At 73.2% G+C, this 56,643-nt stretch carries 49 protein-coding genes (2 of these 49 only partly in view); 25 read left to right on the top strand and 24 right to left on the bottom strand.

Features of this window, described 5'->3' with window-relative positions; genetic code table 11:
* The 5 genes from ACZ4QV_RS12880 to ACZ4QV_RS12860 form a co-directional block, all read left to right on the top strand.
* On the top strand, positions 1-472 hold the 3' portion of the coding sequence (locus tag ACZ4QV_RS12880; protein ID WP_361614469.1) for an ABC transporter substrate-binding protein. Its footprint begins 1,127 nt before the window's first position; only the last 472 of its 1,599 coding nucleotides appear in the window; the start codon falls outside the window, past its left edge; it ends in the stop codon at positions 470-472.
* A gap of 29 nt (positions 473-501) precedes the next feature.
* Positions 502-1,467 carry an ABC transporter permease gene (locus ACZ4QV_RS12875; RefSeq protein ID WP_361148770.1) on the top strand — a complete coding sequence of 322 codons (966 nt, stop codon included), beginning with the start codon at positions 502-504 and terminating at the stop codon, positions 1,465-1,467.
* Positions 1,460-2,392: an ABC transporter permease gene (locus ACZ4QV_RS12870; protein WP_361147851.1), complete on the top strand. Its 933-nt coding sequence runs from the start codon at positions 1,460-1,462 to the stop codon at positions 2,390-2,392. Before ACZ4QV_RS12875 ends, ACZ4QV_RS12870 begins: the two co-directional genes overlap by 8 nt.
* 119 nt (positions 2,393-2,511) lie before the next feature.
* The gene (locus tag ACZ4QV_RS12865) at positions 2,512-3,474 is read left to right on the top strand and encodes an ABC transporter ATP-binding protein (protein ID WP_361148768.1); all 963 of its coding nucleotides are present in this window, start codon (positions 2,512-2,514) and stop codon (positions 3,472-3,474) included.
* On the top strand, positions 3,467-4,138 hold the full coding sequence (locus ACZ4QV_RS12860) for an ABC transporter ATP-binding protein (protein WP_467762887.1): 672 nt from the start codon (positions 3,467-3,469) through the stop codon (positions 4,136-4,138). The genes ACZ4QV_RS12865 and ACZ4QV_RS12860 overlap by 8 nt, the downstream gene beginning before the upstream one ends.
* A gap of 31 nt (positions 4,139-4,169) precedes the next feature.
* Here ACZ4QV_RS12860 and ACZ4QV_RS12855 read toward each other — a convergent pair whose 3' ends face one another.
* Positions 4,170-5,378, bottom strand: coding sequence for a cytochrome P450 (locus ACZ4QV_RS12855; RefSeq protein ID WP_467762886.1), 1,209 nt, complete (start codon positions 5,376-5,378; stop codon positions 4,170-4,172).
* A 186-nt stretch (positions 5,379-5,564) separates the two neighbouring features.
* Between ACZ4QV_RS12855 and ACZ4QV_RS12850 the strand changes: the two genes are divergently transcribed.
* On the top strand, positions 5,565-6,239 hold the full coding sequence (locus ACZ4QV_RS12850; RefSeq protein WP_467762885.1) for a GbsR/MarR family transcriptional regulator: 675 nt from the start codon (positions 5,565-5,567) through the stop codon (positions 6,237-6,239).
* An 84-nt stretch (positions 6,240-6,323) separates the two neighbouring features.
* Here ACZ4QV_RS12850 and ACZ4QV_RS12845 read toward each other — a convergent pair whose 3' ends face one another.
* Complete coding sequence (locus tag ACZ4QV_RS12845; protein WP_361590158.1) at positions 6,324-7,862, bottom strand: acyl-CoA synthetase; 1,539 nt, start codon at positions 7,860-7,862, stop codon at positions 6,324-6,326.
* Positions 7,863-8,024: 162 nt separating this feature from the next.
* On the opposite strand from ACZ4QV_RS12845, the gene ACZ4QV_RS12840 reads away from it, so the two are divergent.
* The 4 genes from ACZ4QV_RS12840 (at position 8,025) to ACZ4QV_RS12825 (ending at position 12,491) form a co-directional block, all read left to right on the top strand.
* On the top strand, positions 8,025-9,254 hold the full coding sequence (locus tag ACZ4QV_RS12840; protein ID WP_467762884.1) for a cytochrome P450: 1,230 nt from the start codon (positions 8,025-8,027) through the stop codon (positions 9,252-9,254).
* Positions 9,254-10,321 (top strand): beta-ketoacyl-[acyl-carrier-protein] synthase family protein, encoded by a 1,068-nt coding sequence (locus tag ACZ4QV_RS12835; protein WP_467762883.1) that lies wholly within the window; start codon positions 9,254-9,256, stop codon positions 10,319-10,321. Before ACZ4QV_RS12840 ends, ACZ4QV_RS12835 begins: the two co-directional genes overlap by 1 nt.
* Before the next feature lie 79 nt (positions 10,322-10,400).
* Complete coding sequence (locus tag ACZ4QV_RS12830; RefSeq protein WP_361147839.1) at positions 10,401-10,916, top strand: hypothetical protein; 516 nt, start codon at positions 10,401-10,403, stop codon at positions 10,914-10,916.
* Between the two features lie 87 nt (positions 10,917-11,003).
* On the top strand, positions 11,004-12,491 hold the full coding sequence (locus tag ACZ4QV_RS12825) for an aromatic amino acid ammonia-lyase (RefSeq protein ID WP_361147837.1): 1,488 nt from the start codon (positions 11,004-11,006) through the stop codon (positions 12,489-12,491).
* 72 nt (positions 12,492-12,563) lie between these two features.
* On the opposite strand, the gene ACZ4QV_RS12820 is transcribed toward ACZ4QV_RS12825, so the two are convergent.
* Complete coding sequence (locus ACZ4QV_RS12820) at positions 12,564-13,343, bottom strand: DeoR/GlpR family DNA-binding transcription regulator (RefSeq protein WP_361590212.1); 780 nt, start codon at positions 13,341-13,343, stop codon at positions 12,564-12,566.
* A 303-nt stretch (positions 13,344-13,646) separates the two neighbouring features.
* On the opposite strand from ACZ4QV_RS12820, the gene ACZ4QV_RS12815 reads away from it, so the two are divergent.
* The 5 genes from ACZ4QV_RS12815 to ACZ4QV_RS12795 are packed head-to-tail and all read left to right on the top strand — an operon-like array spanning position 13,647 to position 19,820.
* A complete protein-coding gene (locus tag ACZ4QV_RS12815) occupies positions 13,647-14,990 on the top strand; it encodes an MFS transporter (RefSeq protein WP_361590150.1) in 1,344 nt (447 codons plus the stop codon).
* 13 nt (positions 14,991-15,003) lie between these two features.
* Complete coding sequence (locus ACZ4QV_RS12810) at positions 15,004-16,593, top strand: FGGY family carbohydrate kinase (RefSeq protein ID WP_467762882.1); 1,590 nt, start codon at positions 15,004-15,006, stop codon at positions 16,591-16,593.
* A complete protein-coding gene (locus ACZ4QV_RS12805; protein ID WP_467762881.1) occupies positions 16,586-18,091 on the top strand; it encodes an FGGY-family carbohydrate kinase in 1,506 nt (501 codons plus the stop codon). The genes ACZ4QV_RS12810 and ACZ4QV_RS12805 overlap by 8 nt, the downstream gene beginning before the upstream one ends.
* Entirely contained in the window at positions 18,088-18,720 is a 633-nt protein-coding gene (locus ACZ4QV_RS12800; protein WP_361590142.1) for a histidine phosphatase family protein, read from the top strand. The genes ACZ4QV_RS12805 and ACZ4QV_RS12800 overlap by 4 nt, the downstream gene beginning before the upstream one ends.
* A gap of 50 nt (positions 18,721-18,770) precedes the next feature.
* Complete coding sequence (locus ACZ4QV_RS12795) at positions 18,771-19,820, top strand: 2-hydroxyacid dehydrogenase (RefSeq protein ID WP_361882212.1); 1,050 nt, start codon at positions 18,771-18,773, stop codon at positions 19,818-19,820.
* 79 nt (positions 19,821-19,899) lie between these two features.
* Here ACZ4QV_RS12795 and lysX read toward each other — a convergent pair whose 3' ends face one another.
* Both lysX and ACZ4QV_RS12785 read right to left on the bottom strand, forming a co-directional pair.
* Positions 19,900-23,217, bottom strand: coding sequence for a bifunctional lysylphosphatidylglycerol synthetase/lysine--tRNA ligase LysX (lysX, locus tag ACZ4QV_RS12790; protein WP_361590139.1), 3,318 nt, complete (start codon positions 23,215-23,217; stop codon positions 19,900-19,902).
* A 26-nt stretch (positions 23,218-23,243) separates the two neighbouring features.
* On the bottom strand, positions 23,244-24,455 hold the full coding sequence (locus ACZ4QV_RS12785; RefSeq protein WP_467762880.1) for a L,D-transpeptidase: 1,212 nt from the start codon (positions 24,453-24,455) through the stop codon (positions 23,244-23,246).
* A gap of 235 nt (positions 24,456-24,690) precedes the next feature.
* On the opposite strand from ACZ4QV_RS12785, the gene ACZ4QV_RS12780 reads away from it, so the two are divergent.
* From ACZ4QV_RS12780 to ACZ4QV_RS12765, 4 genes are all read left to right on the top strand, one after another.
* The gene (locus ACZ4QV_RS12780; RefSeq protein WP_361147822.1) at positions 24,691-25,653 is read left to right on the top strand and encodes an ABC transporter substrate-binding protein; all 963 of its coding nucleotides are present in this window, start codon (positions 24,691-24,693) and stop codon (positions 25,651-25,653) included.
* Positions 25,650-26,459, top strand: coding sequence for an ABC transporter permease (locus tag ACZ4QV_RS12775; RefSeq protein ID WP_467762879.1), 810 nt, complete (start codon positions 25,650-25,652; stop codon positions 26,457-26,459). Before ACZ4QV_RS12780 ends, ACZ4QV_RS12775 begins: the two co-directional genes overlap by 4 nt.
* Positions 26,460-26,521: 62 nt before the next feature.
* Entirely contained in the window at positions 26,522-27,301 is a 780-nt protein-coding gene (locus ACZ4QV_RS12770) for an ABC transporter permease (RefSeq protein ID WP_467762919.1), read from the top strand.
* Entirely contained in the window at positions 27,294-28,115 is an 822-nt protein-coding gene (locus tag ACZ4QV_RS12765; protein WP_361590136.1) for an ABC transporter ATP-binding protein, read from the top strand. Before ACZ4QV_RS12770 ends, ACZ4QV_RS12765 begins: the two co-directional genes overlap by 8 nt.
* A gap of 60 nt (positions 28,116-28,175) precedes the next feature.
* Here ACZ4QV_RS12765 and ACZ4QV_RS12760 read toward each other — a convergent pair whose 3' ends face one another.
* Positions 28,176-28,946, bottom strand: a complete 771-nt coding sequence (locus tag ACZ4QV_RS12760) for a YwiC-like family protein (protein ID WP_467762878.1) — start codon at positions 28,944-28,946, stop codon at positions 28,176-28,178.
* Between the two features lie 316 nt (positions 28,947-29,262).
* On the opposite strand from ACZ4QV_RS12760, the gene ACZ4QV_RS12755 reads away from it, so the two are divergent.
* Complete coding sequence (locus ACZ4QV_RS12755; RefSeq protein WP_361147816.1) at positions 29,263-29,457, top strand: hypothetical protein; 195 nt, start codon at positions 29,263-29,265, stop codon at positions 29,455-29,457.
* A 33-nt stretch (positions 29,458-29,490) separates the two neighbouring features.
* Here ACZ4QV_RS12755 and ACZ4QV_RS12750 read toward each other — a convergent pair whose 3' ends face one another.
* The 6 genes from ACZ4QV_RS12750 to xylB form a co-directional block, all read right to left on the bottom strand.
* Complete coding sequence (locus ACZ4QV_RS12750; protein WP_361590129.1) at positions 29,491-30,726, bottom strand: phosphodiester glycosidase family protein; 1,236 nt, start codon at positions 30,724-30,726, stop codon at positions 29,491-29,493.
* 376 nt (positions 30,727-31,102) lie between these two features.
* On the bottom strand, positions 31,103-31,645 hold the full coding sequence (locus ACZ4QV_RS12745) for a COG1361 family protein (protein WP_361147812.1): 543 nt from the start codon (positions 31,643-31,645) through the stop codon (positions 31,103-31,105).
* Positions 31,646-32,368: 723 nt separating this feature from the next.
* Positions 32,369-33,787, bottom strand: coding sequence for a family 2B encapsulin nanocompartment shell protein (locus tag ACZ4QV_RS12740; RefSeq protein ID WP_361639713.1), 1,419 nt, complete (start codon positions 33,785-33,787; stop codon positions 32,369-32,371).
* A gap of 96 nt (positions 33,788-33,883) precedes the next feature.
* Positions 33,884-35,293 (bottom strand): family 2B encapsulin nanocompartment shell protein, encoded by a 1,410-nt coding sequence (locus ACZ4QV_RS12735; RefSeq protein ID WP_361147808.1) that lies wholly within the window; start codon positions 35,291-35,293, stop codon positions 33,884-33,886.
* A gap of 420 nt (positions 35,294-35,713) precedes the next feature.
* Positions 35,714-36,016, bottom strand: a complete 303-nt coding sequence (locus ACZ4QV_RS12730; protein ID WP_361147806.1) for a hypothetical protein — start codon at positions 36,014-36,016, stop codon at positions 35,714-35,716.
* Positions 36,017-36,123: 107 nt separating this feature from the next.
* On the bottom strand, positions 36,124-37,587 hold the full coding sequence (gene xylB / locus ACZ4QV_RS12725) for a xylulokinase (RefSeq protein WP_361639715.1): 1,464 nt from the start codon (positions 37,585-37,587) through the stop codon (positions 36,124-36,126).
* 151 nt (positions 37,588-37,738) lie between these two features.
* Here xylB and xylA point away from each other — a divergent pair, with 151 nt between their 5' ends.
* On the top strand, positions 37,739-38,902 hold the full coding sequence (gene xylA / locus ACZ4QV_RS12720) for a xylose isomerase (protein ID WP_467762877.1): 1,164 nt from the start codon (positions 37,739-37,741) through the stop codon (positions 38,900-38,902).
* A gap of 34 nt (positions 38,903-38,936) precedes the next feature.
* Here the strand turns inward: xylA and ACZ4QV_RS12715 are convergent, their stop codons facing one another.
* The 7 genes from ACZ4QV_RS12715 to ACZ4QV_RS12685 form a co-directional block, all read right to left on the bottom strand.
* A complete protein-coding gene (locus tag ACZ4QV_RS12715) occupies positions 38,937-39,902 on the bottom strand; it encodes an acetylxylan esterase (protein WP_361147800.1) in 966 nt (321 codons plus the stop codon).
* 104 nt (positions 39,903-40,006) lie between these two features.
* Complete coding sequence (locus ACZ4QV_RS12710) at positions 40,007-40,849, bottom strand: amino acid ABC transporter ATP-binding protein (protein ID WP_361147798.1); 843 nt, start codon at positions 40,847-40,849, stop codon at positions 40,007-40,009.
* Entirely contained in the window at positions 40,846-41,631 is a 786-nt protein-coding gene (locus ACZ4QV_RS12705; protein ID WP_361147796.1) for an amino acid ABC transporter permease, read from the bottom strand. Before ACZ4QV_RS12705 ends, ACZ4QV_RS12710 begins: the two co-directional genes overlap by 4 nt.
* 30 nt (positions 41,632-41,661) lie before the next feature.
* Positions 41,662-42,459 (bottom strand): ABC transporter substrate-binding protein, encoded by a 798-nt coding sequence (locus tag ACZ4QV_RS12700; protein ID WP_361148758.1) that lies wholly within the window; start codon positions 42,457-42,459, stop codon positions 41,662-41,664.
* 222 nt (positions 42,460-42,681) lie between these two features.
* Positions 42,682-43,605 (bottom strand): homocysteine S-methyltransferase, encoded by a 924-nt coding sequence (gene mmuM / locus ACZ4QV_RS12695; RefSeq protein WP_467762876.1) that lies wholly within the window; start codon positions 43,603-43,605, stop codon positions 42,682-42,684.
* Between the two features lie 117 nt (positions 43,606-43,722).
* Entirely contained in the window at positions 43,723-44,601 is an 879-nt protein-coding gene (locus ACZ4QV_RS12690) for a YceI family protein (protein ID WP_361147792.1), read from the bottom strand.
* A gap of 109 nt (positions 44,602-44,710) precedes the next feature.
* Positions 44,711-47,791, bottom strand: coding sequence for a glycoside hydrolase family 2 TIM barrel-domain containing protein (locus ACZ4QV_RS12685; RefSeq protein WP_361639723.1), 3,081 nt, complete (start codon positions 47,789-47,791; stop codon positions 44,711-44,713).
* 231 nt (positions 47,792-48,022) lie between these two features.
* On the opposite strand from ACZ4QV_RS12685, the gene ACZ4QV_RS12680 reads away from it, so the two are divergent.
* Complete coding sequence (locus ACZ4QV_RS12680) at positions 48,023-48,256, top strand: DUF6480 family protein (protein ID WP_030023284.1); 234 nt, start codon at positions 48,023-48,025, stop codon at positions 48,254-48,256.
* A 106-nt stretch (positions 48,257-48,362) separates the two neighbouring features.
* On the opposite strand, the gene ACZ4QV_RS12675 is transcribed toward ACZ4QV_RS12680, so the two are convergent.
* The 3 genes from ACZ4QV_RS12675 to ACZ4QV_RS12665 form a co-directional block, all read right to left on the bottom strand.
* Entirely contained in the window at positions 48,363-48,749 is a 387-nt protein-coding gene (locus tag ACZ4QV_RS12675; RefSeq protein WP_361147790.1) for a nuclear transport factor 2 family protein, read from the bottom strand.
* Positions 48,750-48,887: 138 nt separating this feature from the next.
* Positions 48,888-50,249: an SWIM zinc finger family protein gene (locus tag ACZ4QV_RS12670; RefSeq protein WP_467762875.1), complete on the bottom strand. Its 1,362-nt coding sequence runs from the start codon at positions 50,247-50,249 to the stop codon at positions 48,888-48,890.
* Positions 50,246-53,410 carry a DEAD/DEAH box helicase gene (locus tag ACZ4QV_RS12665; RefSeq protein ID WP_467762874.1) on the bottom strand — a complete coding sequence of 1,055 codons (3,165 nt, stop codon included), beginning with the start codon at positions 53,408-53,410 and terminating at the stop codon, positions 50,246-50,248. Before ACZ4QV_RS12665 ends, ACZ4QV_RS12670 begins: the two co-directional genes overlap by 4 nt.
* Before the next feature lie 189 nt (positions 53,411-53,599).
* Between ACZ4QV_RS12665 and ACZ4QV_RS12660 the strand changes: the two genes are divergently transcribed.
* The gene (locus ACZ4QV_RS12660) at positions 53,600-53,782 is read left to right on the top strand and encodes a hypothetical protein (RefSeq protein WP_361147784.1); all 183 of its coding nucleotides are present in this window, start codon (positions 53,600-53,602) and stop codon (positions 53,780-53,782) included.
* A gap of 285 nt (positions 53,783-54,067) precedes the next feature.
* On the opposite strand, the gene ACZ4QV_RS12655 is transcribed toward ACZ4QV_RS12660, so the two are convergent.
* Both ACZ4QV_RS12655 and ACZ4QV_RS12650 read right to left on the bottom strand, forming a co-directional pair.
* A complete protein-coding gene (locus tag ACZ4QV_RS12655; protein ID WP_361147782.1) occupies positions 54,068-54,895 on the bottom strand; it encodes a hypothetical protein in 828 nt (275 codons plus the stop codon).
* Positions 54,896-55,151: 256 nt separating this feature from the next.
* Entirely contained in the window at positions 55,152-55,490 is a 339-nt protein-coding gene (locus tag ACZ4QV_RS12650) for a hypothetical protein (protein ID WP_361147780.1), read from the bottom strand.
* 92 nt (positions 55,491-55,582) lie between these two features.
* Here ACZ4QV_RS12650 and ACZ4QV_RS12645 point away from each other — a divergent pair, with 92 nt between their 5' ends.
* Together ACZ4QV_RS12645 and ACZ4QV_RS12640 are read left to right on the top strand one after the other, a co-directional pair.
* Complete coding sequence (locus tag ACZ4QV_RS12645) at positions 55,583-56,458, top strand: oxygenase MpaB family protein (RefSeq protein ID WP_361147778.1); 876 nt, start codon at positions 55,583-55,585, stop codon at positions 56,456-56,458.
* Between the two features lie 67 nt (positions 56,459-56,525).
* Positions 56,526-56,643 carry the start of a hypothetical protein gene (locus ACZ4QV_RS12640; protein WP_361590091.1) on the top strand. It continues 722 nt past the right edge of the window, so the window shows 118 of its 840 coding nt (coding positions 1-118); the start codon lies at positions 56,526-56,528; the stop codon falls past the right edge of the window.

Raw genomic sequence — 56,643 nt, 5'->3', positions numbered from 1 at the left:
CAAGCTCCGCCAGGAGCACGCGCTCGCCTTCGCCTCCGACGCCAAGAAGGCCGGCATCGAGGTGAAGGTCGAGTCCGGCCCCTGGGAAGCGATCATGCCGAACATGAAGACCGACGCGGTCCTCGCGGGCGGCGGCAGCCCCGCCGACCCGGACTTCGACCAGTACCTGCTGCTGCACTCCTCGCTCGCCGGCGACGGCTTCAACAACATGTCGCGCTACGACAACCCCAAGGTCGACAAAGCCCTGGTGGACGCCCGCCGCACCGACGACAAGGCCGCGCGCAAGGCCGGCTACGACGCCGTGCAGCGCGAACTCGTCGACGACCCGGCGTACGTCTTCCTCACCCACATCGACCACCTCTACGTCCTCAAGGACCGGTGGAAGGACCTCACCACCCAGGTCGAGCCGCACGACCACGGCCTGGCCTCCGGCCCGTGGTGGAACGTGGAGGACTGGCAGCCCGCCACGTGAACCGCCTCGCACAACTGCCCTGGGCCCCCATGGCGCGGATGACGGGACGGCGCACCCTGTTCGCCGTACCCGTCCTCCTCGCCGTCACCCTCGGCGTGTTCGCCGTCGCGGCCGCCGCGCCCTTCGACCCGGTCAGGGCGTACGCGGGCACCGCCGGGCTCACCGCCTCCCAGGCGAACCTCGACCAGATCCGGCACAACCTGGGCGTCGACCAGCCGCTGTTGGGCCGCTGGTGGCACTGGCTGACCGGCGCGCTCACCGGCGACCTCGGCGACTCGGCGACGCTGCGCGCACCCGTCTCGCAGGTCATCGGCGAGCGCATCGGCTGGTCGGTGCTGCTGTGCGCCCTGGCGTTCGTGATCGCCATCGTCCTGGGGACGCTGCTGGGTGTCCTGGCGGCCCGGCGGCCCGGTTCGATGCTCGACCGCGCCGTCACCTCCGCCGCGTACACCCTGGAGGCCGCCCCGCCGTTCTGGCTCGGGCTGCTGGCCGTCTGGCTGTTCGCGCTCAAGCTCGGTGTGCTGCCGGCCGGCGGGCTGACCGACACCGGCAGTGAGATCGCCACGGCCGGGCAGGTCGCGCGCCACGTCGTGCTTCCGGCGCTGGTCCTGGCCGTCTCCCAGCTCCCGTGGTTCGTGCTGTACGTACGGCAGGGGGTCGGCGACGCACTGGAGGAGGACCCGGTGCGCGGCGCACGGGCCCGCGGTCTGAGCGAGCGCACCGTCCTGTTCCAGCACGCCCTGCGCTCCGGGCTGCTGCCGGTCCTCACCCTGGTCGGCTCCCGCGTGCCGGAATTGATCACCGGGGCGCTGCTCGTGGAGTCCGTCTTCAGCTGGCCGGGCATCGCCGCCGCCACCGTGGACGCGGCGACGAGCGTGGACTTCCCGCTGCTGGCCGCGCTGACGGTGCTGGCCACGATCGCCGTGCTGATCGGCAACCTGCTCTCCGACCTGATGTACGGACTCGCCGATCCGAGGGTGGGCTTCGATGGCTGAGACGGTGAACGCACCCGGCGAAACGGCCCGCACGGCCGGAACGTCCGCCACCCGCTGGCACCAGCGCTCCGCGCGGCCCGGCGGCCACGGCGGCCGCACCCGTACCCGGACCCTGCGCGTCCGCACCTCCGCCGTCCTGGTGGCGGCCGTCCTCCTGGCCGTGATCGTCGTACCCCTCCTGATCCCCCTGGACCAGCAGGCCGTCGACCTCGCCGCCAAACTCCGGCCACCCTCCCCCGCCCACCCCTTCGGCACCGACGAGGTGGGCCGCGACCTGCTGCTGCGCTGTGTGTACGGGTTGCGCGTCTCGCTGCTCGTCGGTGTGGTCGCGGCGCTCGTCGCCACCGTCATCGGCACCGCGGTCGGCGCGCTGGCCGGAGCGCTCGGCGGCTGGGCGGACCGCGGCGTGATGCGCGTCGTGGACCTGTTCTCCTCCGTGCCGCACCTGCTGCTGGGCATCTTCATCGTGGCGATGTTCCGGCCCGGCGTCTGGCCCGTGATCATCTCGGTGGCGCTGACCCACTGGCTGTCCACCGCCCGGATCGTCCGGGCCGAGGTGCTCTCCCTGCGCTCCCGCCCGTACATCGACGCGGCCGTCTCCGGCGGCGCCTCCCGCCTGCGGGTCGCCGTCCGTCACCTGCTGCCGGGCGTACTGCCGCAAGCCGGGCTCGCCGCCGTCCTGATGGTCCCGCACGCCATCTGGCACGAGTCGGCGCTGTCCTTCCTGGGGCTCGGGCTGCCCGCCCACGAGGCGAGCCTCGGCAACATGGTCAACAGCGCGCGCAGCTCGCTGCTCGCGGGTGACTGGTGGCCGACCCTCTTCCCCGGCCTGTTCATCATCGTCCCCACGCTCGCCGTCGCGGGCCTGGCCGGCGTCTGGCGCGAACGCATCAACCCGCGCCGCCGATCGGAGCTGATGCTGTGACCGAGCCGTCCGAATCCGCGGCCCCTGCCGGTCCGTCCGCGTCCGAGGGCCCTCCCGGCCCGTCCGCGCCCGAGGTCCCTCCCGTGCTGTCCGTACGCGACCTCTCCGTACGCTTCCGGATGCGCGGCGGGCGGCACGTCGCCGCCGTCACCGGCGTGTCCTTCGACCTCGCGCCCGGCCAGTGCCTCGCGCTCGTCGGCGAGAGCGGCTGCGGCAAATCCGTCCTGGCCTCCGCGCTGCTCGGACTCCTCCCGGGCAACGCGCAGACCGCGGGCACCGCGCACCTGGACGGCACGGAACTGCTCACCGCCTCCGAACGCGAGCTGTCCCGCTCCGTACGCGGCCGCCGCATCGGCCTGGTGCCCCAGAGCCCCGCCGCCCACCTCACCCCCGTACGCACCGTACGGGCGCAGTTGGAGGAGACCGTCCGGGAGCTGACCGGCACACCCAAGCACGCGCTGCGGGCCGCCGCCGAGCAGGCCGCGGCGCGGGCCGCCTTCCCCGCCGGCCACCTCGACCGCCACCCGCACGAACTCTCCGGCGGCCTCGCGCAGCGCGCCGCCACCGCCCTCGCCCTGGTCGGCGACGCCCCGCTGCTGCTCGCCGACGAGCCGACGACCGGCCTGGACCGCGACCTGGTGGACCGTACGGTCGACGAACTGCGCCGCCACATCGACACACCCGGTGACACCGCGGGGGCCGGGCGGGCACTCCTCATGATCACCCACGACCTGGCGGCGGCCGAGCGGATCGCCGACCGGGTGGCCGTCATGTACGCGGGACGGATCGTCGAACTCGCCCGGGCGGCGGACTTCTTCGGCACCCCCGGCCCCCGCCACCCGTACGCGCGCGGCCTGCTCGACGCCCTCCCGGACCGTGCCTTCACCCCCATCGCCGGAATGCCGCCGGAACTGGGCGACCTCCCGCCGGGCTGCGCCTTCGCCGCCCGCTGCGACCGGGCCACGGACCGCTGCACGACCGCCGTGCCCGCGCTGACGGACGGCACCGCCTGCCACCACCCGCTGGAGCCGCCCGAGGCCCCCGCACGCCAGGCCGCACACGAGGGGGCAGCCCGTGCTTGAACTCCACTCGATCACCGCGGGCTACGACCGCAGCCGTCCGGTCGTCCGTGACGTGACCCTGCGCATCGCGGACGGCGAGGCCGTCGGCCTGCTCGGCCCCAGCGGCTGCGGCAAGTCGACGCTGGCCCGGGTGGCCGCGCTGCTGCACCGCCCGGACGCCGGCACCGTCGTCCTCGACGGCGTGCCCGTCAGCGGTTACCGCCACCGCGCCACCCCCGCCCAGCGCACCGCGTACGGCGTCGTCTTCCAGCAGCCCCGCCTGTCCGCCGACCCCCGCCTGCGCCTCGCCGACCTGATCACCGAACCCCTGCGCGCCATCGGCCGCCGCACCGAGATCCCCGCCCGCCTCGCCGGACTGGCCCCCGCGGTGGGCCTCTCCGACGACCTGCTGTCCCGCCGCCCCCACGAGGTGAGCGACGGCCAACTGCAACGCGCCTGCCTGGCCCGCGCCCTGATCCTGCGCCCGCGCTGGCTGATCTGCGACGAGATGACCGCGATGCTCGACGCCTCGACGACGGCCGCCCTGGTGGCGGTCGTGGAGGAGTACCGGCGCGACTCGGGGGCCGGGCTGCTGGCGGTCGGGCACGACCGTGTCCTGCTGGAGCGGTGGTGCGACCGGACCGTGGGCTGGGCCGAGCTGGGCTCCTCCGGGACGGGCGGCTGAGCGGGCGCCGGCAGTCCCGCGGGGCTCGCGGTCACACGTCCCAGGTGACCGGGAGGCGCTTCACCCCGTAGATGTCCGCGATCTCCGGGCGCAGCGCGACCTCTTCGGCCGGTACGGCCAGGCGCAGCGAGGGGAAGCGGTTGACCAGCGCGGGGAACGCGACACCCATCTCGACGCGGGCCAGCTGCTGACCCAGGCACTGGTGGATGCCGTGGCCGAAGGCCAGATGCCCGCCGCCCTGCCGCCGGAGGTCGAGCGTGTGCGGATCGGTGAAACGCTCGGGGTCGCGGTTGGCGGTGTTGAGCGACAGGATCACCGGCGAGCCGGCCTCGATGGTGTGGCCGCCGAGCTCGACGTCCTCCAACGGCACCCGCATGAACGTCTTGGCGACGCTGAGATAGCGCAGCAGCTCCTCCACCGCCCGGTCGGCGAGCGCGGGCTCGGCGCGCAGCGCGGCCAGTTGCGCCGGGTTCCGCAACAGCGCGAAGGTGCCCAGTGCCAGCATGTTCGCGGTGGTGTCGAGCCCGGCCGCCAGCAGGACCAAGCTGATCCCGCGCAGCTCCTCGTCGGTCAGGTCGCTGTCGGTGAGTTCGCTGAGCACGTCGTCGGTGGGGTCCGCGCGCCTCGCGGCCACCAGCTCCGCGAGGTAGTTCTGTACCGCGGTGTAGGCCGCTATCAGCTCCTCGTCGGTCGTCTCCCCGCTCATGAACGACTCGACCTGTGCCTGGAAGGAGTCCCGGTCCTCGTACGGCACGCCCAGCAGCTCGCAGATCATGACGGCGGGGACGGGCTTGGCGAACGCGGTCACCAGATCCGTCGGCGGACCGGTCTTCTCCATGGCGTCCAGGCAGTCGGCGGTGACCTGCTCGACGCGCTCGGTGAGCAGCCGCATCCGCCGGACGGTGAACTTGCCCGCCAGGGGCTTGCGGTAGCGCCGGTGCTCCGGGTCGTCCATGAGGACGAACTCGCCGGGCGGCGCCGGAGGGACCTCGATGTCGCCGTAGTCGATGGTCGGGTGGTGGCGCATCAGCTCCTTGCGCGAGCTGAACCGCTGGTCGGCCAGGACCGCGCGGGCCAGGTCGAAGCCGGTGACCAGCCAGCCGGGTGTCCCGCCGGGGAAGGTGTAACGGCTGATCGGGCCGTGCCGGCGGGCTTCGGTCAGCTCTTCCGGCGGGGCGAAGGGGCAGCCCGACCTGGTCGCTGTCGGCAGCGTGGGGACGGTGTGGAGGGACTCGCTCATGACCGCTCTCCTCATGTCGCGATAGTACGCGTTTTTGCGCAGTCCGAAAGCTACGTTGCATTCAGGGTCGAGTCAATCGCATGAAAGGCGTAACTACAGGTCGAGAGCGGAATATTGATGCAATGACGCTGGCCTCGAATGCAACGTAGCGTTGCAATGAGGGCGGGCGAAGGCAATACTGCCGCCATGCCAGGAGGACGACTGACCCAGCAGGACCGCCAGCGCGTCGCGGCCGGACTCGCCGACGGGCTCACCTACGCCGAGATCGCCAGGCGGCTCGGCCGGCCGACCTCGACGATCAGCCGGGAGGTCGGACGCAACGGCGGCCCCGGCGGCTACCGGCCCCAGCAGGCGCACCGGGCGACGGCCCAGAGGGCGCGGCGCGGCACACCGGTACCGCCCCGCGCGCCAGGAGGGCCGGGCGGCGCGGTGGAACAGGAGGTGATCGAGCTGGCGGTCAGGTCGGGACTGCCGAGGATCACGGCGCGCGTACACGTCGACCTGCTGCTGTCCGAGGACGGCAGGCACACCGCGGCCGAGCTGACCCGCAGACTGGGCGTCAGCCCGGCCTCCGTGTCCGTGGCCGTGAACTATCTGGTCCAGCACGGATATGTCCGACGCGAGCGCGATCCGCGGCGGCGCCGCGACGTCTACGTGGTCGACGACGACGCCTGGTACCACTCGGTCGTGCTCAGCGCCCGGCGGACGCTGGAGTCGGCGCGGGCCGCACAGGCGGCGGCGGAGGCGTTCGGGCCCGACAGTCCCGTGGGGGAACGGCTGGCCAGGACGGGAACCTTCCTGGAACGGGTCGTCCTGGACCTGGAGGATTCGGCCGACCGCTGGCGCTCCCTCCTGGCTTGACGCCTGACGTGACCGCCTGACGTGACGCCTGATGTGACGGGGCGTCCGCCGCCGGGCGTTCGAGCCCGGAGTCGGGGGCGCGGGTCAGGGGGCGCCGTACCGGTCCTTGAGGTGCCGGCGTACGGCCTTTCCCGTGCCGGTGCGGGGCAGGTCCGGTGCGACGACGGCGGAACGGGGGATCTTGTAACCGGCCAGGCGGCCGGAGAGGGAGGCGAGGACCTCGTCCGGGTCGAGGACCACGCCCGGCGCCGCCACGAGGACCGCGCGGCCGACCTCGCCCCACTCCGTGTCGGGGACCGCGATCACGGCGCAGTCGGCGACGCCGGGATGGGTCAGGAGCGCGTGCTCGACCTCGGCCGGGTAGATGTTCTCGCCGCCCGAGATGATCATTTCCTTGATGCGGTCCACGACCGTCACCCCGCCGTCGGCGTCCGTACGGGCCGCGTCGCCGGTACGCAGCCAGCCGTCCGTGAAGGCGGCCGCGCTCTCCCGGGGCCGGTTCCAGTAACCGGCCATCACGTTGGGGCCGCGGACCAGCAGTTCGCCCGTCTCGCCGACGGAGGCGTCGACGGCACCGGCGGCACCTTCGGCCCCGGGGCCGGCCGGACCGGTCGAACCGGGGACCACGACGCGGACGTCGGTGAACAGGTGCGGCACGCCCGCCGGCCCCGGCGCGACGCCGGCCGGCCCGTGAGGGGTCAGCAGGACGCCGGGCGCCGCTTCGGTCATGCCGTACCCCTGGCGCAGCACGAGCCCACGCCGCGCGTAGGCGCCGACCAGCGCCTCGGGCACCTGGGCACCGCCGCACACCAGGGTGCGCAGGGACGACAGGTCGGCGTCCGGCCAGCGCGGATGGGCGGCGATCCGGCGGAACATCGTGGGAACGCCGAACAGGGACGTGACGCGGTGCCGTTCGACGGCTTCGAGCGCCGCGCCCGCGTCGAAGGACTCCATCAGCACACAGGTGCCGCCCTTGAGCAGTACCGGCAGGGCCTGCATGCCCAATGCGGCGGCGTGGTAGAGCGGTGCGGCGATCAGGGCCGTCTCGTCGGCCGCCAGGTCTTCGTCGATCAGGACGTTGACGGCGTTCCACGTGAGGTTGGCGTGGGTGAGCACGGCGCCTTTGGGACGGCCGGTGGTGCCGGAGGTATAGAGGATCACGCAGGGGTCGTCCGGCGCCACGGCCTCTTCGACCGGTGCCGCGGGGGCGGCCTCTCCCGCCGCGTCCACCTCGACGACCGGCACGCCCGTGCCTGCCGGTACGCCGGTGCCCGCGGGAGCGCCGGGGGAGTGGCCGGGGCGCAGCAGCACCCGGGCGCCGCAGTCCGTGAGCTGGTGGGCCAGCTCCGGCGGTGCGAGCCGTACGTTGAACGGGACGAACACCGCGCCCAGCAGCCCGGCGGCGAACAGGGACGCCAGGAACTCCGGCCGGTTGGGGCCGAGGAAGCCGACCCGGTCGCCCTTGCGCACACCCTGGCGCCGCAGGGTGCGGGCGATGTGGGTGGCATGGGCGTACAGACCGGCGTAGCTCGTGCGCCGTCCGTCGCCGTGGACCACCGCCGTACGGTGCGGGGTGCGCCGCGCCCGCCGCGCGGCCCAGGCGCCGATGCCTTCGTCGTGCATGTGCTGACCCTCTCCGGTCGCTCGGGAGATCCGCCTGGCGTGTCACCCGTTCGAGGGGCACGCGTAGTGACACGATATTACCGATGGTAATTTATTAGTGGCTCTGTGTACTCGACGTGTGGGGAGGCTGCGGTGACCGCTGGCCCAGGTACGGCGCTTCTGATGGACGCACGGGTCCGCCACAGCCCCGAGGCCGAGCGCATCGACACCCGGGGCGAGCCCCCGGTGTGGCGTACGGAGCTGCCCGACGGCTCCGCCGCCTGGGTCGCGAGCGGGTACGACGCCGCGCGCCGGGTGATGACCGACACCGGCTTCGCCAAACCGGCCGTGCGGGGCGGCGAGCGGTGGACGCGTTATCTGGGCTTCACCGGACCGCAGGTCACCGACAGCATTGTCCGCAGCATGCTCAACAACGACGGTGACCTGCACCGTCAGCTACGGGAACTGGGCGCGTCGGCGTTCACGCCCGAGCGCGTACGGGCCGCCGCCGACCGCGCCGAAGGGATGGCGGACGACCTCCTCGACGAGATCGCCGGGCGCGGCCGCGCCGACCTCGTCCGCGAGTTCGCCCACCCCTTCGGCATCCGGGCGATCACCGGACTGCTGGGGTATCCGGACGACTTCGTCCGGCGCGCCCTGGAGCTGCGGCGCTGGGGCCCGTCACCGCTGTTCGACCCCCCGGGGTCACCGGACCGTCAGCAGTACGCGGCCGACCGCGAAGCCATGAGCGAGCTGATGCACGACCTCGTGGACTTCCGGCGGCGCAGACCCGGGGCCGACGCCGTCAGCGGGATGATCGCGCACGCCGACGCGGCCGGCCTCGACGAGGGCCACCTGACCTCCACCCTCTTCCTGCTGCTCGTCTCCGCCTACGAGCCCGTCGCCGACTTCCTCACGGCGAGCCTGTACACGCTCTGGCACCACCCCGACCTCCTCGCCGAGCCCGCCCGGATCACCGAGGGGCTCGACGAACTGCTGCGCTACACCTCGCCGCTGGCGGCCACCATGCCCCGCTTCGCCGTCCGGCCCACCGAGCTGTACGGCGCGCGGCTGGAGCCGGGCGACCCGGTGATCGTGCACATCGCCGTCGCCAACCGGGACCCGCGGCGCTTCGCCGACCCCAACCGCCTCGACCTGACCCGGGAGCGGGGCCAGGACCTCGTCTTCGCCCACGGCCCCCACTTCTGCCTCGGCAGCGCCCTCGCCGTCGGGCTGTGCCGTACGGCGCTCGGCGCCGTGCTCCGCCGCCTCCCCGGCCTCGCCGCCGCCCAGCCGCTCGACACCCTGCCCTGGCAGCGCGGCTCGACCGGCGGCATCACCCACCTGCACATCACCGCGGGACTGACGGAGCTGCCCGTGACCTTCCAGCCCCGGCACGCGGCGGTCTCCTGATGGCCCACGTCACCGGCCTGTCGGTCCTCACCGCGTACGGCCACGGTCCGGACGCCCTCTGGCAGGGCCTGGTCTCCGGGAAACCGGCCACCTCCCCGGTCACCCGCTTCGACACCACACGCCACCGCGCCCACCACGCCGCCGTGCTCCCCGGCACCCCCGACCTGTACGGGGAACTGGAACGCCTCGTCGGCGAAGCCTGCGACCAGGCCAAACTCTCTCCCGCCGACCGTGCCGCCACGCCACTCGTCCTCGCCCTGCACGCCGGCCCGGACACGGCCGCCCTGGCCGCCGAACTGGCGGGCGCCTGCGGCCTGCGCGAGGTGCTCACCGTCCACACCGCCGCCTGCGCCGCCTCCAACACGGCCGTCGCCGAGGCGGCCCACCTCATCGGCACCACCGCCGAACGGCGGGCCGTCGTCGCCGGGGCCAGCTTCGTCGACGCCAGTATGTTCGCCGCCTTCGACAGCGCCGGCATCCTCGCCTCCGACGGCGTCTGCCGTCCGTTCAGCGCCGGCCGCGCGGGCCCGGTGCTGGGCGACGGCGCCGCCGCCGTGGTCCTCGAAGAACCCACCGGCACCGCACCGCCGTGGGCCACCGTCCGTGGCTGGGGCAACGCCGCCGAGGCCCACCACGTCTGCCGCCCCCACCCCGACGGCCGCGGCCCCGCGTCGGCCGTCACCACCGCACTGCGCCGCGCCGGGATCACCGGCGACCGGATCGGCTACCTCAACGCCCATGCGACCGCCACCCCCGCCTTCGACGCGGGCGAGGCCGCCGCCATCGTGAGCGCGCTCTCCCCGCACGGCGCACGGGTCCCCGTCAGCTCCACCAAGGCCCTGCACGGCCACTGCCTGGAAGCCTCCGGCCTGGTCGAACTGGCGGTCTGCGCCCTCGCCTTCCGGCACGGGGAACTGCCCGTCAACGCCAACCACCTGGGCCCGGACGAGGACTGCCCCCTCGACCTGGTGCTCGCGCCGGGCCGCGCCCCGACGTCCCGCTACGCGCTCAGCCTCAACAGCGGCTTCGGCGGCGTCTGCACGGCCCTCCTCCTGGCGATGCCGTAACCCGACCGGTGCCGCCATGCCCCCGACCACCCCGTGCCGTACGACGACACCTGTGCGGGAAGAGCCCGATGAGGACGCCATGGAACTGATCGTTGAGACCCGGGCCCAGTGGCCGCCGCCGGACGACCCGGCGGCGTGCCTGCCGGAGGTCCCGCGCTTCGACACGTCCGCCTTCGCGCCCCTGCTGGTGGCCGTCGGCGAACGCTGCCTCGCCGACCGGTACGGCACACCCCCGCTGCCCCCGGCGCTCGGCGCGCGCACCGCGCTCGTGCTCGCGGCCACCCGCGGCGACGTGGTCACCCAGACCGCCATCGACGACGCGGTGGCCGGACAGCGGCAGGTGCCCAAACCCCTGCTGTTCCAGAACGTGCCCTCCACGGCGCTCGGCCATCTGAGCGCCGTATGGGGCCTGACCGGCCCGCTCGTCGCCACGCTCGCCATCGGCGACCCGCTGGCCGCGGCCCGCACCACCGCCGCGCGCGTCATCGCCACGGGCGACGCCGACCAGGCCCTGGCCATCGCCGCCGACCCCGGCGACAGCCCGCGGTCGCCCGGCTCGGCATGGGCCCACCTGTTCACCACCGGCCGGACCTGACCGCCCGTACCGGCCGCCCCGCCCTCGTCCGTCACCGTGGCCGCGTCCCCCACCGCGCCACGCCGCCATCCCCCCTCAAGGAAAGCGATGCCCACCACCATGCGGCCCTCCACGGCCGAGCTGCGGTTCCCCTCGGTCCTGACCCCCGAGACACTGGAATCCGCCGCCGGTCCCGTCACCGTCCGGCTCGATGACGCCTCCCGCGCGGCCGTCGCCCGCTGCCACGACTACCTCGGCACCTGCATCGGCGAGGGCCGCGAGATCTACGGCACCACCACCGGCTTCGGCCCCCTCGTCGTCTACGCGGGCCAGGACGAGGGCGCGGACCAGTGCGAGAACGTGCTCACCCACCTCGAAGTCGGCCAGGGCCCCGACCTGGAACCGCCGGTCGCCAGGGCCACCCTGCTCACCCGCCTGTGGAGCCTGGCCAGAGGCCACTCCGGCGTGGCACCCCCCGCCGTGGACGCCCTCGTGGCGATGCTCGGCACGTCCTTCGCGCCGGTGATGCCCGAGTACGGATCGGTCGGCGCCAGCGGTGACCTCGCGCCCCTGGCACACGCCATCCGGTCCCTCCAGGGGCGCGGCGACGCCTACCTCGGCACCACCCGTATGCCCGCCGCCCGCGCCCTCGCCGAAGCCGGGCTGCGCCCCGTGGAACTGACCGGCCGGGACGCGCTCGGCCTGGTCAACGGCACCTCCGTGACCGCGGCCGGCGCCGGCCTGGCGCTGGCCCAACTGCACCGCTCGGTGGCCGCCGGCACCGCGCTGACCGCCCTGCTCGCCGGCGTCCTCGGCTGCCGCCCCGACTTCACGGCCCCCGAGATCTTCGAGGCACTGGGCCACGAGGACACCGCCGAACGCGCCGACGACCTGCGCAAACAACTCGTCGGCCACGAGCCGAGCGGCACCCGCGCCCTCCAGGAGCCCTACACGCTGCGCTGTGCGCCGCACATCCTCGGCGCCGCGGCGACCAGCCTGCGCCACGCCCGTCAGGTCGTCACCGACGACCTCAACGGCATCAGCGACAACCCGCTCTTCTTCCCCGAGCGCGACGTCGTCGCCCACGGCGGCAACTTCTTCGGCCAGCAGGTCGCCTTCGTCGCCGACCTGATGTCCATCACCGCCGCCCAGCTCGCCAACCTCGCCGAACGCCAGCTCGATCTGCTGATCGACCCGCGCCGCAACGGCGGCCTCAACCCGATGCTCGCCGAGAACCCCGGGCGCGACCACGGCGTCCAGGGCATCCAGCTCGCCGCGACGTCCCTGGTGGTCGCGATGCGCCGGGCCGCCACCCCCGCCGCCATGCAGAGCGTCCCCACCAACTGGCACAACCAGGACATCGTCCCGTTCGGCACCCAGGCCGCGTTCACCGCGCTCCGGCAGGCCAGGACGCTGCGCCTGCTGCACGGATCGCTCGCCGTCGCCCTGCGCCAGGCCGTCCAGGTCGGCACCCGGCGCCCCACCGCCGACGCCTGCGTCCGCCTCCTGGACGCCCTGGAGCCGACCGTGGCGCCGGACCGGCCGTGGGCGGTGTCCGTACGCGAGGCCGCCGACGTGCTCGACCGCACGTGCTGACCCGGCGGCGGTACCCGCCGGTGCGGAGGCCGGGACCGCCGCGCCGGGCACCGCGGCCGCCCGCCCGCGCCCTCAGGGCCGCGGCACCACCATCACCTCGGTGCCCCCCGTCCGTACGGCCCGGATCTCCGCCGCCGGCAGCCCGTCGTCCACGATCAGCAGGTCGAAGTCGGTCAGCGGCGCCAGCGCGTACAGGCCGCCCTTGGTGAACTTGGTGTGGTCGGCGACCAGCACCCGCCGCGCCGCGCTCTCCATCATCGCCCGTTTGACCTGCACCGTCTCCGGCGAGGTGTGGTAGCAGCGGCCGTTGGTGACGGCGGTGGTCGACAGGAACAGCACATCGGCGCGGAAGGCCCGTACCGAGTCCGCCGTGTGCGGGCCCATGAACGCGTCGTACGCCGGGAAGTAGGCGCCGCCCAGCGTGATCAGCGAGATACCGGGCTCCTTGGCGAGCGTGGTGACGGCCGGCAGCGAGTTGGTGATGACGGTCAGCGGCGCGTGCCCGGCGAACCGGTGCGCCAGCAGCAGACAGGTGGTGCTGTCGTCGAGCATGACGGTCTGGCCGGGCACGAGCAGGGTCGCCGCGGCCCGCGCCAGGGCCTGCTTGGCCGGTGCCATCACCGCCATCCGGTCGGCCACGCTCCCGTGGAACTGCGCCGACGGCAGGCCGGTCGCCCCGCCGCGCACCTTGCGCAGCCAGCCCTGCGCCTGGAGGGCGTCCAGGTCGCGGTGGGCGGTCATCAGGCTGACGCCGTACTCCTCGGCCAGGTCCGAGGTGCGGACGAAACCGCGGGCGATGACGGTCTCCCGCAGGCGGCGGCGCCGCTCCTCCTGGGCTTCGAGCCGGTCCATGGTGCTCACTTCCTGTGCCGTACGGGAGGGCGGACGGGATGGCCGTACGGGATGCCGTGGCGCGCGGCGTTCACCGTACGCCGTGTGAATTCGCCGCGTTATGTTCGCACGGATTTAACGTGGCGCGCGCGACGGGCACGGCCCGCACCGGCGGCTCCGGCGGGACGCAACACGGCAGGCCACCGGCCTGGTGCGAAGATTTCCGGCCACCATTGACGCTGGTTTCGGCCGGACTGTTGCATCGGCTCCGTCCGCTCCGCAGGCCCCCTGCCGCCGCCTGCCGCCGTAGAAAGGGGAGATTCGATGAAGAACCCTCTCCCGAGCCCTTTCCCGAGCCCTCTCCCGCGCCCGCCGATCGCCCGGGCGGCCGTCCGCCTGGGCATACCGCCGACCCTGGCCTGGGGCTATCTGGGCCTGCTGCTGTTCATGATCGGCGACGGTGTCGAGTCCGGTTATCTCTCGCCGTACCTGATCGACCAGGGGGTCCCGGAGCCCCGGGTGGCGCTGCTGTTCACCGTCTACGGCATCGCGGCGGGCGTCGCCGCCTGGCTCTCCGGTGTGCTGTCCGAACTGTGGGGCCCGCGCCGCGTCATGTGGACCGGCCTCGCCATCTGGGGCGCCTTCCAGGCCGTCTTCCTCGCCGTGGCCGTACCGCTGGGCAGCTATCCCCTGATGATGCTGGGCTACGGCCTGCGCGGCCTGGGCTATCCGCTGTTCGCGTACGGGTTCCTCGTCTGGATCGCCGGGGTCGCGCCGCGGGCGCGGCTCAGCACCGCCATGGGCTGGTTCTGGTTCGCGTTCACCGGCGGCCTGCCCACCCTCGGCTCGCTGGTCGCCAGTGGCCTCATCCCGCACATCGGCGCGTACGCCACCCTGTGGGCCGCCCTCGTACTGGTCGCCGTCGGCGGACTGATCGCGCTGCTGCTGGTCCGCGACGACCGCGGCGGCCCGCGGCCACGCTCCGAGGGTGACGGCCCGCTGGCCACCCTGCTCGGCAGCGTCACGATCCTGTGGCGCAACCCCCGGGTCGGCACCGGCGCGCTCGTACGGACCGTCAACACGGCCTCGCAGTTCGGGTTCTTCGTCATCCTGCCGGTGCACTTCACCCGGACCGTCGGCTTCAGCCTCACCCAGTGGCTGCACCTGCTCAGCGCGATGTTCGCGACCAACATCGTCGCGAATCTGCTGTGCGGGATGATCGGCGACCGGTTCGGCTGGCGCCGGACCATCGCCTGGTGCGGCGGCGCGGGCTGCACCGTCAGCACCCTGCTGCTGTTCTACGTACCGCAGGCGGCGGGCGCCCACTTCGGCCTCGCCCTGGTGGTCGCCGCGTTCTACGGCGCTACGCTGGCAGGGTACGTCCCGATTTCGGCACTGATGCCCTCGCTGGAGCCGCGCCACCAGGGCCAGGCACTGGCGGCGCTCAACCTGGGCGCGGGCGCCAGCACCTTCGTCGGCCCGGCCGTCGTCGCGGTCTTCGCCGGACCGTTCGGCGTCGAAGGGGTGGTCTGGATCTTCGCGGGGATGTACGCGGTCAGTACCGTGCTCACCGTCTTCCTGAAGCTGCCGGACGAGCCGGACACGGCGCCGGCCGGCGCGGCCACCGCCGCCGCGCCCGCCGCGCCGTCCGCCTCCGCACCGGCGTGAGAGGACGCACCTGATGTCCGTACTGACCATCGACGTCGGCACCACGATGATCAAGTCCGTGGTCTTCGACGACCGGGGCCGCGAGATCGCGGTCTCCCGGCTCGCCACCGAAGTGCTCCGCCCGCACCCGGGCCGCGCCGAACAGGACATGGACGCCGTCTGGAACGCCGTCGTCTGCACCGTCCGCAACGCCCTGTCCGAACTCGCCGGCCGCCCCGGCCCGGCCGACCCCGTATGGCTGGTCTCCTTCACCGCCCAGGGTGACGGCGCCTGGCTCGTCGACGACCGCGGCCGCCCCACCGGACCCGCGATCCTGTGGTCCGACGGCCGGGCGGGCGACCTCGTCGGCCAGTGGCAGCGGGACGGCGTCCTGGCGGCCGCGTTCCGCCGCAACGGCTCGCTGACCTGCGCCGGAATGCCCAACGCGATCTTCGCGTGGCTGGCCGGGCACGACCCGGACCGGCTCGCCCGCTCGCACGCCTCGCTCACCGCGGCGGGCTGGCTCTTCCTGCGGCTGACCGGCGTCGTGGCCGTCGACGAGTCGGACGCCTCGGCGCCCTTCCTCGACCACGCCACCGGCGCGTACGACCCGTACCTGATCGGCCTCTTCGGCCTGACCGCGTACGAGCGGCTGCTGCCGAAGGTGCTCGGCGAGCACGAGCGGATCGCCGAGATCACCGCCGAGGCGGCCGGACAGCTCGGACTGCCCGCCGGCCTCCCGGTCGTCATGGCCCCGTACGACATCGCCGCCACCGCGCGCGGCGTCGGCGTGGTCAACCCCGGCCAGGCGTGCAGCATCCTCGGCACCACCCTGTGCACCGAGATCGTCCGTACGACCGTGGACACCACCGGCGAACCGTCCGGCATCACCATCGCCTACCGCGGCCGCGAGCGCGTCCTGCGCGCCTTCCCGACCCTCAACGGCGCCGAGGTGCTCGGCTGGGCCGCCCGCACCCTGCACCTGTCCGGACCGCCGGAACTGTCGCGGCTCGCCTTCGAGTCCGAGCCGGGCGCGAACGGCCTGATGTTCCTGCCGTACCTCTCCCCGGCGGGCGAGCGGGCCCCGTTCCTCGACGGACACGCCCGCGGCGGATTCTGGGGCCTGTCCCTGGAACACACCCGCGCCGACCTGGCCCGCGCGGTCTTCGACGGCCTCTCGCTCGTCCTCCGTGACTCGCTGGCCGCCTCCCGCACGCACGTCACCGAACTGCGCCTGTGCGGCGGCGGCGCCAACAGCGACGCGTGGTGCGCGCTCATCGCGGACGCGACGGGCGTACCGACCGCCCGCTCCGGCGACACCGAACTCGGCGCCAAGGGCGCCTTCCTCACCGGCCTGGTGCTGTCCGGGGCCGAGTCCAGCATGCACAGCGCCGCCACCAAGTACGTACGGATGCGGACGAGCTGGGAGCCCGACCCGGAGCGCACCGCCCGGTACGCCGAGCTGTACGCGGACTTCCTGCACTGGCGCGACCTCGCCCGCGAGGCGGGCTGGCGTCCCGGATCCGGCCGGAGCACTCACCGCACCGACCGGGTCCCCGACCGGCCGCACCCCATACCCGCACCACCCGGACACCCCGACCGAGGAGCCCCCCACCGTGTCTGACGCCCTGACCGCCGACGCCGTCTGGCTCGGCCTCGACCTCGGCACGCAGAGCGCCCGCTGCGTCGCCGTCGACGGGACCGGACAACTGCTCGCCGCCGCCTCCCGGCCGCTGACCAGCCACCGCGACGGCAGGCGCCACGAGCAGGACCCCGAGCAGTGGTGGAGCGCCCTGTCCGCCGCCTGCCGCGCGGCCCTCGCCGGAATCGACCCGGCCCGGGTGCGTGGCCTGGCGCTCGACGCCACCTCCGGTACGGTCCTCCTCGCCGACGCCGACGGCACCCCGCTCACCCCCGGCCTCATGTACGACGACGGGCGCGCCGCCGACCAGGCGGAAGCCGTCAACGAGGCCGGGGGAGGGGTGTGGCAGGACCTCGGCTACCGCACCATGCAGCCCTCCTGGGCCCTGCCCAAACTGCTCTGGCTGCTACGACAGGACCCCGGCCTCGGCGAGCGGGCCCGGCTGCTGCACCAGCCCGACCTCGTCACCTGGCGGCTGACCGGCCACCAGGTCCCGTCCGACGCCAGCCACGCCCTCAAGACCGGCTACCACCTCACGGAGGAGCGCTGGCCTGCCGCCGAACTCACCCGGCTCGGTGTGCCCGAACGGGTCCTGCCGCAGGTCGTACGGCCCGGAACCGTCCTCGGCACGGTCTGCGCGGCGGCCGCCGCGGCCACCGGCATTCCCGAAGGCACCACCGTCGTCGCCGGGATGACCGACGGCTGCGCCGCCCAGATCGGCGCCGGCGCCCTCGCCCCCGGCGCCTGGAACGCCGTGCTCGGCACCACCCTCGTCCTCAAGGGCACCAGCCCGCACCTGATCCGCGATCCGCACGGCGTCGTCTACTGCCACCGCGGACCGGACGGGAACTGGCTGCCCGGCGGCGCCTCCAGCTCCGGCGCGGGCGTCCTCGCCCGGCACTTCACCCCGGAGCACGGCGACGACCTCGACGCGCTCACCGCACAGGCCGCGCGCGAAGGCCGGGACTGGGACGCGGTCACCTACCCCCTCGTGTCGGCGGGCGGCGAGCGCTTCCCCTTCCGCGCGCCCGACGCCGAACCGTTCACCCTCGGCGATGTCCCCACCCGCGCCCAGGAGTTCCACGCCTGCCTGCTCGGCGTCGCCTGCGTCGAACGCCTCTGCTTCGACTATCTCGACCACCTCGGCGCGCCCGTCGACGGACCGCTCACCTTCACCGGCGGCGGCGCCCGCAACGCCTACTGGTCGCAGCTCCGCGCCGACCTGCTCGGCCGCCCCGTCCACCTGCCCGAACAGGCCGAAGGCGCGCTCGGCATGGCCGTGCTCGCCGCCACCTCCGGCGGCGTCTCCCTCCAGGAGGCCGCCGCCGCCATGGTCCGCACCGGCGCGCCGGTCACGCCCGACCCGGCCCGTACCGCCCGCCTGCTCCCCGCCTACCTCCGCTTCCTCGACGAACTGACCCGCCGTGGCTGGCTCGACCAGACCATGGCCGACCACGCCCGCAGGAGGGCCGCACCGTGACCGACCTCATCCTCGTACGCCACGGCGAGACCGAATGGCATGCCGAGAACCGCTACGCCGGCCTCACCGACGTGGCACTGACCGGACGCGGTGAGGAGCAGGCGGCGGCCCTCGCCGACTGGGCCGCCACCGCCCGCCTGGACGCCGTCTGGTGCTCCCCGCTGTCCCGCGCCCGGCGCACCGCAGCGCCCGCCGCCGCGGCCTGCGGCCTGACCCCGCACGTCGACGCACGCCTCTACGAAGTGGACTTCGGCCGCGGTGAGGGCCTGACCAAGGCCGAGATGCGCCGCCGCTTCCCGGACGCGCTGGAGGCGTTCCTCGCCGACCCGGTCGGCCACCACCTGCCCGGGGGCGAGGACCCCCGCGCCGCCGCCCTGCGCGCCGCCGACTGCCTCGCCGACATCGCCCGCGCCCACCCGGACGGCCGGGTCCTGGTCGTCGCCCACTCCACCCTCGTCCGGGTCCTCCTCTGCCACCTGCTGGGCATCCCGCTCACTGACTACCGGCGGGTCTTCCCGCAACTCCTCAACGGCGCACTGACCGAACTGCGCCTCCGGGACGGCCGGGCCGCACTGCTGCGTCTCAACGCCCCCGCCACGCCTGCGCCGGTCGCCACCGCTCCGCGCTGACCCGCCGTCCGTACGTACGCCGACATCGCACACCCAGGAGAAACACCCCCATGAGCAGCCCCACCGTCCTCGCCGCCGGCAACCACTTCATCCTCCCGAGCCTGCTCACCGAGGCGGTCACCGAGGCCACCGGCGGCACGGTGACCGCCGGGCAGATCCGGGAGCTGCGACTGCCCTGGCCGCACACCCCGCTCGGCAAGGTCGCCGAGGTCGACGAGGCGTCCGGTACGGAGGACCAGCTCATCGAGGCGCTCCAGGGCGTCCGGATCTGCGTCACCGAACACGCCGCCCTCACCGAGCGCATCCTGGCCCACTGCCCGGACCTGGAACTGTTCTGCGTCGGCCGCGGCGGGCCGGTCAACGCCAACCTGGACGCCGCCACCCGGCACGGCGTCGCCGTCTGCTACGCCCCCGGCCGCAACGCCACCGCCACCGCCGAGCACACCCTGACCCTGCTCCTCGCCGCCGCCCGCGGCGTCGGCGACACCCACACCGACCTGCGCCAGGGCATCTGGCGCGGTGACTACTACGACTACGACATGTGCGGCATCGAGATCGAGGGCGCCACCGTGGGCCTGGTCGGGTACGGGGCGATCGGCAGCCGGGTCGCCAAGGTGCTGGCCGCCATGGGCGCGCACGTCCTCGTCCACGACCCGTACGCCGCCCCCGAGGCACTGGCCGGCGTCGCCGAACAGGTCGGCCTGGACGACCTGCTGCGCCGCTCCCGCATCGTCTCCCTGCACGCCCGTCTCACCGAGGAGACCCGCGGCATGATCGGCCGTGCGCAGCTCGCCGCCATGCCGCACGGCTCGGTCCTGGTCAACTGCGCCCGTGGCGCCCTCGTGGACTACGACGCGGTCTGCGACGCGCTGGAGTCCGGGCAGCTCAGGGGCGCCGGCTTCGACGTCTTCCCCGAGGAGCCGGTCCCGGCGGGCTCCCGCCTGCTCGCCGCGCCCGGCGTCGTACTGACCCCGCACATCGCGGGCGGCAGCCGCCAGGTCGCGCACAGGGCGGCCCGCATCGTCGCCGCCGAGGCCGCCCGCTTCCTGCGCGGGGAGCCGCTCGCGCACTGCGCCAATCCGGCGGTGCTGGGCGGCTGACCCGGGCCCTTCCGGTACGAGCCCCCCGGTACGACGAAGGGCCGCCCCCAGGTGGGGACGGCCCTTCATCCGTAGGTGCCTACCGGCGCCGGACCAGCGGGAACGGCAGCGTCTCGCGGATCGACAGACCGGTGAGGAACATGACCAGCCGGTCCACGCCGATGCCCAGACCACCGGTCGGCGGCATGGCGTATTCGAGGGCCTGGAGGAAGTCCTCGTCCAGTTCCATCGCCTCCGGGTCGCCGCCCGCCGCCAGCAGCGACTGGGCGGTCAGCCGGCGGCGCTGCTCGACCGGGTCGGTCAGCTCGGAGTAGGCGGTGCCCAGCTCCGTGCCGAAGGCGACCAGGTCCCAGCGCTCGGCGAGCCGCGGGTCCTTGCGGTGCTGGCGGGTCAGCGGCGAGACGTCGGTGGGGAAGTCCTTGTAGAAGGTGGGCAGCGTGGTCTTCTCCTCGACCAGCCGCTCGTACATCTCCAGGACGACGTCACCGCGGCCCATCTCGGGCTTCACCGGCACCCCGGACCGCTGGCACAGGCGGCGCAGCACGTCCGGATTCGTGTCCGCGTCGACCTCCTCGCCCAGCGCCTCGGAGATCGCGCCGTACACCGTCTTGACCGGCCAGATGCCCGAGATGTCGTGCTCGACGAGCTTGCCGTTCGCGTCCGCCTTGCGGGCGGTGGCGCTGCCGAAGGCGGAGACGGCGGCGCCCTGGATCAGCTCGCGGGTCAGGTCGAGCATCACGTCGTAGTCGGCGAACGCCTGGTACGCCTCCAGCATCGTGAACTCGGGGTTGTGCTTGTAGGAGATGCCCTCGTTGCGGAACGTGCGTCCCATCTCGAAGACCTTCTCCATACCGCCCACGCACAGCCGCTTCAGGTACAGCTCGGGCGCGATGCGCAGGTACAGATCGAGGTCGTAGGCGTTGATGTGGGTCTGGAAGGGACGCGCGTTGGCGCCGCCGTGGATCTGCTGGAGCATCGGCGTCTCGACTTCGAGGTAGCCGCGCTCGATCAGGCCCTGGCGCAGCGCCTGCACCGCGGTGCTGCGGGCCCGCAGGTTGTCCCGCGAGTCCGGCGAGACGACCAGGTCCACGTAGCGCTGGCGGACCTTGGCCTCCGGGTCGGTCAGGCCGCGCCGCTTGTCGGGCAGCGGACGCAGGCACTTGGCCGTCAGCCGCCAGTGGGTGACGAAGACCGTCAGCTCACCGCGGTCGCTCGCGCCGACCTCGCCCTCGGCCTCGATGTGGTCGCCCAGGTCGATGTCGCCGGCGAACCGCGCCAGCTCCTCGGCGCCGGTGCCCTCACGGGTCAGCGCGATCTGGAGGTCGCCCGACCAGTCGCGCAGCACGGCGAACAGCACACCGCCGTGGTCACGGGTGAGCAGCACCCGGCCGGCGATCCGTACGACCTTGCCGGTGTGCGTACCGGACTCCAGGTCCGGGTGCTCCTCGCGGACGGCACCGAGCGTGTGGGTGCGCTCCACACCGACCGGGTACGGGTCGGTGCCCTCCGTACGCAGCCGCTCCAGCTTGCGGTGCCGGATGCGGACCTGCTCCGGCAGCGCCGCCAGCTCCCGCTCGCGCAGCTCCTCCTCGCTCGCCGGGGGCTTCTCCACCAGGCCCAGCTCGTCCAGGGACGGCAGGTCGGCGGTGCTGGCGGGGGCGAGCACCCGCTTCTTGTGGCCCTTGCCCCACAGCTTGCCCAGGCTCGGTACGGCCACGAAGCCCTCGGCGATGCCGGAGGCCAGGCCGATACGGGCCAGGGCGCCGGTGTCCGCGTAGCACAGGAAGCGCGGGTACCACTCGGGCGCGTACTTGGCGTTGGAGCGGTACAGCGCTTCCAGCTGCCACCACTTGGAGAAGAACAGCAGCAGCTTGCGCCACACCTTCAGCACCGGACCGGCGCCGATCCGGGCGCCCTCCTCGAAGGCGGAGCGGAAGACCGCGAAGTTCAGCGAGATCCGGCGGACACCGATCTGTCCGGCGTGCGCGCACAACTGGGCGACCATGTACTCCATCACGCCGTTGGGCGCGCTGCGGTCGCGGCGCATCACGTCCAGCGAGATGCCGTCCTTGCCCCACGGGACGAACGACAGCAGGGCCATCATGTTGCCGTCGCCGTCGAACGCCTCGGCCAGCAGGCAGTCGCCGTCCTCGGGGTCGCCGAGCCGGTCCAGCGCCATCGAGAAGCCGCGCTCGGTCTCGGTGTCGCGCCAGGCGTCCGCCCGGTGGATGACCTCCTGCATCTCCGCGTCGGACAGCTCGGAGTGCCGGCGGACCCGGAAGGTGGCGCCGGTGCGCTCGACGCGGTTGACGGCCTGGCGCGTCACCCGCATCTCGCGGCCGTCCAGGTCGAAGTCCTTGACGTGCAGGATCGCCTCGTCGCCGAGCTGCAGCGCGCTCAGACCGCTGCGCGCGAACGCCTTGGCGCCGTCCTCGCTGGCGCCCATGACGGCGGGCTGCCAGCCGTAGCGTCCGGCGACCTTGAGCCACTCCTCGATGGCCGGGCCCCACGCCTCGCGGTCACCGACCGGGTCACCGCTGGCCAGGCAGACGCCGGCCTCCACACGGTAGGTGACGGCGGCCTTGCCGCTGGGGGAGAAGACCACGGCCTTGTCCCGGCGGGTGGCGAAGTAGCCGAGCGAGTCCCGGCCGCCGTAACGGGCCAGCAGCGCCCGGATACGGGTCTCCTCGTCACCGTGGAGCGCGGCCTCCATGCGCTGCGACCGGAAGAGCACCCGGGCCGCGTTCAGCAGCGCCACCGCGCCGAACAGGCCGAGCAGGAAGATGATCCAGTGCGGCGGGTGGCCGTGGAACTGGTGGTTGCTGAGCAGACCGCCGCAGACCCGGTCGGCCGCCCACAGCAGCCGGCTGTCGGCGCCGCGCTCCAGGCTGCCCGGGAACAGCGACACCAGGCCCCAGCCGACGAGGATCGAGACGACCAGGCCCGCGACCAGCACCCCGGCGGCGCGCCAGAACGCGCCGCGGCGGGTGATCGCGTAGAACTCGCGGCGCGCGACCAGCAGCAGGACCAGCGCGGCCGTGCACAGCACCAGGGAGAAGTAGTACTCCGGGTAGCCGTCGATCACGAAGATCGCGTCGGTCAGGGTCACCAGCACCATGTAGACGACGGCGAACCACAGGGCGACCCGTTTGCGCGCGGTCAGGGCCGCGGCCAGCAGGGAGAGGAAGACCGCGTACGCGAGGTTCGGTTCGACCACGATGGTCAGGGTGTCCAGCCATTGGATGACCGGTTTGAGGGCGCGTCGCAGCGGCCCGATCAGCGCCGTGACGGCGCAGAACAGCCCCAGAAGGCTGAAGAAGATGGCAAAGCCGTTGGGCACGCGGCGGCGAAAACGCGCCCACGCCGTTATTTGGTCCTGGTCCTGCACGGTGCTCATTCCGTCACACTAGGCTCTGTAAGGGGTCAGCTGCTCGATGGAAGGGCGCTCTTCTTCTGCCACTGGGGCCAGTCGACCATCCAGTCCCCGAGTCCGTTGTTCTCGGCCGCCCTCCCTCGTTCGGAGGAACCGGTGACCTCGAACGGGTCACCGACGCGGACCTTGGAGTAAAGCCAGTCGGCGTCGGCGTCGGTCAGCCCGATGCAGCCGGAACTGTCGTTCACCCGGCCCACCTTGCCGGCGTTCCACGGCGCCGCGTGCGCGTAGGTGCCGGAGCTGGTGAGCTTCATGGCGTCGCGGACCGTCTTCTCGTACGCGTCGCCCAGCCCCACGGTCCCGGAGTTCATGGTGATCGTGCCCTCCTTCGCCATGAGCGGGAAGATGCCTGTCCAGGTGGAGTGCCGCGGGTCCGGCCGGCCGGCGGAGAAGGGGATGTTCTTCACCTCCTTTCCGTTCTCGGTGAACGTCAGGCGCTTGCTGTCCAGGTCGACCGTGATCACATGGCTGTCGCCGATGGTGAAGTTCAGGTCGTAGTCCTTGGCGAAGTAGCGGCCGCCGCCGGAGTCCACGCCGTTCAGACCGGCGCGCAGCCCGACCTTGGTGCCCGGCCGCCAGTACTCCTTCGGCCGCCAGTCCACCCGGTCCTTGCCGGAGAAGTCCTTGACCCAGCCCCACGTACCGGTCGTGCCGTTGTCGGTGGTGACCTTCAGGTGCCGCTCCACGGCGGCCTTGTCGGTCACCGGGAAGTCGAAGGTGATCGAGACGGGCTGCGCCACGCCGACGGTGGCGCCCTGCGAGCCGGGGCTCAGCACGAGCTTGTTCAGCTTGTCGGCCTGGGCGGTGGTCAGCGACTCCTTGACCGTGTTCGTGCCGCCCTGCGCGTTCCGGGCCTCGGCCGCGACCGAGTACCTGGTGTCCGGGACGGTCGGCTCGTGGGAGGTCCACACCCGGCCGCCGTCGCCCAGCCCGCCGGCCAGCCGACGGCCCTTCGGGTCGGTCACGACGACCTTGACCAGGTGGCCGCCCTCCGCGCTGACCTGAAGCTTGTCCCCGGCCTGCACCGTCTTCACACCGTTGGCCGCGCTCAGCGACACCCGTACCGGAGCGCCCTTGGACGCGGACGCCGCGGGGCCTCCGCAGGCGGTCAGCGCACCGATGCCGAACAGGGGCACCAGGGCCAGCACGGCCCGCGCACGGCGCGGCGTGCGGCGGCGGTGCGGGACGGGGGCAGGGGTCATCTAAGGGCTTTCTGTGCAGCGGTCCGGCGGATGTCGGCCGCTAAGACGCGAACCACCGGTATTTCGTTGCGGTGCGTGACGTGATACACGACACATCACGCCACCGGCGGGCGTCGCGCCCGCACGCCGGCGTGGTCCGTGGTCCGCGTCTGCGCTGTGCCGCCTCGCCGGCTCCCTCCCGACCCGTCGCCCCTGCACCGTTGACGACGGCACCGCCCGCCCCTACGGTTCCCGCGTGTATCGCTTACGGGCCGCCGCGGCGGCAGCAGCAGCACTTCTCCTCACCCTCACGGCGTGCGGGAACGACGGATCCGGACCGGGCGGCGACGGCCGGGACCGCATCGAGATCGGCGCGCTCTCCATCGTCGACACCGCACCGGTCCACCTCGCCCGGTCGCTCGGGTTCTTCGCCGAGCAGGGCATCGACGCGAAGATCACGGCAGTCCAGGGCGGCGCGTACAGCTCCTCCGGGGTCGTCAGCGGCCAGTTCGATTTCGGCTTCAGCAACACCACCACCCTGCTCACCGCCCGTGAGCAGGGGCTGCCCCTGAAGGCGGTGGCCGGCGGGGTGGCCTCCACCGGGCAGACCGGCCCCGGCAAGGACTACAGCGCCGTCCTCGTGCCCAAGGGCAGCGCCATCAAGTCGGCCAAGGACCTGCCCGGCCACAAGATCGCCGTCAACCAGCTGAAGAACATCGGCGACACCACGATCCGCGCCGCCGTGCGCCGGGCCGGCGGCGACCCCGAGAAGCTGGAATTCACCGAGATCCCGCTCACCGACATGCCCGCCGCCCTCGCCGCCGGGCGGGTGGACGCCATCTGGACCGTGGAGCCCTTCCAGACGCAGGCCATCGACCAGGGCGCCCACGAGGTGTGCTGGCCCTTCGCCGAAGCCACCGACAACCTCACCGTCGCCATGTACTTCACCAGCGAGAAACTGCTCCGCGAGAAACCGGACCTGGTCAAGCGCTTCACCGCCGCGATCAACCGGGCGCTGGCGCACGCCCGGGCGCACCCCGAGGCGGTACGCGAGGAACTCGGCAAATACACCAGGATCCCGCCCGCGGTCATCCGGCGGATCGTGCTGCCCAAGTGGCCCACCGAGATCAACCGCCCGTCCGTGCAGGCCATCGCCGACTTCGCCCGCAAGGACGGTGTCCTCTCACGGCCCGCCGACGTCGGCGCGCTGCTGCCGTGACCCGCCGAGGCGCACGCGCCGGGGCGCCGCTGAGCGCGCCACGCGCCGCCGGTCTCGGCCTCGTGGGCCTGGCCTGTCTCTTCGCCGTGGCCGAGGCGGTGCCCCGGCTCGGCCTCGTCGACCCCCGCCACCTGCCGCCCGCCACCGCCGTCCTGCGCCGCCTCGCCACCGAACTGGGCGACGCGACCCTGTGGACCGCGCTCGGCGAGACCCTGCGCTCCTGGGCGCTCGGCCTCGCCATCGCCTGCTGCCTGGCCGTCGCCCTCGGCGTCCTCATCGACGCCGTACCGGGGCTGCGCGCCGCCACCGCCTCGACCATCGAGTTCTTGCGGCCCATCCCGTCCGTGGCCCTGATCCCGCTGGCCACCCTCCTCTTCGGCGCCGAGACCGGATCCACCCTCCTCCTCGTCGTCTACGCCTCCTTCTGGCAGGTGCTCATCCAGGTGCTGTACGGCGTCGCCGACGTGGACCCGGTCGCCCGCGAGACCGCCCGCAGCTACCGCCTCGGCCGCTGGGCCCACCTGCGCCACCTCGTGTGGCCGACGGCCCTGCCGTACGTGCTGACCGGCCTGCGGCTGGCCGCCGCGGTGGCCTTCATCCTCGCCGTCACCGCCGAACTGGTCATCGGCAGCCCCGGGCTGGGGCTGCGCATCCAGCTCGCCCAGTCCGGCGGCGCGGTCACCGAGGTCTACGCGCTGATCGTGCTGGCCGGGCTGGTCGGGGTCACCGTGAACACGGCGGTACGGGCCGTGGAGCGCCGGGTGCTCGCCTGGCACCCGTCCGTGCGGGGCGAGGCGGCACGGTGAGCACGGCGCGTACGGGGCGGGACGAGGGGGGGAGCGCGGCGCGCGAGCGTCCTGCCGGGCCGCTGCGGCGCGTGGGCCTGCGCCTGCTGCGCGTCCTGGGCCTGCCGGTCCTGCTGATCCTCGGCTGGTGGGCCTACAGCTCCGCCAGCCCCACCTTCTACCTGCCGACACCCGGCCGGGTCGCCACCGCCTTCGCGAAGGTGTGGTTCTCGGCGCGGATCACCGAGGACGTCCTGCCCAGCGTGGGCCGGCTGCTCACCGGCTACGCCCTCGCGGGCCTGCTGGGCGTCGGCCTCGGCGTCGCCATAGGCTCCTCGCGCACCCTGCGGGCCGCCGCCGAACCCGTACTGGAGTTCTTCCGCGCCGTACCGCCGCCCGTCCTCGTCCCGCTCATCATGCTGCTCGCGGGACTGGACACCGCGATGAAGGTCCTGGTCATCGTCTCCGGCTGTGTGTGGCCCGTGCTGCTCAACACCGTCGAGGGCGTCCGCGCCGTGGACGAGGTGCTCGACGACACCGGCCGCTGCTTCGGGCTGCGCGGGGCCGCCCGGCTGCGCCACCTCGTGCTGCCCGCCGCCGGCCCGCAGATCATGGCGGGCCTGCGGCAGGCCCTGTCGATCGGCATCATCCTCATGGTCATCGGGGAGATGTTCGCCAGCACCTCCGGCCTCGGCCACACCGTCGTCCTCTTCCAGCGGGGCTTCGCCATACCGGAGATGTGGAGCGGCATCGTCGTCCTCGGACTGCTCGGATTCGGTCTCTCGGTCGCCTTCCGGGCCGTCGAACGCCGCATACTGGCGTGGCACTTGGCGCGCGGCGAGGAGCGGGGACGGCATGCTTGAGATCACCGGGCTGGGCAAGGTCTACGAGGGGCGTGGCGGTGTCGAGGCGCTACGGAAGATCGACTTCCGGGTGGCCGACGGCGACCTGGTGTGCGTCGTGGGGCCCTCCGGCTGCGGCAAGACGACCCTGCTCAAGTGCCTCGCCGGGCTGCTGTCGCCGACCACCGGCGAGGTGCGGGTCGCGGGCCGCCGCGTCACCGGCCCGCCGCCCGGCATGGCCGTCGTCTTCCAGGAGTACGGGCGCAGCCTCTTCCCCTGGATGACCGTGCGCAAGAACGTCGAACTTCCGCTGCGCGAGAAGAAGGTGCCCGCGCCACGCCGCCGCGAACTGGTCGAGGAGGCCCTGTCCGCCGTCGGCCTCGCGGGCGCCGCGGCGGCCCACCCGTGGCAGCTCTCCGGCGGCATGCAGCAGCGCGTCGCCATCGCCCGCGCCATCGCGTACGAGCCGCAGGTCCTCCTGATGGACGAGCCGTTCGCCGCCGTCGACGCACAGACCCGGGCGGAGCTGGAGGACCTGCTGCTCACCCTGTGGCGACGGCTGGGAGTGACGACGCTGCTGGTCACCCACGACATCGACGAGGCGGTGTACCTGGGGCGGCGGGTGATCGTCCTGTCCTCGGCGCCCACCGTCGTCCAAGAGGACCTCCCGATCGACCTGCCGGCCGCCCGCGACCAGATCACCACCCGCTCCGCCCCGCGCTTCGCCGAGCTGCGCGCCCATGTCTACGCCCAGATCAAGCAGGCGAAGAACGGCGGGGCGGCAGGGGTGGATCAGGACGCTCCGGTCCGGGCGGCGGAGCAGTCAGGGCCGTAGGGCCCGGCGGGCAACCCGGACCGTGGGCTCTCGGCAAGGCCCCGGACGGACCGCCCGCCCTCAGCAGGCAAACAGCCGGCCGCACACGACGAAGGCCAGCAGCAGCACCGAGCACAGCACCTCCACGGCACCGACCACCGCGATCCGTATCCGGCGCGTGGGCAGCGCCATCGCCCGTACGAAGAACAGCACGAAAGGCACCGCCAGCCACGGGTCCAGCGAGACGGCGGCCACCACCGCGAGCCCGTGATAGACGGCCGACGCCACGCGGAAGGTCTCGCTCCCGCGCTCGCGAATCATCGTTTTCACGTAAAGCACGGTCCCGGTGAAATACAGCAGACAGGCCGCGGCGGCCTGCCAGGCACCGGAATCGACGGTGCCACTGCCCAGCCGGTACGACACCAGCAGCATTCCGCAGGCGGGCACCACGGCCGCGATTCCGTTGACTGTCGCGCGTTCCTTGTTGTGGTACGCGTAACCGATGTTCACCGCGAAGAAGGGCGCCGCGCAACAAACCGCGATCAGCAGCCAGGGATGCGTCACCGCGAGCGGTACGGCACATACGGCGAAAGTCGCGCCGAATCCGGTGAGCGGTGCGAGATGGCGGCGCGGCGCCCGTGGATTACGGGACAGGCGGCGCAGCCGGACGAATTGCTGGGCGTGGAACGCGGCGCAGTAGGCCAGCAGCCACGCGGGCAGCAGGACGGCGTGCCACCCGTCGAACCCGCCCAGCAGCGCCCCCGCCAGAAAGGGCACGACGAGCATGGCCCAGGCGCCGTGCTGGTTCGGTATCCAGCGGCGGAGGGCGCGCCGTCCCGGCGATGTGCTCATCCCACGAACATAGGCGGTGTGCAAGCCGGTTCGGGCGGCCGGAGGTCCGGGACCAAGGTCCCGCGCGGCGGGGCGGTCCCTTTCCGTACGTCCCCGGCCTCGCCGGCCCTTTCCGTCCGGCTTCCCGCTCCCGGAACCCCTCCTGGTTTTCCGCCCGGCCCGGCCCGGGAAATGCGGCCGGTCGCGCCCACTCCTGCCGGTGACCCGTAGTGATCACCTGTATGGCGCACCCGCGAAGACGCGGGAAAAGCGGCGGAATGGGCCACACTGGCGGCCGTTGTCGTCCGTTCGGGCGGCGGGGTGAGGAGGTTCTGTCGTGGCTGTTTCGATCTCGATCGTCGTGCTGCTCGTCGTGCTGACCATCGTCTTCCTGCGCAGCGGACGGCTGAAATTCACGCACGCCCTCGTCTGTATGCTGCTCGGTTTCTATCTGGCGGGCAGCAGCCTGGCGCCCGACATCCACAACGGGCTGTCCGGCGCGGCGGACGTGGTCAGCAGCGTCCGCCCCTGAGCGCGCCGCCGTGCGGCCCGGAGCCGCCGGCTCTCACCCCCGGGTGAACACGCCGATGGCGTTCGGGACCGGTCGTTCCGCGCCCGCCGACGGATGGTTGCGCACGGTCGAGCCGGGACTGCCCGGCTCGCGCGTGACGCATGTCGAGGAGCCGCCGCCGTCCAGGTTGACGGCTTCCCGGGAGCCCAGCCGGTCCATGAGGTCGGCCAGTTCGCGTACCGTCATCCCGGCCCGCCCCGGTGCGCCGTCCAGGGTCAGCAGCAACAGCCGGTGCCCGCCCGCGCCGACGCCGGCGGCGGTCCGTACGGCCGGGGTGACGGTGTCCAGGCCGGCCAGCGGCTCGTCGCCGCGGACGATCGGGAAGCCGCCGACGGCGAAGCGCAGCGGTGCGGGCCGTCTCCCGGTCAGGGCGTGCCCGACCCGTACCCGGTCGCCGACGTGCAGCTTGCGCAGTTGCCGGGCGCCCTCCTCCCGGCCGACCAGCGTCGTCGTCCCGCGGGGGATGCCGCCCCGGCCGGGCACCCGCGCGGCTTCCGTCACCCGGCCCTGCCGGACCGTCAGCTCGTACGTCTCCGTGCTGCACGGCGCGGCCCGGTCGGTGTCCGTGCCACAGGTCGCCCGGATCCGCGACGTGGGGCCCCACCGGGACGTGAACGCGCCGATGCCGTTCACCGGCAGCGCGTACTGGTTCAGGCCCTTCAGGGGGAGCGCGCCCGTCGAGGTCAGGACGGCGCCGCGCAGGGACAGCCGGTCCAGCCGCGCGCGGCGGTCGAAGCCCACGCCGATGACGTCCTCGGTGTTCGTCCCGGGCGGCAGGGCGGGGCCGAAGCGCTGGCCGTCGGGCACCGCCGCTTTGAGATGCCGCCCGGAGGCGATGGCCGGGCCCACGGGGGCGCCGGTCGTCTCCACACCGGGATGCTGGGTCTCGCTGATGTTGAAGAAGTCCGCGTTGACGGCGGCCACCGCGGACCGCGCGTCGGCCAGCCGGGAGACCGGGGCCCGCGCGCCGACCACGCCGGGGTACAGCAGGTCCACCGCGACACGCCGGTCGGTCAGATCCACCGTCAGAAGGTGGCCGTGCGCGGTGCCGCGTCCCACCGCGATGTCGAAGGCGCGGTACGTCACTCCGGGCGCGACGCGGACCGCGCGTCCCGACCGGGCGGCGCCGTCCTGCGCGGTGGCCCCGGAGGCCACTCCGCTCCCGGCCAGCACGCCCCACGCCGTGAGCGCCGTCAGCACCGCCCGTGCACGAACGAATCGATTCTTCACGTTCCCCCCCAGACGTCGCGGTAACGGTCTCACGGGTACGAGGAGCCCACTATGGCCCGGAGGTGTCGGAAAACCGTACAACCGCCGTACGGCCGTCGTGTCGCCTCCGCCACCCGGGTGCGTGGGCCCGCCTGCGTGGCCGGGACACGTGGTGTGCGCCTTCGCCACTTGCGTACCTCGTGTCATCTCTGTTCCCTCTGTCCCCCGGACGCAGGAACCGCTCCACCGCTCCAGGGGCGTGGCCACGGCCCTGGACCGGCGGAGCGGGAAGCTGACGGGGACGGAAGGGGACGGAACGCGTGCGGGGCCGCGCCGGTGCGGTGCCCTTGAGGGAAGGCGGTCCTGCCGTGCGGAACGCGCGGGTGGTGCGGCCCGGTCAGGCCTGTGCGCCCGCCGGGGGAGTGGCCGGGCAGATCACGCGGGTGGCGGGGGTGAAGTAGGTGCCGTCCTTGGCGGGCTGGCCACCGGCGAACTCGGTGTAGATGTAGGAGTAGAAGGCGACGTCCGGGTAGCCGCAGGAGGAGTCGGCGCCGATGGTGTAGGTCATGGTGACCGTACGGGTGGCGCCGGGGGCGATCGGCACGGCGTAGGAGGCGCCCTGGCCGGCGGTGCAGGTCACGCCGGGGTCGGCAGTACAGGTCTTCCAGGTGTACTTCAGGCCGCTCGCGGACGAGGTCTCCCACGTGGGCTGGAACGACTGCCACACGAACCGCACGTCGGCGGTGCCGGTGTTGGTGAACGTCATGGTCACGGTGACGTCCGAGCCGGGGGTGGCCTGCGTCTTGTCCACGGTGAAGGCGAGCGTCGGGGTGTCGGCGGCGGACGCCGGGGAGGCGCCGGCCAGGCCGAGGACGGAGACGACGAGGGCGAGGAGGGCGGCGAGACCGGCCCTGCTGAAGCTGCTCATTGTTCTGCGCATGACCAGGGAGCGTAAGGCGTGATCCGCTCTTCGGGGTGGTTCCGGGAGAACCTGTTCTTTCGACCGAAAAGGTCGGGCCACCTCCCAAATGGACTCCACGCGGCCGGAATTGCGCGAAGCGGCCGGAATCGGGTGCAGAGGGCCGCCCGGTTCCTTCCGGTCGTCGCGAGGACCGTGAGCCGCCCGGCGAGGTCCGTCGGGCGGCGCGCCGAGAGAGGCCGGCGGGTACGGCCGGGCGGAGAGGCAGCGGTAGGGCGGGCGCGTGCGGCGGCGCGTGATGGCCCGTCGGAGGCGCCGGTGTCCGCGCGCCCGCGGACCGCGGCGGCGTCGAGCGGCTGCCGTGTCCCGTTTCCGGCCAGGCCGTGTCCGCGTACCGGTACGCGCCCGGCGACGCCCGGCCTGGCGTGAAGCAGCCGCCCCGGGGCGGCGCACGACGCGGCTCAGGGCGCCGCAGGCCCCGCAGCCACTGCCGACACATGGTCAACGGCCCGCGGTACAGCATGGTTCCCGCCCCGGTGCACGGGTCGCGGAGCGGTCCGCGAAGCCGGGCCGCACCGGCGCGGCCCGGCTGGAGGCACACGCGCTCCGCCCGCTGCTCCGGCGCCATCGGCCATGGGTGCGGGAGCAGCGGGCGGCGGCCGGCCGGAGCTGCGGTCCGGCCGGCCCGAGGCGCGGTCTGTTGCCGGCTGGGGCGCGGGCCGGTGCCGGCGGGTGGCGTGCGGCCTAGTGCCCGATCTCCACGTCCTCCAGGACGCCCAGCGCGTCCGGCACCAGTACGGCCGCCGAATAGTAGGCGCTGACCAGGTAGTTGATGACCGCCTGTTCGTTGATCCCCATGAAGCGGACCGACAGGCCGGGCTGGTACTCGTCCGGGATACCCGTCTGGTGCAGCCCCACCACGCCCTGGTTCTCCTCGCCCACCCGCATGGCGATGACCGAGCTGGTCTGGTCGGGATTGATCGGGATCTTGTTGCACGGCAGCAGCGGGATGCCGCGCCAGGCGCGGACGGCCGTGCCGCCGATCTCCATGCCGGTGGGGTAGATGCCGCGGGCGTTCCACTCCCGGCCGATCGCCGCGATGGTGCGCGGGTGCGCCAGCAGGTACTGGGTCTTGCGGCGCCGCGAGATCAGTTCGTCCAGGTCGTCGGGGGTGGGCGGGCCGCTGCGGGTGTGGATGCGCTGCTTGAGGTCGGCGTTGTGCAGCAGGCCGAACTCGCGGTTGTTGACCATCTCGTGCTCCTGGCGCTCGCGCAGCGCCTCGATGGTCAGCCGCAACTGCTGGTCCAGTTGGTTCATCGGGTCGTTGTAGAGGTCGGCGACCCGGGTGTGGATCTTCAGCACGGTCTGCGCGACGCTCAGTTCGTACTCCCGCGGCGCCAGCTCGTAGTCGACGAAGGTGCCCGGCAGCGCGGGCTCGCCGGCATGGCCCGAGGTGACGTCGATGGCCGCCTCGCCGTGCTTGTTCTGCGGCGGGACCTGGGCCGTGCGGAAGCGCTCCAGGTGGTCGCGCAGCGCGGGGGAGCGGTCCGCGAGCTGTTCGTACTCGCTGCGGGGCAGCGTCAGTACGGTCACCCGTGTCACGGCCCGTACCGAGTGCTCCCAGGTCGCGTCCGGCGACAGCAGCGCCGCCTCGCCCAGGTGGTCGCCGTCCGCGAGCACGCCCAGGACCGTTTCGTCACCGTACTTGCCGGCGCCGATCCGGTTCAGCTTGCCGTGCGCGATCAGCACGACCCGGTCGGCCGGCGCTCCCCGCTCGGCCAGTACGTCGCCGGGCGCGTGCTCCTCCTGGACGAACCGGTCGGCCAGCGCCTCCAGCACCGACGGGTCGTCGAAGTCGCGCAGCGGCGGCAGCTCCCGCAGCTCCGCGGGGATGACCCGGACGTCGGAACCGGTGCTGGTGAACTCGACCCGGCCGTCCCCGAGGGTGTGGGTCAGGCGCCGGTTGACGCGGTACGTACCGCCGGAGACCTGCACCCAGGGCAGGACGCGCAGCAGCCAGCGGGAGGAGATCCCCTGCATCTGCGGCACGGTCTTGGTCGTGGTGGCCAGATTGCGTGCCGCGGCTGTCGCCAGGCTGGTGCGCGCCTGGTCGGTGTCCGGGGTGGCGCCGGGTCCGGACGTCGGGTCCGCCGGTGTGGTCATGGGGGGTCTCACCTGTTCCTGTCGGTCGTGCGGCGTCGTGCGTCATTTCTCGGCAAACGCTTCTTCAATGGTTTGCCATGGCTGAAACGCGGTGGTTCATTGGCCGGTCTGTACGTCTTCCAGAATTCCCAGCGCGTCCGGCACGAGGACAGCGGCGGAGTAGTAGGTGCTCACCAGGTAGTTGGCGATCGCCTGGTCGTTGACGCCCATGAAGCGGACCGAGAGGCCCGGTTCGTATTCGTCGGGAATTCCCGTCTGGTGCAGGCCGACGACACCCTGCTTCTCCTCGCCGGTGCGCATCACCAGAAAGGAGCTGGTGCCGTCGGCGGTGACCGGAATCTTGTTGCACGGGAAGATGGGCACGCCGCGCCAGGAGGGCAGCGAGTGCCCCATGAAGTCGACCGCCGTCGGGTACAGGCCGCGGGCGCTGCACTGCCGGCCGAAGGCGGAGATGGCCTTGGGGTGGGCGAGCAGGAAGGCCGGGTCCTTCCAGACCGTCGCGAGCAGCTCGTCCAGGTCGTCAGGGGTGGGCGGGCCGCTGCGGGTACGGACGCGCTGGGTGAGGTCGGCGTTGTGCAGCAGGCCGAACTCGCGGTTGTTGACCATCTCGTGTTCCTGGCGCTCGCGCAGCGCCTGGATGGTCAGCCGAAGCTGTTCCTCGACCTGGTTCATCGGGTCGCTGTACAGGTCGCCGACCCGCGTGTGGGCCCGCAGCACCGTCTGTGCGACGCTCAGCTCGTACTCGCGCGGTGTGAGTTCGTAGTCGGCGAAGGTGCCGGGTACCCGCGGTTCGCCGTGGTGGCCGGAGGCGACCTCGATGGCCGACTCGCCGCTGGCGTTGCGCGGCGGCGCGGTGTCCGTCCCGGCCGCCGCGAGGTGTTCGCGCAGCCGCGGGGAGCCGTCCGTGACCTCCTGCGCGGCCTGCCGGGGCAGTGCCATGACGGTCACCCGGGTCACCGCGCGGTAGGTGTACTGCCAGGACGCGGCGGTGTCGGTGAGCAGCTCGTCGCCGAGGTGGTCGCCCCCGGCCAGGGCGCCCAGAACCGTTTCGTCGCCGTATTTGCCGGCGCCGATCCGGTCCACCCGGCCGTGGGCGACGAGCACCAGGCGGTCGGCCGGCGTGCCCGCCGCGGCGATCACGTCGCCGGGTGCGTACTCGTGCTGGACGAAGCGCTCGCCGAGCGCGCCGAGCACCTCGCTGTCGGTGAAGTCGCGCAGGGCGGGAAGTTCGCGGAGTTCGTCGGGGATGATCGATACTTCGGTGCCGGAGACGGCGAAGTCGACGCGCCCGTCGCCGACGGTGTAGGTCAGCCGCCGGTTGACGCGGTACGTGCCGCCCGAGACCTGCACCCAGGGCAGCAGCCGCAGCAGCCAGCGCGAGGAGATGCCCTGCATCTGCGGGACGGTCTTGGTGGTCGTCGCCAGGTTGCGTGCCGCGCCCGTCGTCAGGCTGGAATTCTGTGTCTCGCCTCCGGGGCCGGGAATTGTCTCGTCGGTAACCGTCACGGCTTCGCCACCAATCTAGGGAAGTTGACAATCGGACGGCGGCCGGAGCCACGGCCGTTCCGTGAGACGAGGTCCGAGCCGCTCGCCGCACTGAACATAGACGTGTTGTTTTAATCTGGGCAATCACTCAAAAGAGTGGCATGAAAAATAAGGGAGATGGACAGGTTTAGTGGAATCCGTCGGTGGAAAGTGTGCCGGGGTGATTCCGTCGCAGCGGCAGCGGAAGGCGCGGTGACGGCGGAAAGCCGACGCGGTGACGGAGCGGAACGTTCCCCGGCAGGAAAGCGGCCCGAGGCGGCCGTGCGGGACCGGCCGAGTCGCACCGCGGCCGGATCGAGGCCGTAAGGGTGCGCCACGGTCGTCGTACCGCGTGCGACCGGCCGGGGACCGCGCTCGTCGGCCCTGTGGACCGAGCGGGCCTCAGCCGGCGACGTCCGGCCGGCCGGCCCCGAGCGGCCCGTACATCTCGGCGAACGCCATGTCGGCGCACCGGCCCAGGCTCGTCAGCAGCCCGGCGGCCTGCTCCTGAGGTGCCGCGGGTGCGGCCGGATCGGCGTACTCCTCCAACACCAGGTAGGCACCGGGCGCGGGGAGGGTGAACCAGCGGTAGGTCGGGCCGCACGGCTCCGGACCGGCCGCCTCGTGGAGAGCGGTGGCACTCCGCTCGGTGCCGTCCTGCCGGCGGTCGCTGACATCGAACCGGGCACGAACAAAGATGCTCATGCCCGGCACCCCATCACAACATCCGCGCTCGCGGTACGGCGCCGTCCGAATCCGCTTTCCGGATGCGGATTTCCGGCGGCCGCTTGCCCGAGAGGAATATGCCCCGGTCAGGCCCCCAGCAGCGGCCCGCCCGCCGCCAGCGTCTCCGCCAGCCGCTCCCGCGCCGCCGTGTCGCACGGCACCGCCGGATACTCGGCGCCGCGTGCCGTCCCCCACCGCCGTGCCACCGCCGCCGGGTCCTCGCCCAGCAGCAGCCCCGCCGCCTGCGCCGCCGCGCCCAGGGCGACCAGCTCGCGGGCCTCCGGCACCACCACCGGCCGTCCCGAGAGACGGCGTACGGTGTCCCGCCACGCGTTCCCGCGCGCGCCGCCACCGATCAGCAGCAGCGGCGCGTCGGCCGGTACGTCCTCGTCCACGATCCGGTCCAGCGCCTGGAGAAGCGCGAACACCGCACCGTCGTACGCCGCCTGGAGGAGCTGACCGCGTGTCGTGTCGTGCCGCAGACCGTGCAGCAGCCCGGACGCCTGCGGCAGGTCGGGCGTGCGCTCACCGTCGAGGAAGGGCAGCATCACCGCCGACCCGCCGGGCTCGACGTCCTCCCGGTCCAGCCCGAGCAGGGCCGCGACACGGTCCACGGCCAGCGTGCAGTTCAGGGTGCAGGCCAGGGGCAGCCAGTCCCCGCGCGCGTCGGCGAACCCGGCGACCGTGCCCGTCGGATCGCCGGCCGGGCGCCGGGCGGACACCGCGTAGACCGTGCCCGACGTCCCCAGGCTCAGTACGGGCTGCCCGGGGCGCAGCCCGAGCCCCAGCGCCGCCGCCATGTTGTCGCCGGTGCCCGCGGCGACCAGCGCGCCCTGTGGCAGTGGCAGTTCACCGGGCCGTACGGTGCCCGCCGCCTCGCCCGGCCGCGCGACCCGCGGCAGTGCTTTCGGGTCCAGGCCGACGTGCCCGAGGATCTCCTCGTCGTACGCCTCGTCGGCCGGTGACCACCAGCCGGTCCCGGAGGCGTCGCCGCGGTCGGTGACCGCCTCGCCGCCGAGGCGCTCGGTGAGGTAGTCGTGCGGCAGCCGCACCGCGGCCGTCGCGTCGGCCCCCGCCGGCTCGTTCTCGCGCAGCCAGGCCCACTTCGTCACGGTGAACGCCGGCAGCGGCACGCTGCCCACCCGCCGCGCCCACGCCGCCGGTCCGCCGTGCTCGGCCAGCAGGCGCCGGTGCTGGGGCGCCGACCGTACGTCGTTCCAGAGCAGCGCCGGACGCACCGGCCGCCCCGACACGTCGAGGGTGACCAGGCCGTGCTGCTGACCGCCGACGGACACGGCCGCCGCCTCCCGCGCGGCGTCACCGCACTGGTCCAGCGCTTCGCCGAGCGCGCGCCACCACTGTTCGGGGTCGCTCTCCTTGCCCGCGCCGCCGAGGTCCGCTCCGTCGGCGGCCGTACCGCCGGTGACCACGTGCGGAGCCTGGCCGCGGGCCACGACCTCGCCGGTCGCCGCGTCCACCACGAGCGCCTTGGTGGACTGGGTGGAGCTGTCCACGCCGACGACGAGCGGACCCGCTGCCTGTGTACCCATCGCGTTCTCCCTCTTCGCACCGCGGGCGTCGCCCTGCCGGACGACGCCGGGTGCCCCGCCCGTCCCGGGGCTTCCCCGGCGTGCTGCCGCATATTAGTTTGGCCCCGGCTCCGTGTGTGCAGCGCCATGACGAAGGGGCCGAGGAGCCATGATGAGCTGTCAGCCCGTGCCCGAGGACAAGTTCAGCTTCGGCCTGTGGACGGTCGGCTGGCAGGGCCGCGACCCCTTCGGGGACGCCACCCGCCGCCCGCTCGACCCGGTCGAGTCCGTCCACCGGCTGGCGGAACTGGGCGCGTACGGCGTCACCTTCCACGACGACGACCTGATCCCCTCCGGCTCCGGCGACGTCGCGCGCGAGGCGGCGGTCAAGCGCTTCCGCCAGGCACTGGACGCCACCGGCCTGACCGTGCCGATGGCCACGACCAACCTCTTCACCCATCCCGTGTTCAAGGACGGCGCGTTCACCGCCAACGACCGCGACGTCCGGCGCTACGCCCTGCGCAAGACCCTGCGGAACATCGACCTCGCGGCCGAGCTGGGCGCCCGTACGTATGTGGCGTGGGGCGGGCGCGAGGGCGCGGAGTCCGGCGCGGCCAAGGACGTGCGCGCGGCCCTGGACCGGATGCGGGAGGCGTTCGACCTGCTCGGCCAGTACGTCGTCGAGCAGGGCTACGACCTGCGGTTCGCCATCGAGCCGAAGCCCAACGAGCCACGCGGCGACATCCTGCTGCCCACGGTCGGCCACGCGCTCGCCTTCATCGGGCAGCTGGAGCGGCCCGAGCTGTACGGCGTCAACCCGGAGGTCGGGCACGAGCAGATGGCCGGGCTCAACGTCCCGCACGGCATCGCCCAGGCCCTGTGGGCCGGCAAGCTCTTCCACATCGACCTGAACGGGCAGTCCGGCGTCAAGTACGACCAGGACCTGCGCTTCGGCGCCGGGGACCTGCGCGCTGCCTTCTGGCTGGTGGACCTGCTGGAGACGGCGGGCTACGAAGGTCCCCGGCACTTCGACTTCAAGCCGCCGCGCACCGAGGACCTGGACGGGGTGTGGGCCTCGGCGGCCGGCTGCATGCGCACCTACCTGATCCTCAAGGAGCGCGCGGCGGCCTTCCGCGCCGACCCGTCCGTCCAGGAGGCACTGCGCGCGTCCAGAGTGGACGAGCTGGCCCGGCCCACCGCCGAGGACGGACTCGCCGGTATGCTCGCGGACCGTACGGCGTACGAGTCCTTCGACGCGGAGGCGGCCGCCGCCCGTGGCATGGCGTTCGAACAACTCGACCAGCTGGCCATGGACCACCTGCTGCGGGCCCGCTGACCGGCCTTCAGCGAAACGGTTCGCGCGGGCCCGATCAGCCGAACAGCTTGCGCAGGAAGCGGATCTCCTCCGTCCGCTGGTGTCCGCCGCCGCCCTCGTGCCCGTTGAACCGCCACAGCCGCAGCTCTTTGGCGCCCGCGTAGTGGTGGTACGCGGCGAAGCCGGTGGAGGCGGGGGTGATCGGGTCGCGCAACGCGGTACCGAAGAGGGCGGGGGCGCTCGCGCGGGCCGCGAAGTTCAGGCCGTCGAAGTGGTCGAGGGTGTTCAGGGCGGCGTCCACCTCGGTCCGGGCCCCCGCGAGGTAGCGGGAGAGTTCGCCGTACGGGCCTTCGTCGGTGATCTCGACGGCGCGCCGGACATGCGTCAGGAACGGTACGTCGATCAGCGCGCCCGCGAGTCCGGGCACCAGCCCGGCGACGGCCAGCGCGATGGCGCCGCCCTGGCTGCCGCCCGCCACCACCACACGCCCGGCGTCCACCGCCGCGTGGCCGCGTGCTGCCGCCACGGCCCGTACGCCGTCGGTGTAGACCCGGCGGTAGTAGTAGTCGTCCGGGTCGAGCAGCCCCTGCGTCATCTTGCCGGGCACGCCCGGATGCGGGGAACCGACCGGGTCGGGGGTGTCGCCGGGCCGGTCGGGGCCGCTCTGCCCCCGGGTGTCCATGACCAGCGCGGCGTAGCCCGACACCGGCCACAGCAGCCAGTCCTGCGGATGCAGCCGGCCGCCGCCGTACCCGAGATACTGCACGACGCAGGGCAGCGGACCGCTCGCCTCCCGGGGCAGCAGGAACCAGCCACGGATGCGGTGTCCGCCGAAGCCCGAGAATTCCACGTCGTACGTGTGCAGCAGCGACAGGCCCGCGTCGGTCTCCTCGAAGCGCGCGTCCAGATCGTACGTACCGGCCTCGTCCAGGGTGCGCTGCCAGAACGCGTCGAATCCGTCGGGTTCGGGCAGCGGCGGACGGTAGCTGCGCAGTTGGTCGAGGGGCAGGTCGACGAACAAGCGGTGCCTCCAGGTCGGGAGCGGGCGGCGGGCCCGCGACAGCCTCCGGCGCCCGCCGGGTACCGGGCGCGCAACCTACCAGGCGCCGCCCCCGCGCCGCTCGGTCACGACGTGGGCCGCTCCTCCTCCGGCCCCCGTGCACCGGCCTCCGGCACCTCGCTGAGCCCGGCGGCCGCCGGATCGAGCACCCGGGCCAGGAACGTCCGCGTCCGCTCGTGCTGAGGATCGGCCACCACCCGTTCCGGTGGCCCCTCCTCGACGATGACCCCGCCGTCCATGAACACCACCCGGTCGGCGACCTCCCGCGCGAAGCTCATCTCATGGGTGACGACGAGCATCGTCATGCCGTCCTGGGCGAGGGAGCGCATCACCGCCAGCACGTCGCCCACCAGCTCAGGGTCGAGCGCCGAGGTCGGCTCGTCGAAGAGCATCAGCTCCGGCTCCATGGACAGCGCGCGGGCGATGGCCACCCGCTGCTGCTGGCCGCCCGAGAGCTGCGCCGGAAAGGCGGTCTCCTTGTCGCTCAGACCGACCCGCGCGAGATGGGCGCGCGCGGTCCGTTCCGCCGCGGCCCGGTCACGGCGCAGCACCCGCCGCTGGGCGATGGTCAGGTTATCCAGCACGCTCAGGTGCGGGAAGAGGTTGAAGGACTGGAAGACCATCCCGATCCGGCGCCGGACCCGGTCGATGTCCACGTCCGGGTCGGTGACCTCGGTGCCCGCCACGGTGACCCGGCCCGCGGTCGGCTGCTCCAGCAGGTTCACACAGCGCAGCAGCGTCGACTTGCCCGACCCCGAGGGCCCGATGACGCACACCACCTCGCCCCGCTCCACGGAGAAGTCGATGCCCTTGAGCACCTCTAGGGCGCCGAAGGACTTGTGCAGCCCCTCGACCTCGATCGCCCGTCCTGCCGTCGCCGGCCTGCCGTCGGTGCGCACCGCCGTCACCTCGCCTTCGCGGTACGGGCCTCCAGCCGCCGGACCAGTTGGCCCAGGGGGAGGGTGATGACGAGATAGAGCAGGCCGGCCACGAGGATCGGCGTCAGGCTCTTGTGCTCGTTGAGGGCGTCCCGCCCGAAGTTCGCCAGCTCGAACTGGCCGAGGGACAGGCCGAGCAGATAGACCAGCGAGGAGTCCTTGGTGAGCAGGATCAGCTCGTTGGTCAGCGGCGGCAGGACGATCCGGAACGCCTGCGGTATGACGATCGAGCGCATCGCGCGGCCCGGCGACATCCCCAGCGAACGCGCCGCCTCGGTCTGCCCCTTGGGCACGGCCTGGATGCCGGCCCGGATGGTCTCCGCCATGTACGCGGCACCGACCAGGCCCAGCGAGAGCATCACGGTGATGTTCATGTCCAGCGCGACCTCGAAGGCCAGCGGCACGCCGAAACCGAGCGCGATGAACACCAGCAGCGCCGGCACCCCGCGGAAGAACTCGATGTAGGTGACGGCGAGCCAGCGGTACGGCGGCACCTGCGACAGCCGCATCAGCGCCAGCACCAGACCGAGCCCGAGACCGAACCCGAAGCCGAGCAGGGTGTACAGGACGGTGTTGACCAGCGCGGTGGTGATGATCTCGGGGAACAGCGCCTTGGCGACCGCCACGTCGAAGAACGCGTGGCGCAGCGTCCCCCAGTCGGCGACCAGGGCGAGGACGAGCACGGCGGCGGCCAGTACGGCGTACTGGCCGCCGCGCAGGAGGCGGGCCCTCCGGCGTCGGGACAGGGGCATCAGTGTCGGCTCCTCATGCTGGCCGCGGGATCAGCGCTGCTTGGGCGTGGTGCCGAACCACTTCTTGTAGATCCGGTCGTAACTGCCGTCGGACCGGGCCTGCTTCAGCACCTCGTTGATCTTCTTGCGCAGCGCGTCGTTGCCGGTGCGCACGCCGATCCCGTAATGCTCGCCGGTGTCGAACTCCGCCGTCACCGCCGTGTCCGGGTTCTGCTTGACGTAGTCGAACAGCACCCCGTTGTCGTTGATACCCGCGTCCACCTGCCCGGACTTCACCGCGGTGAGCAGCAGCCCCAGGTCCTCGAACTCGACCAGCTCGACGCCCGCGCCGTGCTTCTTGGCGTACTCGGCGCCGGTGGTGGCCTTCTGGTAGCCGAGCTTCTTCCCCTTGAGGTCCTCGATCTTCTTGTAGGCGCCGCCCTTCTTGGTGATGAGTGCCTGGGTGGCGTCGAAGTACGGGTCGGAGAAGTCCATGACCTTGTCGCGCTTGGCGTTGATGGTCATGCCCGCCGCCGCCAGGTCACACTTGCGGATGGCGAAGTCCTGGCCGGTTTCGATGCCTTCGAAGGGCGTGTTGACGATCTCCTGCGGCACGCCGAGTGCCTTGGCGACCAGATCGACCAGGTCCACGTCGAACCCGACGATCTTGCCCTCCTTCTTCACCTGGAAGGGCGCGTACGGCAGATGGGTGCAGGTCTTGAGCGTGCCGGGGGAGACGAGCTGGACGCCCGAGGCCGACTTCTCGCCGGCCGCCCCGCCCGACTTGGTGCTGGTGCAGCCCGTGGCGAGGAGGGCGGCGGCCGCGACGAGGGCGGCCGTGGCGGACATCGAGGAGCGAACGGACACGGGTCCTCCGGATCAGGATGCGGCCCCACACTCACCGGTCGGAGGTGAGTTGGCTGCATCCTGCCACCGGCCAGGGCCGATGTCGCCGTCGGCGGTGTTGCGACCGGGTAACGACCGGGGCCGGCCGGGGCCGTCCGCAGCGCCGTGCACGGTGCGGAACGCGAACCGGTGTCCGCGGTACGGCACCGGTCCGGACGTCGGCTTTCAGCCGGTCAGCTGCCGCGCCAGCGCCGCCACCGCCTCCGGCCCCACCCGGCAGCAGCCGCCGACGAGCCGGGCCCCCGCGGCGGTCCAGGCCGCGACCCGGTCCGCGCTGAAGGCGGGCGTACCGCACCAGGCACGGGCCCGGGCGTCCCAGCTCTCGCCGCTGTTCGGGTAGACGACCACCGGCTTGCCGGCCGCGCGGGCCGCCATCGGCACCGCCCGGTCGGCGTCCTCGGGGGTGCAGCAGTTCACGCCCACCGCCACCACTTCGGGGGCGTCCGCCGCGAGCGCGAAGGCGTCCGCCAGCGGCTGCCCGGCCCGGGTACGGTCCCCGGCCGCGCTGAACGACAGCCAGGCCGGCACACCGAGGCCCCGTACCGCCCGCAGCAGGGCCCGCGCCTCGTGCGTGTCCGGCACGGTCTCCAGCGCCAGTACGTCGGGACCGGCCGCGGCCAGCGCCTCCAGCCGCGGACGGTGGAACCGTTCGAGCTCGGCCACCGACAGTCCGTAGGCGCCCCGGTATTCGGAGCCGTCCGCCAGCATCGCGCCGTACGGACCGGCCGACGCGGCGACGTACAGCGGTCCCGCCACGCCGTCCGCCGTCGCCTGCCGTGCCGCCTCGCGCGCCAGCTCCACACTGCGCCGCAGGAGCCCGGCGGCCTCCGTCGCACCGATGCCCCGCGCGGCGAGCCCCTCGAAGGTCGCCTGATAGCTGGACGTGATCGCCACCTGCGCGCCCGCCTCGTAGTACGCGCGGTGCGCCGCCACCACGGCGTCCGGGTCCTCGGCGAGCAGCCGCGCCGACCACAGCGCGTCGCCGAGGTCGTGTCCGGCGGACTCCAGTTGGTTGGACAGCCCGCCGTCCAGGACGAGCGGGCCCGCGGCGAGGGCGGCGGCGAACGAGGGCGCGGCAGTGGTGCTCATGACGCCCAGCCTCTCACCCCGGTCCGACGCGGCGCCTGTCCCGCACCCGGTCCCGTCCGGATGCTTGCCTCGCACCCGGTCCCGCCCGGGTGCCCGCCTCGCACCCGGACGCCCCGGTCACTCCGCCTGGACGGCCTGGATGTCCATCTCCACGCGGATCGTCGCGCCGATGGCCGCGATGCCCCGGGCGAGCATCTTGCGCCAGTCGAGCGTGAAGTCCTCCCGGTGCAGCTCGGTCACCGCGGTGCACGCCGTACGCGTCTCGCCGCCCATGCCGGTGCCGAGACCCAGGTACCGGGTGTCCAACTGCACCGACCGGCTGACGCCGTGCAGGTGCAGCACCCCCTGCACGGCCCAGCGGGCCCCGCCCTTGTGCACGAACCGCTCCCCGGCGAACTGCAGATACGGGTAGCGCGCCACGTCCAGGAACTCCGCCGAGCGCAGGTGGTCGTCGCGCATCTTGACCCCCGAGTCGATGCTCGCCGCGTCGATCGTCACCTCCACCCGCGAGTCCCGCATGTCCGGCGCGATCCACAGGCCGCCCTCGAAGTGGTTGAACCGGCCGTGGATCTCGGCCAGTCCGATGTGCCGGGCGGTGAAGCGGATGGACGAGTGGTCGGGGTCCAGCCGCCACTGCCCCGGTGTGGGCATCGGCGGTGCCGGGGCCGGCTCCAGCTGCAGCGTCCGCGGCGCGGTCCGCGCCCCCTCGGTCACCGCGCTGTCGAACCGCTCCGGGCGGAAGCCGTCGCAGGTGACCACCACGTGGTACACGGCGGGTGCCAGCGTCGCGGTGAACATGCCGTTGGGGTCCGTCTGGCCGCGCGTGACCTCGGTGCCCTCCGTGTTGCGCACCGACACCCCGGCCCGTGCCATCGGCAGCCCGACGGGGTCGTGGACGCTGAGGTCCAGTGCACCGGCACCGCGCGGGATCGGGGCCGGTGCGGGGGCACTGCGGGCGGAGCGGTCACGAAGGCGGGTGAGGATGGCGAGCGCCATGGCAGGACGGGGCCTCTCGGTCAGTTGTGTCGAAAAAGTACATCTCCATCCTGTCATTGGTTTAGACCGCTGAGGACAACGGCTGTCAATACCCGATGAAACGTGAAATTCATCGCACCGGGGAGAAGGTGATGGCGAACCGGGCGGGAGCCACCGTCAGCTCGTGCTCCGGCAGCACCCCGGGCCCGCAGGAAGCGCTGCCGATGCCGTGCTGGGCGTGATCGAGGTGGATCCAGATCCAGTCTCCCGGAGTGAGGTCGGTGGTGTGCCGGGCGGCGTCCAGCTGCTCGCTCGTCCAGCGGCGCGCGCTGAACCAGAAGGACGGCTCGCCCTCGGCACGCAGCGCCGAGCCGTCGCTGCGGGACAGCTCCGCCCAGCGCACGTCCGCCCGCGCCCCGTTCTCCTGCGGACGCACGTACGGCGTCTGCAACGCGTCCACCGGCATGCGCCACAGCCCGGTCCGCGCCGCCGCCCGCGTGTCCGGATACGCCTCGCCCGGGCCGCCGCCGTACCACCGCGCCGTCGAGAGGTTGCCGCACACACCCAGCCGCACACCGAGCCTGGGCAGCGGGCAGGGCCAGTCGCCGTACGGCCGGACCGACACCTCCAGCCGCAGCCGCTCACTGTCGGCGGTCCAGCGGTACTCCGTGTCCAGGGCGAGGTCGGTACCGGCCGGCGCGACCCGGGTGCGTACCACCACCGCGTGACGGTCGCACTCCACGGACGCCACCCGGTGCCGCATGCGGTGCAGTCCGATACGGCGCCACTGCGCGGCGCGGTGCGGCCCCGGCTGCCAGGGCGCGCCCTCGTCGTTGTCGGTCGGTGCCCGCCACACGTCCAGCCGGGGCCCCTTCAGATGGCAGCCGTCGAGATACCGGAGCACACCGGTGGTGGCGTCGAAGGCGCCCGGGCCGAGGAGGATGAGGTTGCCTTCGCCGCGCCGGGGCGACGCGCCCGGGGCGGTGGGACGGGGCGTGGGGCGCGGCGGGGTGGCGGGCAGCTGACCCCAGGCGACCTCGTGACCGGCCGCGGCCCAGGCGGTGTCCCCGGCCAGGGACGCCCGTACCGTCCACAGGGCCTCGCGGCCGCGCCGGCCGGCGGGTTCCGGGGGCAGCTTCACCTCGGCGCGGGCTCCGGGGGCGAGCGGCGGCACGGCCAGCGGTCCTTCGGCGAGCACCTCGCCCTCGGCCTCGTAGGACCAGTGGAACGCCAGGTGCGCCAGGTCGCCGAAGTCGTGCAGGTTGGTGATCCGTACGGTGCCGGACCCGCCGCTCTCCGTGCCGCCGTCCTCGCCCGTGCCGTCGATCCGTACCGGTTCGACGACCTTCTTGAACTCCACCAGCCCCGGCGACGGCACCCGGTCGGGGAAGACCAGGCCGTCGCAGACGAAGTTGCCGTCGTGCAGGTCCTCGCCGAAGTCGCCCCCGTACGCGTGGAACACCTCGCCGTGCGGGGTGCGCTGCCGCAGCCCGTGGTCGATCCACTCCCACACGAAGCCGCCCTGGCAGCGTTCGTACGTCTCGAAGAGCCGCTGGTACTCGCGCAGTCCGCCGGGGCCGTTGCCCATCGCGTGCGCGTACTCGCACAGGAGGAACGGCAGGGCGCGGCGCCGGGCGTCCGCGGCCGGGTCGGCGAGCGGCTCCTCCTCCCGCCGGCCGATCCGTTCGACCTCGGCGTGCTCCGCGTACATCCGGGAGTAGACGTCGGTGTCGGCGCACGACGGGTCGCCCTCGTAGTGCAGCGGCCGGGAGGGGTCACGGTCGCGCGCCCAGGCGGCCATGGCGGACAGGCCGCGGCCGGTGCCGCACTCGTTGCCCAGCGACCACATGATCACGCTGGGGTGGTTCTTGTCGCGCTCGACCATCCGGCGCATGCGGTCCAGCAGGGCCGGGGTCCACGCGTCGTCGTCCACCGGGTTGCCCCGCCAGTCCTGCTGACCGAAGCCGTGCGTCTCCAGGTCGCACTCCTCGACCACCCACAGGCCCAGCTCGTCGCAGAGGTCGAGGAAGGCGGGATGCGGCGGGTAGTGGCTGGTGCGGACGGCGTTGACGTTGTGCTGCTTCATCAGCAGCAGGTCGCGGCGCATCGCCTCGGGGCCCAGCGCGCGGCCGTGCCGCGGGTCGAACTCGTGCCGGTTGACGCCGCGGAACAGGACGCGGCGCCCGTTGACCTTCAGCAGACCGTCCTCGACGCACACGGTGCGGAAGCCGATGCGCAGGGGGACGCACTCGCCGGGCGTGCGCAGTTCGGCGTCGTACAACTGCGGGGTCTCGGCCGTCCACGGTATGACCGGCACCGTCGCGCTCTGCCCGGTCGCCAGGTCCAGGCCGAGCGCGGGAACGGTGACCCGGCCCGCCGGCGCGCAGTCCACCCGGAGGGTGCCGTGGCCGGTGCGGTGGTCGTAGGAGGCGTGCACGAAGTGGTCCAGGACGGCGCCCGCGGGCCGGTGGTGCAGCGTGACGTCCCGGAAGACGCCCGGCAGCCACCACTGGTCCTGGTCCTCCAGGTAGCTGCCCGAGGACCACTGGTGGACACGGACCGCGAGCACGTTACGGCGTGCCCGCAGCAGATGGCCCACCTCGAACTCGTGCGGCAGCCTGCTGCCCTTGAAGTGCCCCAGCTCCTTTCCGTTGAGCCACACCCGTGCACAGGACTCGACACCTTCGAAACGCAGCAGGGCGGGCCCGGGTTCCCAGGCGTCCGGAAGGTCGAAGGTGTGCCGGTGGTCACCCGTCGGGTTCTCGTCGGGCAGCCGCGGCGGATCGACGGGGAACGGGTAACGGGTGTTGGTGTACGCGGGTGCGCCGTGACCGGCGAGCACCCAGTGGCCCGGCACCCGCAGACCCTGCCAGTCCGTGTCGTCGAAGTCCGGCCGGGCGAAGGAGACGTCCGTGGAGCGGGCGGTCGGCAGGAGGCGGAACCGCCACATCCCGTGCAGCGACATCCGCCGCGCGTCCGAGCGGGCGAACCAGGCGCGCGGCGGCCGGCAGCCCAGGCCGGGGGACACGTCCTCGTAGTACGGGAGGTGCTGTGGGGGGCGGGGTACGGGCGGGGCGCTCGCGGGACGTCCGGCGGGGGCGGGGTGTCTTTCGGGTGCGGTGGGTGCTCCGGGGGTGCGTGGTGAGGGTGCGGGGTGTTCGGCGTCGGGTGCGGTGCGGGGACCGACGTGTTCGGCGTCGGGCAGGGGCAAGGGTCCTCCTAGCTGCGGGGACACGGCAGGGCGTGGGGGATCACGTCAGCGAACCACGCGCGGCGGCGCGCCGCGACCACATACGAATGATTGACCGCTGAAGCATTCGCTCCGTTTCGTACTGGTCCCGAGCGCCTCTGTTCGTGCCGAGGGAGCCGGGTACTCCGGGCCGTACGCCCCCCATTTTGGATCAGCGGGTGACAACCGGCCGTCCCCGGGCACCCGGGCAGCATGAACGATGCACCGAAGAATCCGGACCCCGTACCGGAGCACACCGCCGGGCTGGAGCCGGGCGGCGGGGTCCCGCCGGGCGAGACACCGCCCGCCGAGGGCAGCACCCCGGACGCCGGGCCCCTGGAGACCCACAACCCGACCCGCGGCTGGTCCAAGGGACCGGTGCTGGCGCTCGCCGTCGTGGTCGTCCTTGTCGCCGCCTTCTTCATCGCCCGTATCTGGGGAGTGTGAGTACGCGGGGGCAGGTACACGGGCCGGGAGCGGGCGAAGGGGCGATGGCCGCACGGCTGGGTACGGGCGCGAGGGCGATGGCCGCACGGCCGGGTACGGGCACGGGTCAGCAAGGCTTGCGCAACGGCCCGGTGTAGTCACGGAGCAGCAGGATCCGGCCGTCCCGGATGTGGAAGAGCTGCACCGAGCGCCCCTCGAACGCGTCGCCGCGCCCCACACCCCTGGTGAGCGTCTCCGCGATGACGACCTCCGGGTCCTCGGTGCGGTGGACGGCGAGCGTCCGGAGCACGTCGACGCGCAGGGCCGACATCGCCGCCCGTGCGAACGTGCGTATCGTCTCCCGGCCCTCGATGCGGTCGGGGACGTCCGGGCCCGCGAACGGCAGCTCGATCACGCCGTCCGGCGCGAACAGGTCCGCGAAGGCGTCCGCGTCCTGCGCCGTGACCGCGGCGCGCCGCTGTTCGAGAACGTCCAGGGGGCTCACAGCAGGCATGGTCCCTCCGATCCCGCACCGCCGGGCCGGCGTTCCGCGCACCGGCCTCTGACGCCGAGCAGGGTAGCGCCGTGCCGCGCGGGCAGTCAGCCCGCGCGGCACGTGTGGCGGCCTGGCGCAGCCCCGCCCTCGTACCGGCTACCCGGCTTCCTCCTCGCCGCTGCGCACCGCCGCGAGGGCAGCCGCGGGGTCCTCGGCCGCGGGCCCCGCGGGTGCCCACTGCCCGCGCTCCTTCAGGTACGGCCACCATCGCCCGTCACGCCCGAATCTGAGCTGGGCGCCACCGCCGACCACGGTCCAGCGGTTGCGGTCGTGGCGCAGCTTTGGTGGGGGTTCGTCCGCCTCCCAGGCACCGGCGAGCTGAGCCGTCGCGCGGGCCAGGGCCGCCGGTTCCGGTGTCCACTCCTCCTCCAGTACGGCGAGCGCCGGTACGCCGCCGTACTCCCACGCCCGTACGGCCAGGGAGAGCGCTCTGGCCGTACGCCCGGAGCCGGACGCCAGTCGTGCGGCGATCCAGGGGGCGGGTCCGAGCGCTGCCAGACGTACGGCGTCCTGCGCGCGGGTCAGCGCTGCTTGCGGCGGTGCGTCGGCATGGCCGGGGGCCAGCGCGTCGGCCAGCAGCCGTTGGGCGCGCGCCGCCGTGTCACCTACTAGGAACTCCAGTGCCGGCACGTCCACGCCGGGGGCCGGATCCGTTCCTCCTCCGAGGACCGGAGCGGCGCCCGGCTCGTCCACGGCGGGCGGGGGCGCGGGCAGCGGCGGCAGGATGTCGCGCGCGGCGTACGCCTCCGCCGCCGGTATGCCCTCGGCCGCCGCCGGTTCCACCGCGCACCCACTGGACGCCAGGTGCTCAGCGACTTCCCGCGCGCGCAGGGCGGTACGGGCCTGAAGGTCCTCCAGGAGCTCCTGCTCGCTCCGTCCGCGCATCAGCAGCAGCACGAAAGGGTCCTCGTCCAGCAGGCGGGCCGTCTGGTGGCAGAGCGCGGCCGTGTGGGAACAGTGGTCCCACGCCCCGCAACCACACTCCGCCTCCAGGTCACCGATGCCGGGGAGCAGTTCGATGCCCGCGGCGGCCGCGTCCTCCACCAGGTGCGGCGGCATGTCGTGGTCCAGCAGCGCCGCGATGTGCCCGGCACGGTCCGCGACCAGGTCCAGGAAGCGGTCCCAGTCCGCCTCGCCCAACTCCTGGAGCAGCACGTCGCAACGGTACGGCGTACCGTCCCGGTCCTTGACGACCGCCGTGATCCGGCCCGGCCGTACGGAGACCGCGCCCACCGCCCCCGCCCGCGCGTGCCGGCGCCCCTGCTTGACCTGCTGGCCGTCCAGCGCGCTGTCCGCCAGCGCCTTCAGCCAGGCCAGGCCCCACCACGTCTGCGCGAAGCCACGGCCGTGCGCCGGCGGCAGGGCGGCGAAGGTGCGCTCCCTGCCCGGTCCCGGCAGGCGCGCGTCCCCGGAAGGTTCCGGGAGGGCTTCCCGGGCGTCCTCGTACAGGTTCCTCATCGCTCGCTCCCTCGCAGTGCCACCAGGTCCGCCAGCTCGGCGTCGGTCAGTTCGGTCAGCCCGGCCTCGCCGGAACCGAGCACCGCGTCCGCCAGCCTCTGCTTGCGCGCGAGCAGACCGGCGATCCGGTCCTCGACCGTGCCCTCGGTGATCATCCGGTGGACCTGCACCGGCCGGGTCTGGCCGATGCGGTACGCACGGTCGGTGGCCTGCGCCTCGACCGCCGGATTCCACCAGCGGTCGTAGTGCACGACATGCGCGGCCCTGGTCAGATTCAGCCCCGTACCCGCCGCCTTCAACGACAGCAGGAACACCGGCACGGCACCGTCCTGGAAGCGGCGCACCATCTCCTCGCGCCGCGCGACCGGCGTGCCGCCGTGCAGCAACTGCGTCGGCACGCCGCGCCCCGCCAGGTGCGTTTCGAGCAGCCGCGCCATCCGCACGTACTGCGTGAACACCAGCACCCCCGCGTCCTCGGCGAGAATCGTCTCCAGCAGCTCGTCCAGCAGCTCCAGCTTCCCGGAACGGCCCGCGATCAGCGGGCGCTCCTCCTTGAGGTACTGCGCCGGGTGGTTGCAGATCTGCTTGAGCGAGGTCAGCAGCTTGACGACCAGGCCGCGCCGGGCGAGGCCGTCCGCCGCCGCGATCTCGCCGAGCCCTTCGCGCACCACCGCCTCGTACAGCCCGGCCTGCTCCCTGGTCAGCGCCACCGCCCGGTCGGTCTCCGTCTTCGGCGGCAGTTCGGGCGCGATGCCCGGGTCGGACTTGCGCCGGCGCAGCATGAAGGGGCGGACGAGCCGGGCCAGCCGGTCGGCGGCAGCCGGGTCGGTGCCGCCTTCGACAGCCGTGGCGTAGCGCTCGCGGAAGCGGCTCAGCGGGCCCAGCAACCCCGGCGTCGTCCAGTCGAGTACGGCCCACAGCTCGGACAGGTTGTTCTCGACCGGCGTACCGGTGAGCGCCACCCGGGCGCCCGCGGGCAGGCGGCGCAGTGCCTTGGCCGTCGCAGAGAACGGATTCTTCACGTGCTGCGCCTCGTCCGCGACGACCAGACCCCAGCGGGTCGTCGCGAGCTTCGCCGCGTCCAGCCGCATCGTGCCGTACGTGGTGAGCACGAACGCGCCGTCCGCCAGGCCCGCGAGGCTGCGCCGGTCCGCGTGGAAGCGGCGCACCGGAGTGCCGGGCGCGAACTTCTCGATCTCGCGCTGCCAGTTGCCCAGCAGAGAGGCCGGGCAGACGACGAGCGTGGGCCCGGCGGAGGAGGGGGCGCTCTGCCGGTGCAGGTGCAGGGCGATGAGGGTGACGGTCTTCCCCAGCCCCATGTCGTCGGCGAGGCAGCCGCCGAGACCGAGGGAGGTCATGCGGTGCAGCCAGTCGAGGCCGCGCAGTTGGTAGTCGCGGAGGGTGGCGGCGAGGGCGGGGGGCTGGGGTATGGGCTGCTCGGTGGCGCCGTTCGGGGCGGTGGGGGATGGCGTGGGGGAGCCCGGTACGGCGTGATCCGGATCGGTGGGCTCCGGTACGGCGAAGTCCTGGGTGGTGGCATCCGGTACGGCGGTGTCCGGAGTGACAGCCTCCGGTACGGCCGCACCCGGTACGGCGGTGTCCGGAGCGGTGAGCCGGTCGCGGAGGCGGGCCAGCCAGCCGGACGCCTGCACCGCCACCCGTTCGCCGTCCCCGGCCTCGGCGGTCCCGGTGAGCGCCGCGCCGAGCGCGTCGATGGGCGTCACCTCGCGGTCCTGGCGGTCACGGGCCGCCCGCAGCGCCTCGGGGTCGACGAGCACCCACTGGTCACGCAGCCGTACGAGCGGACGTCCCGCCTCGGCCAGCCGGTCCAGTTCCGCCCTGCTGATCTCCTGGTCACCGACGGCGAAGCGCCAGCTGAACGAGAGCAGCGCGTCGGCCGAGAGGAAGGACGGCACGCCGGACGCGGCGCGGTCCTGACCAGGAGCGTCGTCGTCCTGGCCCGCTCGCGCGTGCTGCGGCGCGCCGTCCTGGTCGGGCGGCCCCACCACGGCCCGGGTGGTGAGTCCACGTATCAGGTCCCGTGGCCAGTGCACCTGCACGCCGGCGGCGGCCAGCGCGCGCGAGGCCGGGCCGAGCAGCTCGGCGATCTCCTCGTCGGCGAGGTCCACCGCGTCCGGCACGGCGGCGGACAGCAGGGGCGTGAGCGGCGCCCAGACGGCGGCCGCGCGGCGCAGCGTGAGCAAGGTGTCCATTCGGGCCCGCGGGCCGAACGCCTGCCCGGTGGGGGAGTCGCCCGCCCACACCTCGGCGGCGTCGGCGACCAGAGCCGGGTCGGTGGGGTCGTGCAGTTGGAGAACGGCGGTGAAGCCGGTGCGGCCGGCGCCAGCGGCCCCGGGCCGGCCCGTGTCCGACCCGGGCAGCCCGGCGACCTCGACACGCAGGGAGATCCGTACACCGACGTCGTGCCCGGCCGCCACATCGGCGGCCCAGTCGCGCTGTTCGGGGATGTGCTGCGGTTCGGGCGCGGCGAACGCCGGCCCGTCGGTGACCAGTGTGGCGGCGGGGGAGCGGGGCAGACTGTCCGCCACCGCGTCCAGGAAGTCGCGTACCAGGCGCTCGGGATCCGGCAGCAGTACGGGGCCGGAGTCGGGGCCGGTGGCGCCGGGGAGCGGGACGGCGTGCGCCTGTGGTGGCAGTGCCGCCGCCAGTTCGCGCAGCCGCTCGACGTCGGCGGGGTCGAGCGGGCCCACGCGCCACGCGTCGTGACCGGAACGGCTCACGCCGGGCAGCAGCCGCCCACGGGCGACGAGTTGCAGCGCCAGTACGGCGGCGGTGCCCCAGAAGGCCGCGGCCGGATCGGACGTACGGGCCGCACGGGCGCGGGTGAGGACAGGAAGGGCGTCGGCGACGGGCAGCACGACGGCCGGAACGTCGATGAGCTGGATGCCGTCCCCGTCTCCGTCCCCGTCTCCGGCTCCGTCCTCGTTCCCGGTGCCGGAACCGGGGGCGGCCGGGAAGGCGACGGTCAGCGACTGTGTCGGCCACCCGGGGCCTTCGTCGCCTGCCGTGCCGTCCGCACGCCAGAAAGCGACCTGCCCCGTACGGGCCGGGTCGGCGGGCAGGAAGACCGCCGCGCGGCACGCGAGGGCGAACAGTGGTGCGGAGGAGGTCGGGGGAAGAGCCGGGGGAAGAAGTGCCACGTGCAGCAAGCTCCTCAAGTTTGACTACTGGCGACCGGAGCGCCCGAGGGTACAGCATGATCGGGGGCCGCGCCGACCACGGCCCGCGGCGGCCCGGCAGGCCGTCGGCGCGGAGGGAACCTGTGGGGCCGAAAAGGCGTTCAATGGGATACAGCGAGCGCGGCAACCGCCGCGGAAGGGACGTGAAGGATGTCCACGAACGCAAAGGTCGCCATCGGTGGCGTGGCGGCGGGAGTGATTTTGCTGTGGCTGCTGCCGTTCTGGGCGGCGGTGCTGGTCATGGTCGGTGTGCCGGCCGTGGCGTATCTGACGCTGGACCCCTCGCAGCGGCGCAGGCTGCGCCGTGCGACCCGCAAGGAGATAGGGCGCTGACCATGTGGCCGGTGCCCGGACGTCCGGCGGTGTGAGCCGGGCGGGCGACCGGGCCGCGACGACGTCCCCGTCAGCGGGCCCGTGGGCGGACGGCTCACGGGTGGGGCGCCGCCACGGCTCAGAACCGGACCGTCAAGCCGACCGGACCGTCAAGCCGGGCGGGCCCTCGAACAGGTCGCTCCCTCAAGCCGACCGGACCGTCGAGCCGACCGGACCGTCGAGCCGACCGGACCGTCGAGCCGACCGGACCGTCGAGCCGACCGGACCGTCGAGCCGACCGGACCGTCAAGCCGGCCGGGCCGCCAGCGCCTCCAGTGCCTGCAACAGTCCCGGCAACTCCGGCCCACGTCCCACCGGCAGTATCTCGCCGGGCTGCTCGTCCAGGAGGACGAACGCGATGTCGTCAGTACGGGCCACCATGCTCCACCCCGGGCCGTCCACGCGGAGTGTACGGGCCTCACCGGCGGCGAAGGACGAGCGGATGCGTCCCGGTGGTGGCGGCTCGGCCACGTAACCGCGTGCCTCGGTCAGTGCCCGCCGGACCCCGGCGTGCGGCCGGGCCCCCGGATCGACGAACGTGACCTCGCCCTCGACCTGTTCGCGCCAGGCCGCCCACTGGAGCGCGATCTCGTCCGCTCCCATCCGGCGCTGCGCCGGCCCCCACTGAGCGGCGTCCGGCGGCCTGAGTACGGCCGGACCGCCCTCTTCCGGCTCGGGGTCGTGCGGCGCGGGCACCCCCGGCGCCGCGACGGCGAGTGCGATCGGCCAGCCGGGCAGTGCTTCGACCATGCTCTCCTCGCCGGGGGAGAGGTCGTACTCCATCCCGCAGTCCCAGGCCGCGACGGCGCACGCGACGAGCGAGACGTCGTCCGTCACCACGGTCCAGCGCGCACCCGTCCCGTCCTGCCCGAGGACCAGGCCGTAGCCCTGCTCGTACGGTGCGAGGCCGAGCCCGGCGCACACCTCCGGATAGTCGTTGCCGAGCACGCTCGGAAACTGCGCGGGCGTCAGCAGCAGCGCCGTCAGGACGAGCAACTGATCGTCGTCGACGCTCCCGGGCGTGGCTCCGCCGGCGTTTCCGGCCGTGGACGTACCGGCGCTCTCGGTCGACACCCGGGGCCTCCCCATCCGATGCGCTCCGACCCGCCCGGCCCCGGTCGCCGCCTCCGGCCCCGGCCCCCGGACCCGCCCGCGCCGGGCCCGAACCGGCCCGATCGTTCCGATCAGTCGTCGGCGCACCCTAGTTGGCCGGGCAGCAGGTTGTCACCAGTCGTACGCCACCCCTCCGGAAACCGGCCACCCGGAGTTCGGCCCCGGCCCCGGTCTTATCTTTGGCCCCGGCCCCGGCCCCGGCTTTGGCTCCGGCCCCTCAAGCCACCGGCAGATTGAGCAGATCACGGGCCACCGTCTGCGGTGACTCCCTGCGCTCCCGGGCAAGCGCGATCACCGCCCGGCAGGCCAGCTCGTTGATGCCGAAGGCGAGCGCCTCGGGGGAGACCCATTCCGCCGTCTCCGCGCTGCGCTCGTCGTCGTCCTCGGCGCACGCCGCCACATGGGCCGCCGCTGCCTCGAAGATGTTGTGCCGCCGCTTCCCCCCGGGGGCCCGCGGCTCCTCGCTGCCCCGCAGGTGCTCGGCGGTGCGGAGGCGGGTGAAGAAGGTCCGAAGGCCGCGGAACAATTCGGAGATTTCGCGCAAGAACCCGGTCATTGTGTCCCCCATTCCCGGTTCCCGTTCCGGTCGTTCCAGTGTGCCCGTCACGCTTACGATGGGAACTTCGACGACGAAAGGGCGGGTACTCGGTGCGGCGTTACGACTGGCTCAAGGAGATCCAGCGGCTGGACCCGGAACGGGACTTTCTGCGTATCCACCGCATCACCACGACGTACGAATTCCCGTGGGACGTCGCGCGCGCCCTGGAGCTGGCGCTCTACCGCACCTACGCCGTTCCCAGCATCGGCCGGCTGCTGGCCGAGACCGCCGAGCTGACGGACCGTACGCAAAAGCGCTACGACGACACCGCGCTCCTCCTGGACGCGGTGATGGAGCACGGCTTCGACAGCGAGGACGGCCGGACCGCGATCCGCCGCATCAACCAGATGCACCGCAGTTACGACATCACCAACGACGACATGCGGTACGTGCTCTGCACCTTCGTGGTGGTCCCCAAGCGCTGGCTCGACCAGTTCGGCTGGCGGCGGCTGAGCGAGCACGAAAAGCATGCCTCGGCCGTCTACTACCGCACCCTCGGGCGCCATATGGGTATCACCGGCATCCCGCAGGACTTCCAGGAGTTCGAACGCTGCCTGGACGATTACGAGCACGCGCACTTCGGCTGGGACGAGGGCGGGCGCCGGGTCTCGGACGCCACGCTCGGCCTGATGGCGGGCTGGTACGGCCCGCTGGCCCCGGTGGTGCGTGGCGCGAGCATGGCCCTGCTGGACGACGCCCTGCTGAACGCTTTCCGCTACGAGCGTCCCGGGCCGGCTGTCCGTGCCGCGGTGCACGGCGCACTGCGGCTGCGCGCCAAGTCCGTACGCCTGCTGCCGCCGCGCCGGCGCCCGCACTACGCCCGCCAGAACCCGGAGATCAAGGGCTATCCGAACGGCTACACCATCGCTGGCCTCGGCACCTTCCCCCAGAACCGCCCTGCGGGCGGCTGCCCCGTACCGCACTGAGACGCCCGGCGGCCGGAAAGGTCTCCGCCCTGATCGTCTCCGCTCGTTCCGGAGTCATACTTGAGCGGTGACCGAGGAAGACCGCGAGTACGCCCAGCAGTGGCTGGCCGAGCGCGGTGTCACCCGGACGGCGGACGCGTGGCGCGACCGGCGGTCGCCGGGCGCGGTGCTGACACCGACACAGG

Source organism: Streptomyces sp. NPDC026394 (genome assembly GCF_055567735.1).
This window is presented reverse-complemented; position numbering and strand designations above follow the sequence as displayed.

Excerpts from the sequence above, each read along its gene's own strand:
- ACZ4QV_RS12670 (WP_467762875.1), bottom strand. The coding sequence starts at position 50,249 with ATGAGGAACCTGTACGAGGACGCCCGGGAAGCCCTCCCGGAACCTTCC.
- ACZ4QV_RS12855 (WP_467762886.1), bottom strand. The coding sequence starts at position 5,378 with ATGAGCGAGTCCCTCCACACCGTCCCCACGCTGCCGACAGCGACCAGG.
- ACZ4QV_RS12820 (WP_361590212.1), bottom strand. The coding sequence starts at position 13,343 with ATGGACCGGCTCGAAGCCCAGGAGGAGCGGCGCCGCCGCCTGCGGGAG.
- ACZ4QV_RS12870 (WP_361147851.1), top strand. The coding sequence starts at position 1,460 with ATGGCTGAGACGGTGAACGCACCCGGCGAAACGGCCCGCACGGCCGGA.
- ACZ4QV_RS12700 (WP_361148758.1), bottom strand. The coding sequence starts at position 42,459 with ATGTCCGCCACGGCCGCCCTCGTCGCGGCCGCCGCCCTCCTCGCCACG.
- ACZ4QV_RS12745 (WP_361147812.1), bottom strand. The coding sequence starts at position 31,645 with ATGCGCAGAACAATGAGCAGCTTCAGCAGGGCCGGTCTCGCCGCCCTC.
- ACZ4QV_RS12740 (WP_361639713.1), bottom strand. The coding sequence starts at position 33,787 with ATGACCACACCGGCGGACCCGACGTCCGGACCCGGCGCCACCCCGGAC.
- ACZ4QV_RS12730 (WP_361147806.1), bottom strand. The coding sequence starts at position 36,016 with ATGAGCATCTTTGTTCGTGCCCGGTTCGATGTCAGCGACCGCCGGCAG.
- xylB (WP_361639715.1), bottom strand. The coding sequence starts at position 37,587 with ATGGGTACACAGGCAGCGGGTCCGCTCGTCGTCGGCGTGGACAGCTCC.
- ACZ4QV_RS12795 (WP_361882212.1), top strand. The coding sequence starts at position 18,771 with ATGAGCAGCCCCACCGTCCTCGCCGCCGGCAACCACTTCATCCTCCCG.
- xylA (WP_467762877.1), top strand. The coding sequence starts at position 37,739 with ATGAGCTGTCAGCCCGTGCCCGAGGACAAGTTCAGCTTCGGCCTGTGG.
- ACZ4QV_RS12815 (WP_361590150.1), top strand. The coding sequence starts at position 13,647 with ATGAAGAACCCTCTCCCGAGCCCTTTCCCGAGCCCTCTCCCGCGCCCG.
- ACZ4QV_RS12840 (WP_467762884.1), top strand. The coding sequence starts at position 8,025 with ATGGACGCACGGGTCCGCCACAGCCCCGAGGCCGAGCGCATCGACACC.
- ACZ4QV_RS12660 (WP_361147784.1), top strand. The coding sequence starts at position 53,600 with ATGTCCACGAACGCAAAGGTCGCCATCGGTGGCGTGGCGGCGGGAGTG.
- ACZ4QV_RS12810 (WP_467762882.1), top strand. The coding sequence starts at position 15,004 with ATGTCCGTACTGACCATCGACGTCGGCACCACGATGATCAAGTCCGTG.
- ACZ4QV_RS12675 (WP_361147790.1), bottom strand. The coding sequence starts at position 48,749 with ATGCCTGCTGTGAGCCCCCTGGACGTTCTCGAACAGCGGCGCGCCGCG.
- ACZ4QV_RS12830 (WP_361147839.1), top strand. The coding sequence starts at position 10,401 with ATGGAACTGATCGTTGAGACCCGGGCCCAGTGGCCGCCGCCGGACGAC.
- lysX (WP_361590139.1), bottom strand. The coding sequence starts at position 23,217 with ATGAGCACCGTGCAGGACCAGGACCAAATAACGGCGTGGGCGCGTTTT.
- ACZ4QV_RS12875 (WP_361148770.1), top strand. The coding sequence starts at position 502 with ATGGCGCGGATGACGGGACGGCGCACCCTGTTCGCCGTACCCGTCCTC.
- ACZ4QV_RS12845 (WP_361590158.1), bottom strand. The coding sequence starts at position 7,862 with ATGCACGACGAAGGCATCGGCGCCTGGGCCGCGCGGCGGGCGCGGCGC.
- ACZ4QV_RS12835 (WP_467762883.1), top strand. The coding sequence starts at position 9,254 with ATGGCCCACGTCACCGGCCTGTCGGTCCTCACCGCGTACGGCCACGGT.
- ACZ4QV_RS12705 (WP_361147796.1), bottom strand. The coding sequence starts at position 41,631 with ATGCCCCTGTCCCGACGCCGGAGGGCCCGCCTCCTGCGCGGCGGCCAG.
- ACZ4QV_RS12765 (WP_361590136.1), top strand. The coding sequence starts at position 27,294 with ATGCTTGAGATCACCGGGCTGGGCAAGGTCTACGAGGGGCGTGGCGGT.
- ACZ4QV_RS12680 (WP_030023284.1), top strand. The coding sequence starts at position 48,023 with ATGAACGATGCACCGAAGAATCCGGACCCCGTACCGGAGCACACCGCC.
- ACZ4QV_RS12785 (WP_467762880.1), bottom strand. The coding sequence starts at position 24,455 with ATGACCCCTGCCCCCGTCCCGCACCGCCGCCGCACGCCGCGCCGTGCG.
- ACZ4QV_RS12850 (WP_467762885.1), top strand. The coding sequence starts at position 5,565 with ATGCCAGGAGGACGACTGACCCAGCAGGACCGCCAGCGCGTCGCGGCC.
- ACZ4QV_RS12825 (WP_361147837.1), top strand. The coding sequence starts at position 11,004 with ATGCCCACCACCATGCGGCCCTCCACGGCCGAGCTGCGGTTCCCCTCG.
- ACZ4QV_RS12650 (WP_361147780.1), bottom strand. The coding sequence starts at position 55,490 with ATGACCGGGTTCTTGCGCGAAATCTCCGAATTGTTCCGCGGCCTTCGG.
- ACZ4QV_RS12760 (WP_467762878.1), bottom strand. The coding sequence starts at position 28,946 with ATGAGCACATCGCCGGGACGGCGCGCCCTCCGCCGCTGGATACCGAAC.
- mmuM (WP_467762876.1), bottom strand. The coding sequence starts at position 43,605 with ATGAGCACCACTGCCGCGCCCTCGTTCGCCGCCGCCCTCGCCGCGGGC.
- ACZ4QV_RS12690 (WP_361147792.1), bottom strand. The coding sequence starts at position 44,601 with ATGGCGCTCGCCATCCTCACCCGCCTTCGTGACCGCTCCGCCCGCAGT.
- ACZ4QV_RS12865 (WP_361148768.1), top strand. The coding sequence starts at position 2,512 with ATGCGCGGCGGGCGGCACGTCGCCGCCGTCACCGGCGTGTCCTTCGAC.